The organism is Bacillus sp. 5w2, from assembly GCF_054353775.1.
Map to the genome: position 1 here is coordinate 173,015 of NZ_JBTIWT010000005.1, position 57,671 is coordinate 230,685.

General features: G+C 36.9%; 60 protein-coding genes and 4 other annotated features (2 of these 64 running past the window's edge). Of the genes, 12 read left to right on the forward strand and 48 right to left on the reverse strand.

What is annotated here, in order from left to right:
• Positions 1 to 537: the 3' portion of an alpha/beta fold hydrolase gene (locus ACXY7N_RS12715; RefSeq protein ID WP_016086209.1), read on the forward strand. It extends 348 nt beyond the left edge of the window; the window shows 537 of its 885 coding nt (coding positions 349–885); its start codon lies beyond the left edge, outside the window; its stop codon occupies positions 535 to 537.
• 41 nt (positions 538 to 578) lie between these two features.
• On the opposite strand, the gene ACXY7N_RS12720 is transcribed toward ACXY7N_RS12715, so the two are convergent.
• The 3 genes from ACXY7N_RS12720 to ACXY7N_RS12730 form a co-directional block, all read right to left on the reverse strand.
• Entirely contained in the window at positions 579 to 1,079 is a 501-nt protein-coding gene (locus tag ACXY7N_RS12720; protein ID WP_000236600.1) for a DoxX family protein, read from the reverse strand.
• Positions 1,080 to 1,342: 263 nt separating this feature from the next.
• On the reverse strand, positions 1,343 to 1,879 hold the full coding sequence (locus tag ACXY7N_RS12725; RefSeq protein WP_088084357.1) for a delta-aminolevulinic acid dehydratase: 537 nt from the start codon (positions 1,877 to 1,879) through the stop codon (positions 1,343 to 1,345).
• An 18-nt stretch (positions 1,880 to 1,897) separates the two neighbouring features.
• Positions 1,898 to 2,500: a histidine phosphatase family protein gene (locus tag ACXY7N_RS12730; protein ID WP_088084358.1), complete on the reverse strand. Its 603-nt coding sequence runs from the start codon at positions 2,498 to 2,500 to the stop codon at positions 1,898 to 1,900.
• Between the two features lie 169 nt (positions 2,501 to 2,669).
• Between ACXY7N_RS12730 and ACXY7N_RS12735 the strand changes: the two genes are divergently transcribed.
• Positions 2,670 to 3,008 carry a hypothetical protein gene (locus ACXY7N_RS12735; protein WP_016086206.1) on the forward strand — a complete coding sequence of 113 codons (339 nt, stop codon included), beginning with the start codon at positions 2,670 to 2,672 and terminating at the stop codon, positions 3,006 to 3,008.
• Between the two features lie 68 nt (positions 3,009 to 3,076).
• Positions 3,077 to 3,199: a DUF4023 domain-containing protein gene (locus ACXY7N_RS12740; protein ID WP_000071864.1), complete on the forward strand. Its 123-nt coding sequence runs from the start codon at positions 3,077 to 3,079 to the stop codon at positions 3,197 to 3,199.
• 41 nt (positions 3,200 to 3,240) lie between these two features.
• On the opposite strand, the gene ACXY7N_RS12745 is transcribed toward ACXY7N_RS12740, so the two are convergent.
• Entirely contained in the window at positions 3,241 to 4,479 is a 1,239-nt protein-coding gene (locus ACXY7N_RS12745) for a TolB family protein (protein WP_016086205.1), read from the reverse strand.
• Between the two features lie 229 nt (positions 4,480 to 4,708).
• Here ACXY7N_RS12745 and ACXY7N_RS12750 point away from each other — a divergent pair, with 229 nt between their 5' ends.
• The 3 genes from ACXY7N_RS12750 (at position 4,709) to ACXY7N_RS12760 (ending at position 10,364) form a co-directional block, all read left to right on the forward strand.
• On the forward strand, positions 4,709 to 7,456 hold the full coding sequence (locus ACXY7N_RS12750) for a S8 family serine peptidase (RefSeq protein WP_488592424.1): 2,748 nt from the start codon (positions 4,709 to 4,711) through the stop codon (positions 7,454 to 7,456).
• Positions 7,457 to 7,644: 188 nt separating this feature from the next.
• Positions 7,645 to 7,874 (forward strand) — a binding site (T-box leader).
• A gap of 51 nt (positions 7,875 to 7,925) precedes the next feature.
• Positions 7,926 to 8,153, forward strand: a binding site (T-box leader).
• Positions 8,154 to 8,314: 161 nt separating this feature from the next.
• Complete coding sequence (locus ACXY7N_RS12755; protein WP_016135352.1) at positions 8,315 to 10,069, forward strand: aromatic amino acid hydroxylase; 1,755 nt, start codon at positions 8,315 to 8,317, stop codon at positions 10,067 to 10,069.
• Complete coding sequence (locus ACXY7N_RS12760) at positions 10,050 to 10,364, forward strand: 4a-hydroxytetrahydrobiopterin dehydratase (RefSeq protein ID WP_016086202.1); 315 nt, start codon at positions 10,050 to 10,052, stop codon at positions 10,362 to 10,364. The genes ACXY7N_RS12755 and ACXY7N_RS12760 overlap by 20 nt, the downstream gene beginning before the upstream one ends.
• 15 nt (positions 10,365 to 10,379) lie before the next feature.
• Here ACXY7N_RS12760 and ACXY7N_RS12765 read toward each other — a convergent pair whose 3' ends face one another.
• Entirely contained in the window at positions 10,380 to 11,237 is an 858-nt protein-coding gene (locus tag ACXY7N_RS12765; protein ID WP_016086201.1) for a VOC family protein, read from the reverse strand.
• Between the two features lie 21 nt (positions 11,238 to 11,258).
• The gene (locus ACXY7N_RS12770) at positions 11,259 to 11,663 is read right to left on the reverse strand and encodes a DoxX family protein (RefSeq protein WP_016086200.1); all 405 of its coding nucleotides are present in this window, start codon (positions 11,661 to 11,663) and stop codon (positions 11,259 to 11,261) included.
• A gap of 156 nt (positions 11,664 to 11,819) precedes the next feature.
• On the opposite strand from ACXY7N_RS12770, the gene ACXY7N_RS12775 reads away from it, so the two are divergent.
• Complete coding sequence (locus ACXY7N_RS12775; RefSeq protein ID WP_001020700.1) at positions 11,820 to 12,365, forward strand: helix-turn-helix domain-containing protein; 546 nt, start codon at positions 11,820 to 11,822, stop codon at positions 12,363 to 12,365.
• A 33-nt stretch (positions 12,366 to 12,398) separates the two neighbouring features.
• On the opposite strand, the gene ACXY7N_RS12780 is transcribed toward ACXY7N_RS12775, so the two are convergent.
• The 13 genes from ACXY7N_RS12780 to ACXY7N_RS12840 form a co-directional block, all read right to left on the reverse strand.
• Entirely contained in the window at positions 12,399 to 12,776 is a 378-nt protein-coding gene (locus tag ACXY7N_RS12780) for a hotdog family protein (protein WP_000025009.1), read from the reverse strand.
• Between the two features lie 125 nt (positions 12,777 to 12,901).
• The gene (locus tag ACXY7N_RS12785; protein ID WP_016086199.1) at positions 12,902 to 13,360 is read right to left on the reverse strand and encodes a GNAT family N-acetyltransferase; all 459 of its coding nucleotides are present in this window, start codon (positions 13,358 to 13,360) and stop codon (positions 12,902 to 12,904) included.
• Positions 13,361 to 13,416: 56 nt separating this feature from the next.
• Positions 13,417 to 13,923 carry a GNAT family N-acetyltransferase gene (locus ACXY7N_RS12790; protein ID WP_016086198.1) on the reverse strand — a complete coding sequence of 169 codons (507 nt, stop codon included), beginning with the start codon at positions 13,921 to 13,923 and terminating at the stop codon, positions 13,417 to 13,419.
• Between the two features lie 309 nt (positions 13,924 to 14,232).
• Entirely contained in the window at positions 14,233 to 14,628 is a 396-nt protein-coding gene (locus ACXY7N_RS12795; protein ID WP_001258431.1) for an ankyrin repeat domain-containing protein, read from the reverse strand.
• A complete protein-coding gene (locus tag ACXY7N_RS12800) occupies positions 14,595 to 15,413 on the reverse strand; it encodes an ABC transporter ATP-binding protein (RefSeq protein ID WP_016086197.1) in 819 nt (272 codons plus the stop codon). The genes ACXY7N_RS12795 and ACXY7N_RS12800 overlap by 34 nt, the downstream gene beginning before the upstream one ends.
• Positions 15,400 to 16,428, reverse strand: coding sequence for a FecCD family ABC transporter permease (locus ACXY7N_RS12805; RefSeq protein WP_016086196.1), 1,029 nt, complete (start codon positions 16,426 to 16,428; stop codon positions 15,400 to 15,402). The genes ACXY7N_RS12800 and ACXY7N_RS12805 overlap by 14 nt, the downstream gene beginning before the upstream one ends.
• A gap of 5 nt (positions 16,429 to 16,433) precedes the next feature.
• Positions 16,434 to 17,381 carry a helical backbone metal receptor gene (locus tag ACXY7N_RS12810; RefSeq protein WP_016135353.1) on the reverse strand — a complete coding sequence of 316 codons (948 nt, stop codon included), beginning with the start codon at positions 17,379 to 17,381 and terminating at the stop codon, positions 16,434 to 16,436.
• Positions 17,382 to 17,537: 156 nt separating this feature from the next.
• Positions 17,538 to 17,765 (reverse strand): YrhC family protein, encoded by a 228-nt coding sequence (locus ACXY7N_RS12815; protein WP_016135354.1) that lies wholly within the window; start codon positions 17,763 to 17,765, stop codon positions 17,538 to 17,540.
• A 126-nt stretch (positions 17,766 to 17,891) separates the two neighbouring features.
• Positions 17,892 to 20,495: a bifunctional acetaldehyde-CoA/alcohol dehydrogenase gene (adhE, locus tag ACXY7N_RS12820; RefSeq protein WP_016135355.1), complete on the reverse strand. Its 2,604-nt coding sequence runs from the start codon at positions 20,493 to 20,495 to the stop codon at positions 17,892 to 17,894.
• Positions 20,496 to 20,754: 259 nt separating this feature from the next.
• Positions 20,755 to 21,888: a bifunctional cystathionine gamma-lyase/homocysteine desulfhydrase gene (locus ACXY7N_RS12825; RefSeq protein ID WP_016135356.1), complete on the reverse strand. Its 1,134-nt coding sequence runs from the start codon at positions 21,886 to 21,888 to the stop codon at positions 20,755 to 20,757.
• Positions 21,889 to 21,890: 2 nt separating this feature from the next.
• The gene (locus ACXY7N_RS12830) at positions 21,891 to 22,814 is read right to left on the reverse strand and encodes an O-acetylserine dependent cystathionine beta-synthase (RefSeq protein WP_488592425.1); all 924 of its coding nucleotides are present in this window, start codon (positions 22,812 to 22,814) and stop codon (positions 21,891 to 21,893) included.
• Positions 22,815 to 22,896: 82 nt separating this feature from the next.
• Entirely contained in the window at positions 22,897 to 23,592 is a 696-nt protein-coding gene (gene mtnN, locus ACXY7N_RS12835) for a 5'-methylthioadenosine/S-adenosylhomocysteine nucleosidase (protein WP_001217038.1), read from the reverse strand.
• Between the two features lie 14 nt (positions 23,593 to 23,606).
• Complete coding sequence (locus ACXY7N_RS12840) at positions 23,607 to 24,245, reverse strand: class I SAM-dependent DNA methyltransferase (protein WP_016086190.1); 639 nt, start codon at positions 24,243 to 24,245, stop codon at positions 23,607 to 23,609.
• 136 nt (positions 24,246 to 24,381) lie between these two features.
• Here ACXY7N_RS12840 and ACXY7N_RS12845 point away from each other — a divergent pair, with 136 nt between their 5' ends.
• Positions 24,382 to 24,597, forward strand: a complete 216-nt coding sequence (locus tag ACXY7N_RS12845; RefSeq protein ID WP_000010984.1) for a YrzA family protein — start codon at positions 24,382 to 24,384, stop codon at positions 24,595 to 24,597.
• A 35-nt stretch (positions 24,598 to 24,632) separates the two neighbouring features.
• On the opposite strand, the gene ACXY7N_RS12850 is transcribed toward ACXY7N_RS12845, so the two are convergent.
• The 13 genes from ACXY7N_RS12850 to alaS all read right to left on the reverse strand — a co-directional run bounded on the left by ACXY7N_RS12850 (position 24,633) and on the right by alaS (position 37,552).
• A complete protein-coding gene (locus ACXY7N_RS12850; RefSeq protein WP_016086189.1) occupies positions 24,633 to 25,280 on the reverse strand; it encodes a YrrS family protein in 648 nt (215 codons plus the stop codon).
• Between the two features lie 116 nt (positions 25,281 to 25,396).
• Positions 25,397 to 27,151 carry a peptidoglycan D,D-transpeptidase FtsI family protein gene (locus ACXY7N_RS12855; protein ID WP_088084361.1) on the reverse strand — a complete coding sequence of 585 codons (1,755 nt, stop codon included), beginning with the start codon at positions 27,149 to 27,151 and terminating at the stop codon, positions 25,397 to 25,399.
• Positions 27,152 to 27,237: 86 nt separating this feature from the next.
• The gene (locus ACXY7N_RS12860) at positions 27,238 to 27,918 is read right to left on the reverse strand and encodes a hypothetical protein (protein ID WP_016086187.1); all 681 of its coding nucleotides are present in this window, start codon (positions 27,916 to 27,918) and stop codon (positions 27,238 to 27,240) included.
• 159 nt (positions 27,919 to 28,077) lie between these two features.
• Positions 28,078 to 28,554 (reverse strand): transcription elongation factor GreA, encoded by a 477-nt coding sequence (greA, locus tag ACXY7N_RS12865; RefSeq protein WP_000179964.1) that lies wholly within the window; start codon positions 28,552 to 28,554, stop codon positions 28,078 to 28,080.
• Positions 28,555 to 28,832: 278 nt separating this feature from the next.
• The gene (gene udk / locus ACXY7N_RS12870; RefSeq protein WP_000537082.1) at positions 28,833 to 29,471 is read right to left on the reverse strand and encodes a uridine kinase; all 639 of its coding nucleotides are present in this window, start codon (positions 29,469 to 29,471) and stop codon (positions 28,833 to 28,835) included.
• Positions 29,472 to 29,489: 18 nt separating this feature from the next.
• Positions 29,490 to 30,770, reverse strand: coding sequence for a peptidase U32 family protein (locus ACXY7N_RS12875; RefSeq protein ID WP_000217975.1), 1,281 nt, complete (start codon positions 30,768 to 30,770; stop codon positions 29,490 to 29,492).
• 18 nt (positions 30,771 to 30,788) lie between these two features.
• A complete protein-coding gene (locus tag ACXY7N_RS12880) occupies positions 30,789 to 31,718 on the reverse strand; it encodes a peptidase U32 family protein (RefSeq protein WP_000742784.1) in 930 nt (309 codons plus the stop codon).
• Between the two features lie 7 nt (positions 31,719 to 31,725).
• Positions 31,726 to 32,367: an O-methyltransferase gene (locus ACXY7N_RS12885; protein ID WP_016086185.1), complete on the reverse strand. Its 642-nt coding sequence runs from the start codon at positions 32,365 to 32,367 to the stop codon at positions 31,726 to 31,728.
• 202 nt (positions 32,368 to 32,569) lie between these two features.
• Positions 32,570 to 33,640, reverse strand: a complete 1,071-nt coding sequence (gene mltG / locus ACXY7N_RS12890) for an endolytic transglycosylase MltG (protein ID WP_000572145.1) — start codon at positions 33,638 to 33,640, stop codon at positions 32,570 to 32,572.
• A gap of 218 nt (positions 33,641 to 33,858) precedes the next feature.
• Positions 33,859 to 34,137 (reverse strand): DUF1292 domain-containing protein, encoded by a 279-nt coding sequence (locus tag ACXY7N_RS12895; RefSeq protein WP_000392245.1) that lies wholly within the window; start codon positions 34,135 to 34,137, stop codon positions 33,859 to 33,861.
• Positions 34,138 to 34,149: 12 nt separating this feature from the next.
• On the reverse strand, positions 34,150 to 34,563 hold the full coding sequence (gene ruvX / locus ACXY7N_RS12900) for a Holliday junction resolvase RuvX (RefSeq protein ID WP_001221202.1): 414 nt from the start codon (positions 34,561 to 34,563) through the stop codon (positions 34,150 to 34,152).
• A gap of 3 nt (positions 34,564 to 34,566) precedes the next feature.
• Positions 34,567 to 34,833 (reverse strand): IreB family regulatory phosphoprotein, encoded by a 267-nt coding sequence (locus ACXY7N_RS12905; protein WP_000348590.1) that lies wholly within the window; start codon positions 34,831 to 34,833, stop codon positions 34,567 to 34,569.
• A 76-nt stretch (positions 34,834 to 34,909) separates the two neighbouring features.
• Entirely contained in the window at positions 34,910 to 37,552 is a 2,643-nt protein-coding gene (gene alaS, locus ACXY7N_RS12910; protein WP_016080215.1) for an alanine--tRNA ligase, read from the reverse strand.
• A gap of 40 nt (positions 37,553 to 37,592) precedes the next feature.
• Positions 37,593 to 37,812 (reverse strand) — a binding site (T-box leader).
• 225 nt (positions 37,813 to 38,037) lie between these two features.
• Here alaS and ACXY7N_RS12915 point away from each other — a divergent pair.
• Entirely contained in the window at positions 38,038 to 38,382 is a 345-nt protein-coding gene (locus ACXY7N_RS12915) for a PH domain-containing protein (RefSeq protein WP_016135360.1), read from the forward strand.
• A 38-nt stretch (positions 38,383 to 38,420) separates the two neighbouring features.
• On the opposite strand, the gene ACXY7N_RS12920 is transcribed toward ACXY7N_RS12915, so the two are convergent.
• Positions 38,421 to 39,488 (reverse strand): AI-2E family transporter, encoded by a 1,068-nt coding sequence (locus ACXY7N_RS12920; protein ID WP_116363332.1) that lies wholly within the window; start codon positions 39,486 to 39,488, stop codon positions 38,421 to 38,423.
• A 176-nt stretch (positions 39,489 to 39,664) separates the two neighbouring features.
• Here ACXY7N_RS12920 and ACXY7N_RS12925 point away from each other — a divergent pair, with 176 nt between their 5' ends.
• Positions 39,665 to 39,877 carry a hypothetical protein gene (locus ACXY7N_RS12925; protein ID WP_016086181.1) on the forward strand — a complete coding sequence of 71 codons (213 nt, stop codon included), beginning with the start codon at positions 39,665 to 39,667 and terminating at the stop codon, positions 39,875 to 39,877.
• 35 nt (positions 39,878 to 39,912) lie between these two features.
• Here ACXY7N_RS12925 and ACXY7N_RS12930 read toward each other — a convergent pair whose 3' ends face one another.
• The 7 genes from ACXY7N_RS12930 to cymR all read right to left on the reverse strand — a co-directional run bounded on the left by ACXY7N_RS12930 (position 39,913) and on the right by cymR (position 46,309).
• Positions 39,913 to 40,041, reverse strand: coding sequence for a YrzQ family protein (locus ACXY7N_RS12930; RefSeq protein WP_001053553.1), 129 nt, complete (start codon positions 40,039 to 40,041; stop codon positions 39,913 to 39,915).
• 18 nt (positions 40,042 to 40,059) lie between these two features.
• A complete protein-coding gene (locus ACXY7N_RS12935; protein ID WP_000469281.1) occupies positions 40,060 to 40,248 on the reverse strand; it encodes a hypothetical protein in 189 nt (62 codons plus the stop codon).
• Between the two features lie 127 nt (positions 40,249 to 40,375).
• On the reverse strand, positions 40,376 to 42,712 hold the full coding sequence (gene recD2, locus ACXY7N_RS12940) for an SF1B family DNA helicase RecD2 (RefSeq protein WP_098560296.1): 2,337 nt from the start codon (positions 42,710 to 42,712) through the stop codon (positions 40,376 to 40,378).
• Between the two features lie 97 nt (positions 42,713 to 42,809).
• Positions 42,810 to 43,469: a tetratricopeptide repeat protein gene (locus ACXY7N_RS12945; RefSeq protein WP_016086179.1), complete on the reverse strand. Its 660-nt coding sequence runs from the start codon at positions 43,467 to 43,469 to the stop codon at positions 42,810 to 42,812.
• 110 nt (positions 43,470 to 43,579) lie between these two features.
• Positions 43,580 to 44,695 carry a tRNA 2-thiouridine(34) synthase MnmA gene (mnmA, locus tag ACXY7N_RS12950; protein WP_016135363.1) on the reverse strand — a complete coding sequence of 372 codons (1,116 nt, stop codon included), beginning with the start codon at positions 44,693 to 44,695 and terminating at the stop codon, positions 43,580 to 43,582.
• 16 nt (positions 44,696 to 44,711) lie between these two features.
• Entirely contained in the window at positions 44,712 to 45,857 is a 1,146-nt protein-coding gene (locus ACXY7N_RS12955; protein WP_016135364.1) for a cysteine desulfurase family protein, read from the reverse strand.
• A gap of 35 nt (positions 45,858 to 45,892) precedes the next feature.
• Positions 45,893 to 46,309: a cysteine metabolism transcriptional regulator CymR gene (cymR, locus tag ACXY7N_RS12960; protein ID WP_000704116.1), complete on the reverse strand. Its 417-nt coding sequence runs from the start codon at positions 46,307 to 46,309 to the stop codon at positions 45,893 to 45,895.
• 293 nt (positions 46,310 to 46,602) lie between these two features.
• Here cymR and ACXY7N_RS12965 point away from each other — a divergent pair, with 293 nt between their 5' ends.
• Positions 46,603 to 47,889 (forward strand): replication-associated recombination protein A, encoded by a 1,287-nt coding sequence (locus ACXY7N_RS12965; protein ID WP_016135365.1) that lies wholly within the window; start codon positions 46,603 to 46,605, stop codon positions 47,887 to 47,889.
• A 37-nt stretch (positions 47,890 to 47,926) separates the two neighbouring features.
• Positions 47,927 to 48,568: an RsfA family transcriptional regulator gene (locus ACXY7N_RS12970; RefSeq protein WP_016086175.1), complete on the forward strand. Its 642-nt coding sequence runs from the start codon at positions 47,927 to 47,929 to the stop codon at positions 48,566 to 48,568.
• A gap of 489 nt (positions 48,569 to 49,057) precedes the next feature.
• Here the strand turns inward: ACXY7N_RS12970 and ACXY7N_RS12975 are convergent, their stop codons facing one another.
• The 8 genes from ACXY7N_RS12975 to recJ form a co-directional block, all read right to left on the reverse strand.
• Positions 49,058 to 49,825 (reverse strand): tRNA threonylcarbamoyladenosine dehydratase, encoded by a 768-nt coding sequence (locus ACXY7N_RS12975; protein WP_000903182.1) that lies wholly within the window; start codon positions 49,823 to 49,825, stop codon positions 49,058 to 49,060.
• Between the two features lie 344 nt (positions 49,826 to 50,169).
• Complete coding sequence (aspS, locus tag ACXY7N_RS12980) at positions 50,170 to 51,945, reverse strand: aspartate--tRNA ligase (RefSeq protein ID WP_098985797.1); 1,776 nt, start codon at positions 51,943 to 51,945, stop codon at positions 50,170 to 50,172.
• Positions 51,946 to 51,957: 12 nt separating this feature from the next.
• A complete protein-coding gene (gene hisS / locus ACXY7N_RS12985; RefSeq protein ID WP_000027073.1) occupies positions 51,958 to 53,229 on the reverse strand; it encodes a histidine--tRNA ligase in 1,272 nt (423 codons plus the stop codon).
• 69 nt (positions 53,230 to 53,298) lie between these two features.
• Positions 53,299 to 53,529: a binding site (T-box leader), on the reverse strand.
• A gap of 54 nt (positions 53,530 to 53,583) precedes the next feature.
• The gene (locus tag ACXY7N_RS12990) at positions 53,584 to 53,760 is read right to left on the reverse strand and encodes a hypothetical protein (protein ID WP_016086173.1); all 177 of its coding nucleotides are present in this window, start codon (positions 53,758 to 53,760) and stop codon (positions 53,584 to 53,586) included.
• A gap of 244 nt (positions 53,761 to 54,004) precedes the next feature.
• The gene (locus ACXY7N_RS12995) at positions 54,005 to 54,445 is read right to left on the reverse strand and encodes a D-tyrosyl-tRNA(Tyr) deacylase (RefSeq protein WP_001266956.1); all 441 of its coding nucleotides are present in this window, start codon (positions 54,443 to 54,445) and stop codon (positions 54,005 to 54,007) included.
• A 16-nt stretch (positions 54,446 to 54,461) separates the two neighbouring features.
• Positions 54,462 to 56,645 (reverse strand): GTP diphosphokinase, encoded by a 2,184-nt coding sequence (relA, locus tag ACXY7N_RS13000; protein WP_016086172.1) that lies wholly within the window; start codon positions 56,643 to 56,645, stop codon positions 54,462 to 54,464.
• Between the two features lie 209 nt (positions 56,646 to 56,854).
• Complete coding sequence (locus ACXY7N_RS13005) at positions 56,855 to 57,367, reverse strand: adenine phosphoribosyltransferase (protein WP_000346220.1); 513 nt, start codon at positions 57,365 to 57,367, stop codon at positions 56,855 to 56,857.
• Positions 57,368 to 57,414: 47 nt separating this feature from the next.
• Positions 57,415 to 57,671 carry the end of a single-stranded-DNA-specific exonuclease RecJ gene (gene recJ / locus ACXY7N_RS13010; RefSeq protein WP_016086171.1) on the reverse strand. 2,083 nt of this gene lie beyond the right edge of the window, so 257 of the gene's 2,340 nt are visible here — the last part of the coding sequence; the start codon falls outside the window, past its right edge — the gene reads right to left on this strand; the stop codon is at positions 57,415 to 57,417.

Genomic DNA, 57,671 nt, shown 5'->3' on the forward strand with positions numbered 1-57,671 from the left:
CATGCAAATTTGTATTATAAATTAATGAAAAAACTAGGTTACGATTCGTTTGCAATACTGGGCCACTCAATGGGCGGAGAAATTTCTCTTAATTTAACATATTTATATCCTGAAGCCGTTACCCACCTTATTTTAACTGATGCTACAGGCGGTCCTCATACATTCGTTAATAAACAAGGTTCACCAAAACCACAGTTGTCGACTGATTTAAATACCGTTTCTGCTATTGCAGATTATGATGAGAGCAAAGTTAAATTCAAGCGTAATGATGAAGAGCATTACAATAAAATGAAATTATGGCCTAGACGTCTTCAAATTAATGCAAATGAAATGAAACAACCAACCTTAATTATATGGGGAAGAAATGATAGTAGCGTTTCTTGGAAAGAAGGAGAAACGTATCATCAATTCTTAAAAAATAGTACTTTCCATGTTATTGAAAAAGGTTATCACGCACCGTTTCGCCAAGAACCACAGGAATTTGTAGGGTATGTAAAAGATTTCTTTAAAAACAATCCGATACAATTTGAAAAATAAAATAAGCGGGTATCTCATTTTGAGATACCCACTTTCATATATTAAGCAGCTTGCTTTTGGCGTTTTTGAGTTTTTGATCCTAATACTTTCGGAATAACAAAGCCATCTATTCCAAATTTACCAGCGTTCATACCAGAAACTAGAACGAACATTGATAAAATAACCATTTCAGGGTTTACACCAATTGACCCACTAAACATATAGGAAAAGTTCATTACAAGACCGAAAAAGACCGCTGTTTTTGTTAAACAGCCTACAATTAAACCAATTCCGACTAAAATCTCTCCCCATGTTACAAGTGTATTAAATAGATCAACGTTTGGAATTGCGAAATCTTGTAGAAATGATGCCCACCAAGATTGAACAGCCGGTTGTGCTCCTTTAGATTTTTCAATTGCACCTTGTAAATAACCTGTTGCATCGAAACCTTTTCCTTGTAGTTTACCGATTCCAGCCATTAACCATGTGTAACCAAGATACACTCGGATTACTGCTAACACAAAAGAAACTGCTTTGTTTTCTCTTAAAAATTGAATAACCATATCTTCCTCCTAAAGTTGTAATTAAGTCAGTTACAGATAATATAATAACATTAGTTACTTATTTTACAAACGTTAATTATGAATAATTCGTGACATGTGTATGAAACATTAAAAACTAACGTTTATATAGTAACTTTTATTACCTGTAAAAACTTGAACATATCATACCACAAGTGATAATGGTTTTCATTGAAGAAAATGTAAAAAAAATGTGAGTTAAATGTGAAACGCGTTTATTCGAATATAGAACAAACGCGTTTTCACTATTTATAAAATTGAAATGTGTGTGTCTCCTCATCAATTAACCTCGCTTCTTGAAATGCTTCTTCTAACGTTTTTTTATGGTTAATAACCCCGTAAAATAAGCGTATTGTAAACATAAGTGCTGCATTCCCATCTACATAATCTATCGACCCAATATACGATTTCGCTCCACTACGTAAAAAAGATTCTGCTAGCTTTTGCTCCCCTAACGTACACCCACTATTTACAATATGTGTATTATGCAATTTTGCATATTTATAAATTTCTGCTGCACCAAAGTACCCCCTCGGTTCATTTTGTTCATATATATCTTCACCTAACTCTTCCATGACAAACTTCCCTTCCTCACCATGAAAGCAAAAGACAATATAATTAATATCATTATATAAACCCTTTCCAGAAAGAATATCCATGAACTCTTTCGGTCTACCAATCCAATATGTTACAACTCTTGCACCAAAATATTCAAGCGATGCTCGGATTGATTGCGCCTCTAAATCAGAATTAAAACCAACTACTAGTGCAACCTTCAACATACACCCTCCATCCTATAATTAGATTTCATCAATTAAACTTTTAAGGGATACATCCATTTCATATATACCCGTCTCTTGCAAAAAATTAGATCTAGTTAAAACGACCTTCTGTAAATATTGCCTATATGCTGTAATTGTCCCGTCGTGAGATACAATACAAATTCTTTCAGCGCCTAGCTCATAGCACCAAAAAAGAAATTCATCTACTATTTGCTGAAAACTCTTCTCTGAAATAGTATTTATACCTTCCGTCCATAACTGCTTATTTGTGCTTTTCTCTATCGAAAAATGTGGAAATAAATTTGTTATTATTCCCTGATCTACTATGTGATCACATGGCAATGTTTTCGCTCCTTCTCGATAAGGAAAAATACGTGGGGATACATATGGATGGACGATTTTTTTGCAAGCTACTTTCTCACTCCATATTGCCGCCGTTTGTAAAGTTCTAAGTGTAGGGCTAGCAATTAATATATCCGTTTCCTGCAATGGCACATTGCATTGAAGTAATTTAGCCTGATCCCTTCCCTCATCCGTTAATGGCGGATGCAACACTTGTAAACTTGCCGGCAAATCTTTTGTATGTTCTCCTTCACCATGCCGAACAAAGACGAGTTTCATATCCAGCCTCCTCTCACTATGAAATCCTCTTACATATTTCTTCCCTATCTCATTCTTTATTCCTGCTATATGAAAAACTGGTTGTAAAAAACATTTGACATAATTAATTAGAAAATATTACAATCATATATGTCAAATACTTTTTACAATAGGGAGGGGAATCACAAATATGAAATGGATTATCGCCTTTATCGGAATGGGCATATGGGGATACATAAATGGATTTTTTAATAGTGATAAAACTGCTAATCCTTGGATTACAGATGATGAACGGGAAACAAAAATTAAGCAGAAGGCAATTATTGCAAGCTGGTCTGGTGTTTTCATGTTTTGTATCATTAACCTCTTAAACAAATGGTTAGATTTAGGAACGAGCGATACATCACCTTACTTACCAGATCCTGGCGCAACTATTTTAAAAGAAAATGTAGAGTTACAAGTTTTACTTATGCTATTTATTACGTATGGAATATTTTACGTATACTATCGTAGAAAATTAAGCGCCTAACTTCTAACTCATGATTATCCTCCTAAATGGTTATAGTAACTATGACGAAATGAAAGGAGAGATATAGAATGAGTAACTCAAATGACTTTTTAAATACACTACATGAAAAACAAGCAAAAGACGAACAAAATAGAAAACGTCAAGGGAACGGAAACCCAGCGAAAAAAAAGCCAAATAAAACACATAAATAACGATAAAAAAACTGCCTAAAATTATCTTTCAGGCAGTTTTTTTATTCTTCTTTCACCGAGATGACATCTTCCCAATTCCATTTCTCATAATACCACTCTGGTACATCTATATTTTCAATCCACTTCTTTTCCTGTTTTCCATCACTATGGGCAAGCCATACGTTAGCTTTCTTACGATCTGAACGTATCCATATTAATTGATTGCTCTTCTTCATAAAGATCGGATGATAGTCACCTTGCTTATGAGGTGGCTTTGTGATTTGATGTTGTTCATCGCTTGTACTATCAATCTCATATAAAGACGGTAATGGCCTTTTTTCTGGCGGAGTTTCTATCCCTGCCTCTTTTGCACGTGAAACGATAATTACTTTATCGTTCTTCCACGAAAAATCCCAATCAACATATCCTTTCGGCGTAAAGGTTTTCTGCTGAAGTGCTGGCAGTTCTTTTACTTTTAAATGTTTATTCTCTAACGCAACTCTCCCGCTTCCTTCAATATAAGCTAATATATCCTTGGATGGCGCCCATTTGAACCATTGTGTGTTTAATAACATTTGATCTACTTTTTCAAAACGACTACCATCTGCTCGAACTAAGCAAAGCGTATTACTATCAGCTGACCATGAAGCTGTCGGTACCGCTAAAAATGAAATCCACTTTCGATCTGGTGACCACTCAAACCCACTTGCAACTAGCGCTAGAAAATCATCATGTTCATTTGGCAATGCATACAAATGCTTCATTTTGTGAGGATTCATATGTGCATCTTTTTGCACTTCATATAGCTGAGCTCCTGTCCATCCTGTTGGAAGTAAGTGTGCTTCAGAGGATACAAGAAACTTCTTTCCATCAGGGTACCATGCATAATCACCTACACCAGCCGATACATTTTCAAAATCTGCATTCTTTTTTTCTACATCAAATGTATTTAATGTACCTGTAAATATAAATGCAATTATATTTTCTGTTGGTGACCATTGATAATTCGATGCTTCTGAGTGAAACGGCGTAACTTTCTTTCCATCTTTCAGCCGGTATAACTCAAGAATACTTTGTTTCTTCCCTTTTACATATGCTAGCCACTCCCCATCATATGACCACTTCGGCCCTGTTACCTTCTCTCCTTTTGTAAGTTGTTTTTCTTTCCCATCAACTTTAATCCAAAGGTCATGATGACGAATAAAAGCAATTTTCACCCCACTATTTTCTGCTTTAGTAATAGTAATTGAACTTAAAAATATGAATAATACTGTTATGACACTTGCTACAACCTTTTTCATAACACTCCTCCATTTCCCCCATAGCATTCCTCACACCCCACCTACAATATGTGAAAAATCCCCCATTCGACATAATTCCAAAAAATTTCCCAAGAAACTTTTAATTCAAAGAGGATTGGTATGAATTATGTCGAAAGTATAGTTTAACCAACATTCAATTTTATATTTCACAACAAAAATGTAAGATAACTTTTCTGAATATTGGAACTTTTTATTAGAGGGAGTTTCAATGAAAAAGACTACATCTACACTATTAAGTATGGCGCTCGCCTTTTCTAGTTTTGGAGCTTTAAGCGCACATGCTGAATCACTGCAAAAGGAGAAGCAATTTAGTCCACAGTTAAAAGCGAATATTCAACAATGGGGAGAAAACAAAATCGCGCAAAATGTTGAAACAAAAACATCAAAAGAAATTTCAGTCATTGTAGAATTGCAACACGCTCCGCTCGCTTCACAAAGTAACATTCAGCATGCTCCAGACTTAAAAAATGGCAATGCGCAATCATACCATGCACAACTAAAAAAAGCACAAGAGGATACAACAAAGAAAATTAAAGAAAAAGCACCAAAAGCAAAGATAAAAGAAACGTATAGTACGTTATTTTCTGGATTCTCTATTTCTATCCCGGGAGATCAAGTTGCTGCTTTAGCTTCTTTACCTGAAGTAAAGGCAATTTATCCGAACTTAACATATAAGTTACATGAAACATCAAAAAGCCCTGCGGATTTAGAAACACCAAACGTTGGAGCTCCTACAGTTGGTGCACCTGAAGCTTGGAAATTAAAAGATCCAACTGGCAAACCGCTTGATGGAAAAGGAATGAAAGTCGCTGTTATCGATTCAGGTGTAGACTATACCCATCCTGATTTACAAGCAAATTATATCGGTGGCTACGATACAGTCGATGAAGATAATGATCCGATGGATGGAAATGTCCACGGTACCCATGTTGCAGGGATTATTGCTGGTAACGGAAAAATAAAGGGGATTGCTCCGAACGCTTCTATACTCGCTTACCGTGTCATGAATGATGGTGGCACTGGTACGACAGATGATATTATTCAAGGTATTGAGCGTGCTATTCAAGACGGTGCAGATGTTTTAAATCTATCTCTCGGTCAAGATTTGAATGTCCCTGATCAACCTGTAACACTGACGTTAGAACGCGCAGCAAAACTTGGTGTTACTGCAGTCGTTTCAAATGGAAACGATGGACCAAAGCCTTGGTCTGTTGATGCTCCTGGTAATGCCAGTAGTGTCATTTCTGTTGGTGCATCTACTGTTTCTATTCCATTCCCAACATTCCAAGTAGCTGGTTCTAATAAATCTTACCAAGGATTACCGTTATCAAAAGCAGACTTCCAAGTAGGAAACGATGCTCAGCTTGTATATGTTGGCTACGGTAATTCAAGCGATTACGCTAAACAAGATGTGAAAGGTAAGTTCGCCCTTGTTTTACAAGGAACTTCGAGTACGTTAGTAAAAGCAGAACAAGCAAAGCAAGCTGGTGCTCTCGGCGTGCTACTAATTTCTAACGAAAAAGAAATTAATATTATGCCAGAATATTTCGAACGTGCAGATATAGCTCTTCCAGTTATGCAACTATCAAATACAAATGGCGAAGAGTTGAAAAATGTAATTACAAAACGAAAGAAAAATATAAAGATTGGACAACCAAACAAAACCGAACTTATTGGTAACTTCAGTTCAAGAGGACCATCACAAGGCAGTTGGCTTATAAAGCCTGATATAGTTGCACCTGGCGTACAAATTACTAGTACTGTACCAAGAGGTGGCTATGAATCTCACAACGGAACAAGTATGGCTGCGCCACAGGTAGCGGGAGCCGTTGCCTTACTGCGTCAAATGCATCCTGATTGGACGACAGAACAATTGAAAGCATCTCTTGCCAATACAGCAAAAACATTAAAAGATGTAAATGAAACTACATATCCTGTTATGGCACAAGGATCTGGTTTAATTAACATTCCAAAAGCAGCTCAAACTGATGCGTTAGTGCAACCGAACAACGTAAGTTTCGGTCTTATTAAACCAAATAGCGGCAAAGTAAAGCTAACACAAAATATTACGTTACAAAATCTTTCTAACAAAAAGAAAAACTTTTCAACTCGTATTGAATTACTAGATACAAAAACAAAAATCCAGACTTCTTTCCCTTCTTCGATTAGTTTGAAACCGAATAGTAATATTGAAAAACCATTTACTATTACTGTAGATAGCTCCTTACCGCAAGGCGTATATACAGGAAATCTGTATGTAAAAGAACAAGGAAAAACTGAAGAAATGCGTATTCCATTTACATTTAGCATTGATCCGAAAGAATACAAGCGTATTGATGGCCTTGAAATCGTTAATTCTACTTTCAGTCCAAATAATGACAAAATACTAGATGACAACCTAATCAATTACTATTTAGTTACACCAGTTGAAGACATAGCCTTTCATGCTAATTTAATTACGAAAGACCGCGTGACATATCAAGGCATGGTATATCAAGGTAAAAATGAAACACCTGGTTATAAATCTTTCAAATGGAATGGTACAAAAATTAATGGATCCCCTCTACCTGATGGCTTATACCAAATCGAAGCTGTTGCTTCTAACTCTGGTGGAGAAACAAAGCAAACAGGAGCAGTGTTTATTGACCGAACAGCACCTAAGTTAACGCACGAAGTTGATCAAGAAAATCTCATAATTAGAGGGAAAGTTGACGATATTCTACTAGATTGGATGACAGAATCTGGTTGGGTTGCACCTGGTATTCCAGTGAAAATGCAATATGAAATTAACGGAAATGGTATATGGGAAAGTGCATTCTTAAACACTTGGGAGAAAAACTACGAAATTTATTTCGATCGTAATCAATTACAACAAGGAAAGAATACAATTCATATTGTTGCAACCGATGCAGCTGGAAATACATCTAATTTAAATGTTGATTTAGAAGTGAACTAAAGTGAAACTTTAATCAGCCCTCACCAATCGGACGTTTACGGGCAGTAAGGCTTCCATCTAACTTCTTTGCTCCGGCCAAATTTTGAAGTAGGAGTTTTACTGCCCACAAATAGCGTGATAAAATTATTGTTGACAATCTTTTAAAAAAAGTTTTATAATACAAAACATAGTTTAGTTGAACGAATTATATATCGGCTTTGAAGGAATACTAGTAGCGACTTATATCCCTGTCTCAGAGAACTGATGGTTGGTGCGAATCAGTACATATACAAGCGTGAATTACAATTCTGGAGCTTCTTTCCCGTAGTGCACATAATGCATGAAGAGAAAGACGGATCTTTCCGTTATCTTAAAGTGAGTGGTAAACAATTTTTCTGTTTACAATTAGGGTGGTACCGCGATTTTTATCGTCCCTATCGGATTTTCCGATAGGGGCTTTTTTGCGTCCTTCCCTTTTGTACAATTTCATATATACGCGTTGAAAGAATCGCAGTAATATCTTATATCCCTGTTACAGAGAGCTAATGGTCGGTGGAAATTAGCACATATATAAATATGAATTACAATTCTGGAGCTTCTTTTTCGTAGTGCTTGTACGCATGAAGGAAAAGACGGAGTTTTTCCGTTATCATGAATTGAGATGTAAGTATGTTTTCACTTACAAATAGGGTGGTACCGCGATTCTTTCGCCCCTATCGGATTTTCCGATAGGGCTTTTTCTATTTCTCACAGAAACAAATGTTAAATAATTCCGAATCTTATGATAAAATTTTATAAGCGCTTACAAATTTGAAGGGGGGTGGTACAAGCTAAACGAAACCGATACTGAATTTTATTGAAAAAAAGGAGGATGTCTAAATGACAAAGAAAACAGAAATTCCATCGCATTTAAAACCATTCGTATCCACACAGCATTATGATCAATACACGCCGGTGAATCACGCTGTGTGGCGTTACATTATGAGACAAAATCATAGTTTCTTAAAAGACGTTGCTCATCCAGCCTATGTGAACGGATTACAATCATCTGGTATTAATATAGATGCAATTCCAAAGGTAGAAGAAATGAATGAGTGTTTGGCACCAAGCGGCTGGGGAGCTGTAACAATTGATGGACTTATTCCCGGTGTAGCATTCTTTGATTTCCAAGGACACGGTTTACTACCAATCGCAACAGATATTCGCAAAGTAGAAAATATCGAGTACACACCAGCTCCAGATATCGTACATGAGGCAGCAGGACACGCACCGATTTTGCTTGATCCTACATATGCAAAATATGTGAAACGATTTGGACAAATTGGAGCAAAAGCTTTCTCCACAAAAGAAGAACATGAGGCGTTTGAAGCTGTTCGTACATTAACGATTGTAAAAGAAAGCCCGACTTCTACACCTGAAGAAGTTGCAGCTGCTGAAAATAATGTAATTGAAAAACAAAACTTAGTTTCTGGTTTATCAGAAGCTGAACAAATTTCACGTCTTTTCTGGTGGACAGTAGAATACGGCTTAATTGGAAATATAGACAATCCAAAAATCTACGGTGCTGGGCTCCTTTCTTCTGTTGGTGAAAGTAAACATTGCTTAACAGACGCTGTAGAAAAAGTTCCTTTTTCCATTGAAGCTTGTACAAGAACAACTTATGACGTAACAAAAATGCAACCACAACTATTTGTTTGTGAATCATTTGAAGAATTAACAGAAGCACTTGAGAAATTCGCTGAAACGATGGCCTTTAAAACAGGTGGTAAAGAAGGCTTAGAAAAAGCAATTCGCTCTGAAAATCATGCAACTGCTGAGCTAAATAGTGGATTACAAATTACAGGTACATTCACCGAGACAATTAAAAACGATGCAGGTGAATTGATTTACATGCGAACAAGTTCGCCAACAGCATTAGCAATTCACAATAAACAACTAGCGAATCATTCTACTGCTGTACACAGTGACGGCTTTGGAACACCAATTGGATTACTTACTGAAAATGTTGCATTAGAAAATTGTACAGATGAAGAATTACAATCATTAGGAATTACGATTGGAAATACTGCTGAGTTTACTTTTGCAAGTGGTATTCATGTAAAAGGAACAGTAACAGATATTATAAAAAATGATAAGAAAATTGCTCTTATTTCCTTTATCGATTGCACAGTTACTTATAACGCCCGAGTATTATTTGATGCTTCATGGGGCGCATTTGATATGGCTGTTGGTTCAGAGATCACTTCTGTATTCCCAGGAGCAGCAGATGCAGCATCGTTTTCCTCAGTTGATGAAGAAATAGAAGAAACTCCAGCACCTCTCACATTAACTGAGCTAGATCGTATGTATCAAACAGTTCGTGACATTCGAAATAAAGGTATTTTACACGACGCGCATGTCGAACAATTAGTAGCGATTCAAGAGGTATTAAATAAATTGTATCCGAAAGAATGGCTACTTCGCCTTGAAATATTAGAATTACTTCTAGAACATAACAAAGGGCACGAAACATCGGCAGCATTACTACAACAACTGTCTACTTTCACAACGGACGAAGCTGTAACACGCCTTATTAACAATGGTCTTGCACTACTGCATATAAAGGATGTGAAAAATGATGCTACGATTAACTGAAGAAGAAGTTCAAGAGGAGTTATTGAAAGTAGATAAATGGATGGTAAAAGATGAAAAATGGATTGAACGAAAATATATGTTTTCCGACTACTTAAAAGGAGTCGAATTTGTCTCTGAAGCCGCCAAACTATCAGAAGAACATAATCACCATCCATTTATCCTTATCCAGTATAAAGCAGTTATTATTACTTTGTCATCTTGGAATGCGAAAGGTTTAACGAAACTAGATTTTGAGCTTGCCAAGCAATTTGATGAACTATTTTTACAAAACGAAAAAGCAATTATAAGAAAGTAAAAAAGAGAAGCCTTTTTAGGCTTCTCCTTTTATTTTGAAATGGATACAATGTCCAAATGGATCCTCAACTTGTAATATTCCATCCTTATACGTAGCAATCTTGCCAATATTTTTTAAACTTTCACATACTTGCTCTTTTTGTTTTTCGTCTGCTAGTACAATTGTGAAATATTTCAAGCCAACGGAATTTGGCATTTGCGGTGGTACTCCTTCACCTTGCCACGTATTTAAACCGATATGGTGATGATAACCACCTGCCGATACGAACAACGCTCCATTACGAGCTGGAATCGTTACTTCAAAGCCAAGACCATCCACATAGAAACGTTTTGCTTCTTCCAAATCAGCTACATGGAAATGAATATGTCCCATCACAGTACCAGCTGGAAAGCCATTCCATGCACTTCCTTGCTGCAATAATTCTTCACCAGCTAACGGGTTACTAACAAATGGTAGTTCTCCATTCTCATCACGCCAAACTTCTTTTTGGCGATCATGATAAATTTCAATCCCGTTTCCATCTGGATCAGCTAAATAAAGGGCCTCACTAAAGTAATGGTCAGCTCCGCCGTGCAGCGGATATACCATTTCTACAAGATGGCGAAGGATATTCGCTAAATCCTGTCTGCTTGGTAATAAAATTGCGTAATGATATAAACCCGTTCTCCCTCTTTGCTTTGGTAATGCTTCTTTCTTTTCTTCAATGATAAGGAGTGGTTCGTTATTTTCATTCCCAAATGTAACGACCATTTCATCTTCTTTTAGTACTTTCATACTTAGTACTTCTGTATAAAACTCTAGTGATTTCTTTATATTTGATACATATAAATGAACAACATCAAGTGTTGTATCGGGATGAAGTTGAAAACTCATCTTGTTAGCCTCCCATTTAAATTAGTTCTTCTTTGACATTTTCTCTTTTAAAAAATTATCTACAAAACCGTCTGCTTTCGCAACAAATAAGTACGCACCCATTGCTAACAATGCAAGTTCTAATTCGAAGCCAGGATTTTTTCCATCTCCTAATAAACCAGCTGACCATTTTACTTTTACGATCGCTCCAACCATAACAAGTGCAAATAATAATCCAATATATCTTACACCTAAACCTAGAATTAACAATATACCCCCAACTAATTCCGCTGTTGCTACACCGTATGCAAGTCCTCCTGGTAAACCAATGCTTGTGAACCACCCTGCAATATTGTCAATCCCCGATTGGAATTTTGTTAAACCGTGCATAAAGAACGTTACCCCTAACACGATACGAATAATTAAGTTACCGATATGTTGATTCATTTCTTTCTCTCCTTTATAGTTTTCTTATACAAAACTTTTATTTACATTACAAAACATACACTAATTTTTTTTATTCGTCAATTCATTTTCACTGGGAAAAAATATATTTTTTTTGCTATGATACAAATAGTTGTTTACAAAAAGGAGCTTGATTTTATGAATATTGGTTCTGCAATACGTGAAATTCGTCAACGTAGAGGCATAACAATCGCACAAATTTGTGAGGGAACAGGTCTTTCTAAAGGATTTATGAGTCAGGTTGAAAATAATAAAACATCGCCATCTATCTCAACTTTAGAAACGATCTCCAATTTTTTAAACGTTCCCCTTCCCTATTTATTATTAGAACAAAAAGATCGGTTGAAAGTTGTCAAAAAGGTAGAGCGTAAATACAGTGTATACGGAAAAGATGAACAAAGAATTGAACATGTTGCAGAGCAAGGTGGCCTTCGCTTAAATCTCGTAGAAATTCCTGCTGGGTTTCCGAAAGAAAATACACCAAATGCCCATGAAGGGGAAGAATGTCATCTTGTATTACGCGGAAAACTAGAAGTTCAACATGGAGAAGATATTGCAATTGTAGAGGAAGGGGATTCTTTCTCCTGGAATGCATGTGTTCCTCATATCGTTCGCAATATAGGAGAAGAAACTGCATTATTACTCATCTCTAGTCATGCAGAAAATCGAAAACGTGTTTATTAAATAAAAAAGAAGCCTGTAAATCAGGCTTCTTTTTTATCCCCTTATAACGCCATAGCTTGTCCCAACTAGTACAGTCTTTTCGTGTTGATTGCGATAAACTGACTCGATTGAAACCTTTTTGTATCCTTCCATCTGTTCAATATTTGTTAAAGTTAATTCACAAGTGATCGTATCTCCTGTAAAAACCGGTCTAATAAACTCACTTACTAATTCTCTTGCTATGTAATGTAATTCTTCGCCTACTTTCGTTCCAATACTAGCAGTCAATAAACCATGAACCATTAAACGTCCATTTTCATCATATTCCATATGATGCCTACCTTTATCTCCTGTAATATTTGCAAATTCAAAAACCTCTTCCTCAGTAAATCTTCTTTCGTATTTAAATACATCCCCAACTTTTATACTCATTTTTATCCCCCTAATAATAAACAGAATTTTCTTTCATTTTATCATAAAATGAGCCTCAGTTCATTTTCTATTACAAAAAGAATTAGAAATACTTATAACTGTACTCTTTCTTTTTTTTCGCTCATTTACCGATGACCATCTTTTTTTGCAACTTGATATCCATAGTAAGCGCATGTTCCATTTCTTGATAACTCTCTCACCTCAAAACCACAACTTCTATAAAAATCAAAATTGTTTGCAGATGTATGCGCAAACCAGTCACCGTGTGGCAGTTTTTGCAAGCAAAGGGCGACAAGCTTCTTACCTAATCCCTTCCCTCTATATTCACACTTCACAACTAAATTTACTATGTTCGCGACCATGATTCCATCAGAAATGACTCTAACCATGGCTATCATCTCTTCTTCATCCCAAATTGTGAATGCCCATGTTGAATTTTCAAATGCTATCGTGAATTTTTCAATTTGCCAAGAAGGGATATTATCATTGCTCCAACCGGCATCTTCGAACAAAGCTTTAATTGCATATGCTGGCACACCATTCGTTCCCTCGCGAATAATAAGTCCATTATGGTAAATATACATGTAATCCCCCCTTTATTTTTATATACCATTCTTCAAAAGATGCAATTTACCTTTTTTCATCGAACGCGCTTAATGGAATAAACGAGTACATCCATCCCATGAAATGAAGTTGTTTTCTCATAACTAAGCCCTGTTTTTCTAGCAACAAATATTGAGGCGGGATGGTCCGGATTAATAAGCGAAATTAATTTATTCATTCGTAACGCTTGGAAGCCATAGTCTCGAAACGCTGCTGCTGCTTCTTTCGCATACCCTTTTCCCCAATACTGAGGTAGTAACCAATAACCAATTTCAATTTCTTCTTTTCCACCTATCTGCTGCTTTACTAGTCCTGCATGACCAATTCGTATTCCCGTTTCCTTTTCAATCAATACAAATAAACCGAGACCGTTTTTATAGCTCGGAATCACCCACTCCTCCAAACTTTTTTTACATTGCATATATGTTTTTAACGTCCCATTTCCAATATAGCGCATTACCTTCTCATTTCCCCATAGTGAAGCGTAGAACTGTAAATCATCCATTGTATATTTGCGAATTTGTAAACGATCTGTATGAAACATATCTGCACTCCTTCCCACGAATTTGTACTTAACTACACGATTATGTTTTGTATATATACTAAATGTTACTATCTATTATAAATGAACCAAGGGCAAAATACAGAATATTCAATCCTAAAAGAATCTAAAAAAGGCAGTAGACAAATATTGTCTACTGCATCCATATCATAACTAGCATAACGAAAACTACAATTGAGGGGGGTGTAGGATTTTCAAATATACTAGATACTTATCCCGTTCTAACGGGCGGTAAACTTTTCAATTATATGAAAGTGAAAAGTTTACCGCACATAAGAACCTTTGCGGTCATTAAGAGAGCACCGTTAAGTACTCAAATACTCGCTGTGCTTTTTCCCCGCCCATTCGTGCATGTTGAAGAAGGGAAATACCATGTGGACCAGATGCACGTAATGCTTCTGGTTGTGCTACTAAAATAGCTTGTACAACTTCTAATTCTCCAAGCATAGCGGCCGCGAAAATATCCATTCGAGCACCCTTTTCTAGTAAATAGAGAGCAATATCTTTACGACCTACATGTGCCGCTGCCCCTAACGCACTTTCCCAATCTGATCCGCCCCAATTGTAAGAGGCATGAAGTAAGCTTGGGGATTCAGCCAACAGTTCTTGTACTTTCTCTAAATCTCCGTGAGCTGCCATAACAAATTCTCTTACTAACTCAGTGGTAATACATTCTTCTGTTCGCATCTTGCTCCTCCTTTTTTAGAAATTCGTTTTGGTGTGAAAAATGGCTTGTCGCTACCTTGAAAAATATCTACATCTATGCCGAATACACGTTGAAACATTTCATGACATAACACTTCTTCTGGTATACCGTCATACTGAAGCTTCCCTCGCTTTAATACGAGTAAACGATCACTATATTGAGCCGCTTGGTTAATATCATGTAAAACCATTACAATTGTCATACCAAACTCCTCGTTTAATCGTTTCACAAGTTCCATTACTTCCAATTGATGAACAATATCCAAAAAAGTTGTTGGTTCATCTAATAATAAAACATTTGTACGTTGTGCTAGCGTCATTGCAATCCAGGCACGTTGTCTTTCTCCTCCTGATAAAGATTGCAAAAGACGATATTCATACCCTTCAAGATTTGTAACAGACAATGCCCAATCAACAATTTCTTCATCTTCTTTATTTAAGCGACTGCTCCATGATTTATGAGGGCCTCTTCCGAATTCGATTAATTCTTTCACTGTTAAATCTAATTGATGATCATGCATTTGTGGTAACATCGCTAATTGCTTCGCCACATCGGCACTTTTCATCGTATGAATACTTTTTCCATCTAAAATGATATCCCCTTCGCTTTGTTTAAGTAATCTTGCCATTAAACGAAGCAAAGTAGATTTCCCCGACCCATTCGGTCCAATTAAACTAACGATCTCTCCAGCTTTAATATGTACATTCATATTTTGCATTTGAAATCTTTCAGAATGTGCGTAAAACACTTTGTTAACGGAAATCACGTTGCTTTCCTCCTCTATGAATTAAATATAAGAAGAACGGACCACCTAAGAAGGATAATAAAATACCTACAGGCAATTCAATTGGATCGAACCAACTTCGAGCTATCGCATCCGCGAAAACAAGTAATATCCCTCCGCCAAGGCATGACAATGGCAGTAAATATTTATAGTCATTTCCAACTAATAAGCGTAACATATGTGGTACGACAAGACCGACAAATCCAATAAGACCAGAAACACTAACCGCAATTCCAGCTAATAATGTGCTTACTACTATTAAATAAAACCGGCTTCTCTCCACGTTATAACCTAATAATTTCGCCATTTCATCTCCAAGCATTAATACTCGAATATGCTTAATACCAAAGAAGGCTAGTATAATAGCGAATATTGCATAATAAATAATCATGTTTAAATGTACCCAACTTACACCACCAATGCCGCCTGCTAACCACGGTAACACGGATTGTACTTTGTCACTATGTAATAACATTAACGCTGACGTCGCTGCACCAATTAATGCATTAATTGACACCCCTACTAAGACAATTCTTGAAGGAGGTGCCCCTTTTTGCCATGATAAAGCATAAATGACCATCGCCGTTATGAAAGCTCCTAAAAACGCACCGAGCGGTAAAAAAGCCATATGCTGAGGGAATAAAATCATAATTACAATTGCTACAAGGCCTGCTCCAGATGAAACCCCGATAATACCAGGATCTGCAAGAGGATTTCTCATAACCCCTTGTAGCAGTGCACCAGATGCTGCCAAACATGTTCCCACTATAAATCCAACGAGCACTCTCGGTATACGAAGATCCCATACAATTCGATGAACTGTCGAACCCTCATCTTGTATGCCAGCTAGAATTTCTCGTAAAGAAAAGGACAAACTTCCTGCAAAAAGACCGTAAAAAAGACCTAGAATCGTTAATACAACTAAAGTAACTGCTATTATCCATCTTTTTTTCGCAAAAGGATGTTCCTTTTCCCTTACTACTTCACTACTTTCCATACTTATCATTTCCTTACATCTTGTATACTTTTATACATAAAGTCCATCGCTTCTGTAACTTTTGTTCCAGGATTTGATCCAAATAAGTCAGGTGGCAAAATAACTACACGATTTTGTTTTACTGCATCTAAATTTTTCCACGCTTCATTTTTCATCATTTCGCCTTCAAATGCTTTTTTAACGCTATTTGGATCTCCATGTGTAATTAAATAAATCACATCTGGATTTGCCTCAATAATGCGTTCTACGCTTAGTTGCGCATATTGCGGATATTCCTTCATTTCTGGAAAATCGGCTGCAATATTTTTTCCACCTGTTTTTTCTAAAATATCACCTGATAAAGATGTTGGTAATGCTGCTAAATAAGTGCCTGGTGCTCCATACACTAGCAATGCTTTCACATCGCTCTTTTTCTCATATTTCTTTATTTGATCATTAATTTTTTGGTTAAGTTCTTTTGCTTTATCTTCTTTCTTCATTACCGTTCCATATATTTCAATATTCTTTTGAATATCTTGTACAGAGTTCGCAGAAGAAATCATTACTTTCGTTCCTTGTCCTTCAACCGTTGGAACATTCTTTTGGAATCCATTGTTAGCAATAAGTACATCCGGTTTCAAACTAGCAATTTGCTCAAAATTCGGCTGATGTGCATTCCCGATTACTTGTACTTTCTTTAACTCCTCTGGAAGAGTTATTTTTGTATCTGGACGACCTACTATTTTTCCACCTAAAGCATGAATAATATTCATGTCCCCCATACTTAATGTTGCAAAACTCTCTGGCACTTTATCAAATGTTACCTTTCTTCCTGACAGGTCGGTAACTTCGATTTTCTCTTTTCCTTTTTCTGTTTTTGTTGCAGATGCTTTTTCGTTTCCTTTTGCACTGCAACCGATTAATAAGAAAAAAATAGATAAAATTGCTGTGAATAGCGCAATAGATTTTTTCATTCTTCCACCTCTAACTGATAATGATAATCATTAACTACTATTCTACTTTAATTGATAAGGATTATCATTGTCAATATAAACCGCATACATTTTTTACAAAAAACAAAGAGCACTACAAAAAGATTCGTCCTTTTCGTAGTGCTCTATTTCATAATATTACTCACATTCATTTCCCTCTAACTGATCTCGTATCACTTTCACACGCTGAAAGAAAAAGAATGATAAACTTAAAAATATAACGATGCTTCCCATCATAACAAAAAATTGTATTGTTTCTTTTGCTCCATTCGGAATCAATAAACCAACCATTAACAATGTACTTACCGCGAGAAGAATTTGTCCGAACCGAGTATAATCTTCTATTTTTTCTTGTAATTCTTTCATTATATTCTCACTCCTCCATTTCACTGTATCATATTCTCTTAAACTTAAAGACAAGTAAATACAGCCATTCTGGGAGATGTTTTCCAAAAGAAAAAGAGCCGCTTTATTGCGACTCTTTCATAACCATTACTCTCCTTTATATGCTTCCATATAAATTTCTTTCAGCTCTGAAATGAGAGGTAATTTTGGATTAGCTGTTGTACATTGATCTTCAAAAGCTCTTTCTGCTAATAATCCAACAACCTCTTCAAATTCATCTTTAGCAACTCCTTGTCCTGCAATACTCATATTTATATTTAAGCTTTTTCCAAGCTCAATAATTGCCTGGACGAGTGATTCCACACCTTCTGTTGTTGAACTTGCTGGAAGCCCGATTGTTCTCGCAATATGTGCATAGCGTTCATCAGCTACAAAGTGCTCATATTTTGGGAACAATGCGTGTTTTCTTGGCTTAATAGCATTATAGCGAACTACGTGCGGCATAAGAATTGCATTCGCACGTCCATGCGGAATATGGAATTCTGGTCCAATTTTATGTGCTAAACTGTGATTAATACCTAGGAAAGCATTTGCAAATGCCATCCCTGCGATTGCAGAAGCATTATGCATTTTTTCGCGTGCTTCTTCATCATTTCCATCTTTAAATGCTCTTGGTAAATATTTAAATACAAGATCAATGGCTTTTAATGCTAATCCATCTGTATAGTCATTTGCCAGAACAGACACATACGCCTCGATTGCATGCGTTAATACGTCCATCCCAGTGTCTGCTGTTACATGTGGTGGTACTGTCATTACAAATTGTGGATCAACAATTGCTACATCTGGCGTTAATTCATAATCTGCAAGTGGATACTTTATATTATTTTTCTTATCTGTAATAACCGCAAATGGTGTCACTTCTGATCCTGTTCCTGATGTTGTTGGAATGGCAACAAACTGTGCCTTACTTCCTAATTCCGGATATTTACATGTACGTTTTCTTATATCTAAAAACTTCTGTTTAATTCCATAGAATGTTGTTTCTGGGTGCTCATAGAAAAGCCACATCCCTTTCGCTGCATCCATAGCTGAACCACCACCAAGTGCGATAATTACATCTGGCTTAAAACTTCTCATCATTTCCGCACCTTTAAACACTGTTTCATCTGATGGATCTGGCTCAACCTCAAAGAAAACTTCAACTTTTACATCATTTGCATGTTTACGTAAATAATGTGTAACCGTATCTACATATCCGTGCTCAACCATTCCTGGATCCGTTACAATAAATGCGCGTGAAATGTTAGGCATATTCGCTAAATATGCTGTCGCATGTTTTTCAAAATAAATTTTGGGTGGTAATTTAAACCACTGCATATTCTTTTTTCTATTTGCCAACCTTTTTATATTTAATAAATGCGTCGCTGTTACGTTTTGAGAAACTGAGTTTTTCCCGTAGGAACCGCAACCAAGCGTAAGTGATGGAATAAATCCATTATATATGTCGCCGATTCCACCTTGTGAGGAAGGGGCATTTACAATAAGGCGGCAAGCTTTCATGCGTAATCCAAATTGCTTTTGCACTTCTTTATTTACAGAATGGATGACTGCTGAATGTCCTAAACCACCGAGGTTTAACATTTCCTCGCAATATGTAAATCCTTCTTCTAATGAATTTGCTTTTACACAGGCTAATACTGGACTCAGTTTCTCACGAGATAGTGGATAGGCTGCTCCGATACCTTGAATTTCAGCTACAAGCATTTTTGTATTTTTAGGCACAGTAATTCCAACTAATTCGGCAATATACTGTGCGGATTTCCCTACAATATCACTATTTACTGCACATGTATTTTCATTAATAACAAGTTTTTCTAATTTTCTTCTCTCTTCCTCTGTTACAAAGTAACAATTGTTTGCAATCATTTCTGTTTTCACATCATCATAAATTTCCTTATCTACAATGATTGCTTGTTCTGATGCACAAATCATACCGTTATCAAATGTTTTTGATAAAATTAAATCATTAACGGCTCGTTTTATATGCGCTGATTTCTCTATATAACATGGTACATTACCAGGACCTACACCTAGCGCTGGTTTTCCAGTAGAATAAGCTGATTTCACCATACCTGCTCCTCCAGTTGCCAAAACAAGTGCAACACCTTCATGGTTCATTAATTGTTTCGTTGCTTCGACAGAAGGTCTTTCAATCCACTGAATACAATGTTTTGGTGCCCCTGCCTTCACCGCTGCATCATATACTGTTTTCGCCGCTGCAATGGAACAGTTTTGTGCTGAAGGATGAAATGCGAAAATAATTGGATTTCTCGTTTTTATCGCAATCAATGCTTTAAACATTGTTGTCGACGTTGGGTTCGTTACTGGCGTTACCCCAGCTACTACACCGACAGGTTCCGCAATTTCTATTATTTCTTCATGAGGATCTTCGTGAATAATCCCTACTGTTTTATCTTTCTTTATGCTATGCCAAATATATTCAGTAGCAAAAATATTTTTAATGCATTTATCTTCGTATACACCACGCCCTGTTTCTTCAACAGCCAACTTTGCAAGTGGCATATGTTGATCAACACCTGCTAATGCCATTTCATGAACAATGTTGTCAATTTGCTCTTGTGTAAAGCTTTCTAATGCTTGTAAAGCCTTCCGACCGTTATTCACTAACGTTTCAATCATCTCTTTTACTTCCTGCATTTCATTTACAACTTTCTCTTTGACTACCATGTAAATTCCTCCTATTCTGCTATCTTGGACTAAATAAGACCCTATAGGTCGTAATCAGTCCCGATTAGCGCAAAAAAAATAGAGTTGCTTTCCTACATGAACCTCATTGTTTGTGAAATATTTCACAAGTTTGTTCGTGAGTAACACTTCATGAACTTAATATACATGAAATCATTTCATTTGTGTATGTCTATTTTGTGAAATGTTTCACAAAATAACATAATAAAAATGCACTGCCTATATTAGCAGTGCATTTTTATTATGCTAGCGCTTGTGCTAGATCTTCAATTAAATCTTCGCCGTCTTCAATACCGACAGAAATACGAATTAATGTATCTGTAATTCCTAATTCCTTGCGACGATCTGCTGGGATTGATGCATGTGTCATTTGAGATGGAATAGAAATTAAACTTTCTACTGCTCCTAAACTTTCAGCAAGTGTAAAGTATTGTAATTTCTCAAGTACTTTATTTAATGTTTCTTCGCTATCTACATCAAATGAGATAATAGCACCAAATCCATTTGCTTGTTCTGTTGCTAATTCATGGTTTTGATGTGACTCAAGACCTGGATAATATACTTTATTTACTTTTGGATGGTTATTTAAAAACTCAGCAATTGCACGTGAATTCGTTTCATGTTCTTCCATTCGAATTCCTAATGTTTTTAAACCACGAAGTAGTAAGAAGCTATCTTGTGGGCCAAGAATGCCTCCTGTTGAATTTTGCACAAAGTGAAGATCTTCTGCTAATTGCGGGCTATTTACAACTACTAGACCTGCAACTACGTCACTATGACCTCCTAAATATTTCGTTGCACTATGAAGTACAATGTCTGCTCCTAAAGAAATCGGCGACTGCCAATATGGCGTCATGAATGTGTTATCAATAATTGTTAATAAATCTTTCTCTTTAGCAAGAGTAGATATTTTTTTAATATCAGTAATTTTTAGTAATGGATTCGTTGGTGTTTCTACATAAACCGCTTTCGTATTTGGAAGAATCGCTTCTGCAACTTCCTCTAAGTTTGTTGTATCTACAAATGTATGCTCAATACCGAAACGGTTTAATACTTTCGTGATAACGCGGTACGTTCCACCATAAACATCATCAGTTAAAATAACGTGGTCACCTTTTGAGAACAACATAATTGTCGCTGTAATAGCAGCCATTCCTGAGCCAAATGCAAATCCCGCATGGCCGTTTTCTAATACAGCAATCATTTCTTCTAAAGCTGCACGTGTTGGGTTACCTGTACGTGAATATTCATATCCTTGATGTTTACCAACTGCTTCTTGTTTGTACGTACTTGTTTGATAGATCGGTACGTTTACAGATCCAGTTGAAGGTTCTCCTATGCGAATACCATGAATTAACTTTGTCTTTGCTCTCATTTTTATTCCCATCCTTTGTATATGTCTTTACTTAAATAGCGCTCACTACTATCGGGAAAAATCGTTACAATATTTGTACCTGGTGCCGCTTTCTCTGCTTCAAGTAAACTTGCATGAAATGCTGCTCCTGAAGAGCTCCCAACAAGCAGTCCTTCTTTTTGCGCTAATTCCTTCACTCGTAAAAATGCATTTCGATCAAAAATTGTATGAATTTCATCAAAATACGATGTTTTCAAAAATGGCGGGATGAATTCAAGGCCAATCCCTTCCGTTTCATGTGAACCAGCTTTACCACCATTTAAAATAGATCCTTCTGGTTCCACAATAACCGTTTTTATATCTACATTTTTTTCTTTCAAATAAGATGCAGTCCCCATGAATGTACCACCAGTTCCTGCTCCTGCAACAAATATGTTAATCTCTCCGTTCAATGCGTCCCAAAGTTCAGGACCTAATGTTTTGAAATAAGCACGAGGGTTTGCTTCATTTGCAAACTGACTTGGAGAGTATGAATTCGGTATTTCATTTACTAACTCTTTCGCTTTTGCAATTGCACCGGTCATTCCTTGCTCAGTCGGTGTATGCACGACCGTTGCGCCTAGTGCTTTCATTAATTCTTGTTTTTCAATACTAAATTTCTCTGGTACACAAACAATAACGCGTAAATCATGTTCTAACGCTGCAAGTGCCAGTCCAATACCAGTATTTCCAGCAGTCGGTTCAATAATTGTTCCACCCTGGGTAACAAGCCCTTTTTCTAGCGCATCTTCGATTAATTCTCTTCCTAAGCGATCCTTAACGCTTCCACCTGGGTTATAAAATTCAAGCTTCGCAAATAAACGGACCCCTTCTGGAAGTGAAAAACGAGTAATTTCTACAATTGGTGTATGACCAATTAACTCATGAACTCCACGATATACATTCATCGTGTTCTCCCCCTTATTTGCCAATAAAGAAAAGGCAACTGTATGTATTTTCTTTATATGAGACAGTTGCCTTTTTGTTACATTACTTTAACTCTTCTAGTACTTTTACAATAAAGTTTGTAGAATGAAGAGCTGCTTGATCTAAAAATTGATCAAATGAAACATTAGACTCTTTACCAGCAATATCAGAAAGTGCACGAATAATAACAAACGGAACTTCATATTGGTGGCATACTTGTGCAACAGCTGCTGCTTCCATTTCTACTGCATAAAGGTCTTCAAATTTATCACGAATTGCTGCAACGCGGTTTGGATCACTCATAAATGAATCACCTGTTGCAATCATACCTTTTACAACTTGAATATTTTCTTCTGCCTGCATACATTTCTCAGCTAATGCAACTAATGCTTCATCAGCCTTGAATCCAGGCGGCATTCCTGGTACTTGACCATACTCATAGTTAAATGCTGTAACATCTACGTCATGATGACGAACTTCTGTTGAAATAACTACATCTCCAACATTTAGAGAATGATGGAATCCACCAGCTGAACCAGTATTAATTACTTTTTCAGGCTTATATCTTTCTAATAAAATTGTCGTTGACATCGCTGCATTTACTTTACCAATACCAGACTTTAACAAGATTACTTCGTGTCCTGCTAATTGTCCTTTCGTAAATTCACAACCCGCAACCGTTTCTGTTTCTGCTTGTTCTAATTTGTCACGTAAAATACGTACTTCTTCTTCCATTGCTCCAATTACAGCAATTCTCAATCTAATCCCTCTTTCTATTGCTTAGTTGCCTCCATTACCCAAACGAAATGATTTAATCTCGTAAACGTTACATGGAAACCATTGTTTTCAAAAATAGACTGCATGACCGGAATACGTGTATAGTATTCCGTTTGCAAATCGTTTGCTAACTGATGAAAACCTCTTTGTTTTGCTGTTTCAACAGTTTTATCATATGCATCTTGATCTGCAAATATCGTATCAGCAAACACTATTTTACCACCTTTGTTTAGCAATTGACTATACTTCGCAATCGCTACATTTTTTTCATCATCTGTTAAATGATGAAATGCATAGGTGCTTACTATGGTATCAATTGAATTTGGGACTTCAAACGAAAGAAAATCACCTTCTGTAATGGAAAACTCTTTTGGCAATTTCTCTTTTGCAATCATGCGCATTTCACGTGACGGCTCTATACCGTAAACTGTGCGGCCAGCAAATAATAATTTATTTGTTAAATTGCCAGTACCAACACCAAATTCTAAAACATTACCAAATGACTTGTTAACTACATCCTCTAGAATGTCCTCATAACGGGCGAAAACTTCTTTATATTGTATATCTTCGCCTTGTACAAATGAGTCGTACGTATGAGCCCACTCATCAAATAAACCATTAAATTCTGTCCCCATAAAAATTCCCCTTTTTCTTATCGGTTTTATCAGTATGATATTCCCTCTTTCGAAAAATGTCAATTGAAATGTACGTGGTATTTCCTTCTTTTCTTTGTTACACTATAGTTAATTACATCGGAGAGGGGCCGTCTTCATGTCATTTACCTTTGAAATGTTAGAAGATAAAGTAGAATTTTTTGAAGCGGGAGACTTAGCTTCTTTAGAACGAAAAATTAGTGAACAAATCGATAATAATAAAGCACTTATGCTTGAAGTTCATCACATCTCGCATCAAATGGTTATGGATCCCGAAAGCAAAAGACCATATTATAGCGCGGTTGTTCATTTTAAATTAAAGAAATTACGCTAACTAAAAAAGAGAAGCTCCTTAGGAGCCTCTCTTTTTTAGTTTAGGTTTTGAACAAGTACTGGTTTCCAGCCCTCATTTTCTACCCAATCAATATTCACATAATATTTTTTCCCTGATTGTTTATCTTGTACGTTACCGTAAGCTTTATTCTTACCGTTATTTCCAATTCTATGGATAACTAATTGCTCTACTGGAACGTCAATTGCAGCTGAAATAGCTTGATTCATCTCATTCCAATCTGCTGTACCTTTTTTAAACGTCATCGCAGGTGTCGCACCTTGCTCTGTACCTACTGGCTTCCAAGAAGATTTCGTATAAGCGTCAGTTGCCTTTGGCTGTGTTTTTTCAGCTGGTACTTTCTCGTTAGCTTTCGCTTCTTCTTCAGCTTTTTTCTGTTCTTCGTCAGCCTTTTGCTTCTCTTCTTCCTTCTTCTTAGCATCTACCTTATCTTGCTCGTTCTTCTTCGTTTCTTCTTTACCTTTAGCTTTCTCAGCCTTATTCTCTTTCGTTGTTTGCTGAGCTACTTTTTTATCACTAGAAGACGCTTGTTCTTTTCTTTCAGGAACAAACAATTGATATGATACAATAGCTACTAATATTAATACAATTGCAATTGCAATATTTAAAACACCGTTTTGACGACGTTTTTGTTGTTTCTGTTGGAATCTAGATCCTCCTGCCATTCTTCAAACCTCCATGCAGTTTTTCATACTTGCTATTGTAACATTAAATCTAGAAAGGTTGAACATTTACAATAATATTTTCACGAAATGAAAACATTTCACTATGAATTGCAAGATTACTTTTCATTCTCTAATCGATAGATTGATTCTACGATAGCTTTGAAAATAGGTGTAACTTTATTTACATTGCTATTCGTTTCTATATCCACGACAACTAAAGCATATCTTGGATTTTCATAGGGAAAATAACCTGCAAACCAACGATTCACTTTCGTCCCTTTTCCTGTTTGCGCTGTCCCAGATTTTCCGGCGACACTTAGTGGTAACGACCTGAACGCTGCTCCTGTTCCTTTCTCTGTTGTTACAACGCCCCTTAATAACTCTTGTAATGTTTTCACCGCTTCATACGAAAGCTGTTTTCCATCTAATGTATGGTCTTCAAATGTATAAAAGTCTGTTCCATTTTTATACATTATCTTTTCAACAGCTTTCACTTCCATCTTTTCTCCATCTCTAGCAATCGTCGCCATCATATTTGCAATCGCTAGAGGTGACATGCGTACATCTTTCTGTCCAATTGCTGTTTGCGCTACCGCCTTTTTACTACTCTTATTTCCTTCACTTTCCCAAATGGTAACACTCTTCTCCTCTGGCATCTGCTCAAAATGAGTTGTATGAAATACAGAACCTTTCCATCCAACCTTACCAGCGCCTCCTAAAGCTGCTACGTAAGTTTCTAACACCATCTTATCCTTTTGCATTAGCTCGTTACCTAACTCTGAAAATGTCCTGTTACAGCTTCTAGCAAAGCTCTCTTTAAAACTAAGTGTACCCATCATAACTTGTGGGTGTTCTTCACCATATAAATCTTTATTACAATTAAATGTACGATTAAACACATTTTTATTTTGATCAATCACTGCCGCTGCAACTATTGTTTTAAAAACAGAACCGGGAAAATGTGGTGTTAACATTTGATTTTCAAGTGTAGTTTTATATAAACGCTCATCTTTCACCTGTACAGATGGTTTACTGACCATCGCTAAAATTTCATTTTTCTTTACATCAAGTAACACTAATCCCCCCTTCTTTATTTCGCTTGCTTCAACCACTTCTTCTGCTTTTTGCTGTAACCCTTTATGTAAAGTAGTTTGAATCGTCACTGGATAAAATGGATTTCCAGGCGACGTATATTTCGCTTGTTTTCCAAAAATCGGTTCTCCTTGTCGGTCAACCTGATACAATACTTTTGCCTCTCCATCGGTCAAAAGAAATTCATCAAACGATTGCTGCAATCCTGAAATGCCAATTGGCGTTTGCTTTGAAATTTTTCTTACTTCTCCGTATCGTTTTTGAAATTCTCGTTCATTCTCACCCACATCGCCAATTAAATGATTCATCACGCCTGTTTGCCGTAAACGAACTTCAGCTGCTACAATACCTAATACATTTAATTGATTGACCTTCTCCATCTGCTCTCGTGCCAAGCGAAATGGCCCATTTCCTCTTCGCATGATAAATGCACTTTTCTTATCTTTCATTTGACTTTCAATCTCTTGTCTCGACACACCAATGATATGCGCAATTTTCTCTAACATGTCATTTTTTATTTGTAGAAATGGAAAAACAATTAAAACAGGATACTTTTTCTCACCTATTTCCTTACCGTTCCGATCTATAAAATGGCCTCGTCCATCATCTACCGTAATGGATTGCGTCCGTTGTGTAACACTTTTTTCGATTAAATTTATCTTGCGACTAGTAAATGATTCCGTACCTATAATTTGTATTTGAATTAAACGACAAAGTAATATAAACATGACACATATAAAACAAATTAAAACAATTGTAATTCTCCGCTTTATTTTCATAAAAAAACACCTCGTCTATTGTAGTTTAGACGAGGTACTATTTTATTTATACAAGCCCTAAATTAAAATAGGTATTATATATGCTATTATTGCTTCTTTGGCTTCTCTAGAAATTTCAGAAGAAGCGATCTAAATTCTGTTTCATTCACTCCATTATTTTTGGCAACTTCGATTACAGTAGTTGTTACGTTAGCCGCTACTTTTAAATATTCCTTACTTAAATTATTCATTTCATTTCTTTTTTCTTTTGCATTCTCGACTGTTACAGAATCAATACAAACAATCATCTTATCTACAATTTGTAAGTAATTATTTTGTGCATCTATTATTTTTTGAATATCATCTTTATTACTTACTTTCGATTGTTTTAAATATGTATATGCTTGATTCACTTCATCCTTTAAAATTTTATCATTATTCTTCGCCTGTTCTTGCAACATATTCTTCATGTCATCTATTGTTTTTTGATCCATCGAATCTCGCAATAAATAATCTGGATTCCCAATCGCATAATCGTACTTAATTGTTACATCTTGAAATATTTTCATGACAATAGCTAATTGATATGCTAAATCAAATTCATCAAATTCCTTTTTTTCTCGTGGATTTTCTACGCTTTTTGAACTCTCAGTTGCTCTAGTATCCTTTTTTTCTTCTTGCTTTACTTTTTCGCCCTTCGATGATGTAGTTTCCTCATTCGTTCCGCACGCAGCAAGCGCTAATATAGATATACTACAAACCAGTCCTGTAAAAATTCTATGTTTCATAATTATCCCCTTTTCCCCTTTAAAACCTATAGTTCCTAATTATGATATCAAAGCTTCAGGTGATTTTTTGACATTTTTTGTCGAACCATTCGAATGTTTATACAATTTTTTCGTTCTACAAATAAAATAAAAAAGATTCTCCCATCGGGAGAATCTTTTTTATTTTACAGAGATAATCTCTACTTGCATTTCTCCACCTGGAGTTTGGATTGCTACCTTCTCACCAATTTGCTTACCTAATAAGCTTTTTGCAATTGGAGAATCGTTAGAAATTCTTCCTTCAAATGGATCTGCTTCTGCGCTACCTACGATTGTGTAAGATTCTTCATCTCCACCTGGTAACTCTTTAAATGTTACTGTTTTACCTAATGTAACAACTGTAGATTCTTCACCGTTATCTGTGATGATAACTGCGTTACGAATCATGTTTTCTAATTGTGTAATACGTCCCTCTACGAACGCTTGCTCATCTTTTGCTGCATCGTACTCAGAGTTCTCAGAAAGATCTCCGAAGCTACGTGCAATCTTAATTCGCTCTACAACCTCTTTACGTTTTACCGTTTTTAAATCTTCAAGTTCGTTCTCTAGCTTTTGCTTACCCTCTTGCGTCATAGGGTATGTTTTTTCTGTTGCCATATTTTCCACTCCTTTTATATACCAATCCCCCGAAAAAAAGAGGAGTTCCATATGAAAACTCCCCCACTTATATGTATAGCGGAGGTTTCTAGCACGCCTGTACTAGCGGAGTTGTCACATACAACCCCGTATTCCCAATTCTTCTTTATATAAAGAAGATATGTATGGAAAGTTGATATAAATATGCCCTCACCTATATATAGATGAGGTTGCATGTTTCATTGTATTCGATAGGACGGGAAAAAATCCCTTCCTATCGTATATCTTTTACTATGCTATTACAAATTTACTTTTTGTTCAAGAATTGTTGCAATTTTTGTCACCATAATATCAATTGCAACATGGTTTTGTCCACCTTCAGGGATAATAATATCCGCAAATTTCTTAGAAGGCTCAATAAATTGATTGTGCATTGGACGTACAACACTTACGTATTGATCAATAACTGAATCCATCGTACGACCGCGCTCTTTAATATCACGCTGCATGCGGCGTAAAATACGAAGATCTGCATCTGTATCAACAAATAGCTTAATGTCCATTAACTCACAAAGACGTGGGTCTTCTAAAATAAGAATTCCTTCTAAAATGATTACATCTTTCGGCTCAACTGGAATAACTTCTTCTGAACGCGTATGCAATGTATAGTCATATACAGGCTTATCAATTTGCTCATATGCAAGTAACTGCTGCAAATGTTCAATTAACAGATCATTATCAAACGCAAGCGGATGATCATAATTTGTTTTTAAACGCTCTTCCATTGGTAAATGGCTTTGATCTTTGTAATAATAATCTTGCTCTAAGATTAAAATAGAATGACCTTTAAAATGGTCAAAAATCGCTTTCGTTACACTCGTTTTACCTGATCCCGAACCACCAGCAATTCCAATTACAACAGGCTTATTCGTCCCCATTCGACTATCAACTCTTTCTTATTGAAGTATGCTTTTGCGCATCATATTATTCACATACACTGGTTGATCCACTTTGAATTTCACGATTTGCAACGGATGTCTCGCTGCATCTAATTCGTTTCCATCCTCATCCCAAATTTTCTCCACCGTCTGCGTAAAGTTTTCTATTTCTGGCCCAAAGAACTCCACTTCATGTCCTGGTTTGAAATGATTACGTTGCTCAATCGTTACGATGCCCGTTTCTTCATTATAATCTAACACTAAACCAGCGAAATCATACGTTGTTTTCTTACTATGATTTCCAAACATTTGCTCTTGATGTCCTGGAACCCCTTCAAAGAATGCAGGAGCTGTATCACGATTTGCACATTTATCCAGCTCATCTAACCATTCTTGTTTAAACTCAAAGTTATCCGGATCCGCACAATATGCATCAATTACTTTACGGTATACAGTCGCTACAGTCGCTACGTAATGGATTGATTTCATACGTCCTTCAACCTTTAAACTATCAATTCCAATTTCAATCATTTTCGGAATTGATAAAATTAAATTTAAGTCTTTTGGACTCATTGCAAAGTGAGCATCTTCTTCTTGGAATAGAGGCAGCTCTTTTGCATCTTTATGTTGTGATACTGTTTGAACCAAATCATAGTCCCAGCGGCAAGATTGACAACAACCACCACGGTTAGAGTCACGTGCCGTCATATGGTTACTTAACGTACATCTGCCTGAATATGCGATACACATTGCACCATGGACGAATGCTTCAATTTCAATATCCACTTTTTCTTTAATTTCTTTCATTTCTTCATAGCTTGCTTCACGAGCTAATACAAGACGATGTAAACCTTCTTCTTTCCAATACTGTGCTGCTTTCCAGTTGGATAGTGATTGTTGTGTACTTAAATGTACTTCAACAGAAGGCGCTACACGTTTACAAGTCTCAATAATAAGCGGATCAGCAACGATAATTCCCGTTACGCCAGCTTTTTCAATCCCTTTTAAATATTCCTCTAGCCCGTCCATATTTTCATTATGTGCAAAGATATTTGTTGTTACATATATTTTTGCTCCATATTTCTTTGCAAATTTCACACCTTCTGCCATTTCTTCCAGTGTAAAGTTACCTGCATTCGAACGAAGACCAAATTCTTGTCCACCTAAATATACAGCATCTGCCCCATAATGGATAGCTACTTTTAATTTTTCTAAGTTACCCGCAGGGATTAACAGTTCAGGTTTCTTCACAATAACGCGTTTGCCATCGATTACTCGTGAAATTTCTTGTACAGTCATTTCCTACACCCTCCTCGTTTAGTAAACCGTCTCTTTAAAGAAGAATCCTGTATCTAACGGACGATTTACCGGTTGCATTTCTTCTATCTCTTTATATAAATCGTCTTTCACGTCATAATACGCATCACGATCTTCTACACATAAATCAATTGCTTTACGATATTTCTTCGTTACCTCAATAATGTATGCAGAGCTTTTTAGTACACCATCAATTTTTAAGCTATCTACTTCACCATCAATTAGTTCCTCTAATTCATCGATGAAACAAATATCGTTTGGACTCATAATATGAGTACCATTTTCATCTTCATAAATTGGATATTTATTGTTACGCTCTGGGTCATATAAGAACATATTCTCTTCATATTTTTTCTTTTCAATGTCAAGATTACGCCCTTGATACTCAAAGTAGTTTCCTACTAGCGAACGCTTTGATTGGAACATGCAAGTCATACCGTGAATTTGTACTTCAAGCTCCACTTCAGCATTTTCTTTTAATTCAACAATTTCATCTAAGCTAAGCTCACGAGCTAATACAGCGCGTTTTGCTCCTCTTTGTCCCCAGTAGTTACAAGTGAACCAGTTTGTTGCTGTTGTTTCTGTATTCCAGTGCAACTGCATATTTGGCGCTACTTCGCGAACGGCCATTAATACTGCTGGATCCCCGAAGACAATTGCATCTACACTTACTTCGTTTAAAAATGCAACATAATCTGTTAATTCTTCTACTTTATCGTTGTGGAACATAGCGTTCATTGCTACGTATACTTTTACACCATTTTCATGTGCAATCTTCACAGCTTGTTTCACATCTTCACGTGAAAATTCCCCTGCTAAACGTAAACCAAACTTTTGCTCACCGATCATTACCGCATCTGCTCCTGCTTTCGCAAGAGGTTCGATATCCGCCACTGCTTTTGGCGTTACTAACAATTCAGGTTTCTTCATACCTTGGTCACCCTCTCTTTTTACTAACAGCTACTCCATCACCAATTGGGAAAATCGTTGTATCATATCCTTCATGGTTCATAAGCCATTCATTGTACGTCTTAATACGACGGATTAAACCACGTGTACGTCTGTTTTCAATTTTCTCTTTTGTCGTCACAAGACCATGGTACATAACATTATCTGAAATAATTACGCCACCAGGATTTAATAACGGTTCATATAAGTCAAAAAAGCGACGATATTGTCCTTTTGCTGCATCAATAAAAATAACATCAAATGTTCCATGTTCTTCTACTTGTTCGCCTGTTTCTAACGCATCACCGTAAATAACGGAAATACGCTCTTTAACTGGTGAACGGTCTATATATTCAAGTGCTTTTTCATATCGCTCGCGATTGCGCTCAACTGTCACAATGCGAGAATTTGGAATAGCTTGCATCATACGAATACTAGAATAGCCAATTGCTGTACCAAGCTCTAAAATGCTTTTTGGTCCAATTAAACGTAAAAATTGCAACATAAATTCCATTCCAAGTCGATCCATAATCGGCACATGATTTTCTTTCGCATAGTCTTCCATTTCAAGAATTAATTTATCTTTTGGATCAATAAATGATAATAGGTACTCGTTAACTGCATCCTCCATAATGGTCCTCCTTATTTACATGGAGAAGTGCCTCTATGACGTCTTTTCACACATAGAATGCAATAAAAATACAAGCCAGCTTCACCCTTAGCTTGTACGTCCCGTTTTGATATTAAAAACGATTCTTCTGCCAGTTTTTAACCCGATATATTTTACCACAAAAAAGAGGGATGTGCGACTTTTTTCGCTATCCCTCCCCATTTCACTGTTTTTTCGTAATATATTTTTGCTTTAATGCATTATGCTCTTCCAATGTTTTCGCATAGTACACTTCACCAGTTGGTGCAGCTAAGAAATAATAATAATCCGTTTGCGCAGGTTCTAATGCAGCCTCCACTGAATGCTTGCCAGAGTTCGCAATCGGACCAACCGGCAATCCTTTCACAACATACGTATTGTACGGTGAGTTTATCTTTAAATCTTCATATAATACACGTTGTTTATGCTTTCCAAGTGCGTATAATACCGTTGGATCAGTTTGCAGTGGCATACCTTTCGCTAAACGATTATAAAAGACGCTAGAAATCTTTTGACGATCTGTAAAGCCTGTTGCCTCTTCTTCAATAAGTGAAGACAATGTTAAAAGCTGGTGAACATCCCAGTTTTTCGCTTTCATTTTCGCCTCATTTTGAACAATGATTGCATTCGTTTTCTCAAGCATTGGGATTACGATTTCTTCTAACGTCGTATCTTTTTTATAGAAAGAGTACGTCGCAGGATATAAATAACCTTCTAATGGATATTTAATATTGCTATCAAAGATTTTATCCGTTAACAACTTCGGATACTTTTGCTGCATTTTTTGAATAAATGCTTTATCGTTTAATTGACGTACGACATCATCTTTATTCCACTTTAATTCGTTTGCAACCGTTTCTGCAATTTCAGTTACTTGTGCCCCTTCTTTTATCGTCACTTTATAAAGAGCTGGACGATGTACATTACCAGATGACATTTGCTCAATAACATCTGAGGCATTCATTGAAGGATTTAATAAATATGTACCCGCTTGTAAATTTTTAGATTTAGCCTTTGTATAAAAACTAAAAACTGTACCGTTTTTCACAGCACCTTTTTCTTCTAAAATCTCACCAATTTTACTAGTAGATGATCCTTTTGGAATTTCTACTTCCATCTCTTTTTTATTCCCGCTATCAACTGGTCCTAATGCGGATGAAATATACGCATAGACTGAACCACAAACTAAAAGCAGTGCAATAATCGAAAATAAAAAAATGCGTCTACGCTTCTTTTTCACTTGATTCTCTATCAACACTCTTCCTCCTTAATTAAATTGTAGACCGTACGTATATCTTTCTATACAACACGATATAAAAACACAATAAATTTATTTATCTTTTTTAGATAGACATTTTATTTTTCTACAATCCGTCTCATTATACTACAAAGGATTACAAGGTTTCGACAAAAAATCTTTCATTTTACATATAAAAAAAGATGGACTATATGTCGTCCACCTTTTAGTACTTATTATTCAGCTTCTTGCTCATCAGCTAGAGTGTTGAACATTTCTTGTACCATTTCCCACTCTTCTTCAGATTCGATTGGAAGTAAACTTCCGCCCTCTTCTTCATTTTGCTCATAAGCCATTGCATCATAAATTGGGTCTCCATCTTCGTCTACTTCTCCGATTGGAGAGAAGACTACGTATGATTTTTTGCCAAATTTTTCAGCATCAAAAGTGAAAATAATTTCACATAAATGTTCGTTACCTTTTTCGTCTACAATTGTAATTTGATTTTCTTCCATTTTGGTCACCTCTTATTTACTATCTAAAAATCCTTGTAAGATTACGACTGCAGCCATCTTATCGATTACTTGCTTTCGCTTCTTACGGCTTACATCAGCTGAAATGAGCAAACGTTCCGCTGCCATCGTTGACAAACGCTCGTCCCACATTACAACGTCTAATTGTAACAGCTCTCGTAGGTTTTCTGCAAATTGTTGGCACGCTTCACCACGTGGGCCAATTGTACCATTCATATTTTTAGGTAAACCTACTACTATTTTGTCCACATTGTACTGCTTTACTAACTCAGAAATACGATCAAAACCAAAGTGACCTCGTTCTTCGTTAATTTTAATTGTTTCTAATCCTTGCGCTGTCCAGCCCATTTCGTCGCTCATTGCAACTCCGACTGTTTTTGTACCTACATCTAAACCTAATATCCGCATAAACTACTCCTCACGATGATGTTTCAAGTAAGACTTCACAAGCTCTTCAATTAACTCATCACGTTCAAGCTTGCGAATGATGCTTCGTGCATCTTTATGGCGAGGTATGTATGCTGGGTCTCCACTTAATAAATAACCGACGATTTGGTTAATCGGATTATAGCCTTTTTCTTGAAGTGCATCATACACAGTTAAAAGTACATCATTTACATGGACACTCTGTTTTTCATCTTGAATGCTAAACTTCATTGTTTTATCAAAACCGTCCATTTCAAGCACCTCACTTATATAGTAAGTATAGGGAGAAGAACTTCTCCTCTCCCTACCATTGTACACTACTATCTCTTTATTTTGAAACAGATTTAACGTACTCTTGTACAAATGCTAAAGCTTCCTCAACTTGCGCTGGGTTTTTACCGCCTGCTTGAGCCATATCAGGACGGCCACCACCACCGCCGCCGCAACGAGAAGCTACTTCTTTCACAAGTTTACCCGCATGGTATCCTTGGCTGATTAAATCTTTCGTTACGCCAGCTAAGATGTTTACTTTATCATCATTTACAGACGCTAATACGACAACTGCAGACTCTAATTTATTTTTAAGGTCATCCATCATCGTACGTAAGTTGTTCATATCTGCAACATTTACTTTTGCCGCTAATACGTTCACGCCATCAACTGTCATTACTGAATCAGTTAAGTTTCCAGCTTCGATATTGCTTAATTTTGCTGCAAGAGATTCGTTTTCTTTTTGAAGTTGTTTTACTTCAGCAAATAAACCATCTACTCTTGTTAAAATATCTTTCGGATTTGTTTTCATTTTTCCTGCTGCTTCTTTTAATAAACCTACTTGATCGTTCATTAATTCGTATGCAGACTTACCAGTTACCGCCTCAATACGACGAGTTCCTGCACCGATACCAGACTCAGCAACGATTTTGAAAATACCGATAGAAGCTGTGTTATCAACGTGACAACCACCGCAAAGCTCTAAGCTGTAATCGCCTACTTGTACAACGCGTACAACATCACCGTATTTTTCACCGAATAATGCCATTGCGCCCATTTCTTTCGCTTCTTCGATTGCTTTTTGAGAAATCTCAACATCAATACTTTCCCAAATTTTCTCGTTTACCATACGCTCAATTTTTTCTAATTCGTCAGCTTGTACTTGACCGAAGTGAGAGAAGTCAAAGCGTAAACGTTCAGAAGTTACAAGAGAACCTGCTTGGTTAACATGCGTTCCAAGTACGTCTTTTAATGCTTGGTGTAGTAAGTGAGTTGCTGTATGGTTTTTCACAACGCTACTACGGTTTTTCGTATCGATAATAGCTTTCACAGCCGCATCTTTCGTTAATGTACCTTCTTCAACAACAACTTTGTGCAAGTTTTGACCGTTTGGTGCTTTTTGTACGTCTTTTACAAGAACTTTCACGCCGTCAGCAAGAAGGTAACCACGGTCTGCAATTTGTCCGCCGCTCTCAGCATAGAATGGTGTTACATCAAGCATTAATTGTCCTTCTTCGCCAGCTTGTAAGCTGTCTGTGTATTCGCCGTTTTTCACAAGTGCAACAACGTTACTTTCTGTCGCAACTGTACCGTAACCAACGAACTCGCTCGCTACTTTCACTTCTCCAAGGACACCGCCTTGAACTTGCATAGAATCAACGTCTTGACGAGCAGCACGTGCGCGCTCACGTTGTTTTTCCATTTCATTTTCAAAGCCTTCATGATCAACTGTCATACCAGCTTCTTCTGCATATTCTTCTGTTAATTCAATCGGGAAACCGTATGTGTCATATAGACGGAACGCATCTACTCCAGAAATAACAGTTGTTTTTTCTTCTTTTGCTTTTGTGATAACCTCAGCTAAAATTGCTTCACCATCATGAAGTGTTTCGTGGAAACGCTCTTCTTCGTTTTTCACAACTTTTGCAATGAAATCTTTCTTTTCAAGTACTTCTGGGTAGAAGTCTTTCATTACTTCTCCAACAACCGGCACTAATTCAAACATGAATGGACGATTGATGTTTAATTTCTTCGAATAACGAACCGCGCGGCGTAATAAACGACGTAATACATAACCACGACCTTCGTTAGATGGAAGAGCACCGTCACCAACAGCGAATGTTACTGTACGGATATGGTCAGCAATTACTTTAAACGCCATATCTTTTTCTAAGTCACCATTACGATATTTCTCACCAGAAATTGATTCTGTTGCACCAATCATTGGCATGAATAAGTCTGTGTCAAAGTTTGTAGGCACATCTTGAACGATAGATGTCATACGCTCTAGACCCATCCCTGTATCGATGTTTTTCTTAGGAAGTGGTGTATATGAACCGTCTGGATTATGGTTAAATTGAGAGAATACAAGGTTCCATACTTCTAAGTAACGCTCGTTTTCTCCGCCTGGATATAATTCTGGGTCACTAAAGTCATTACCGTAAGCTTCTCCGCGGTCATAGAAAATCTCTGTATTTGGTCCACTTGGTCCTTCACCGATATCCCAGAAGTTTTCTTCTAAGCGGATGATACGCTCTTTCGGAACACCCATTTTCTCATTCCAAATTGTGAATGCTTCTTCATCTTCTGGATGGATTGTAACTGATAGTAATTCTTTATCGAATCCGATCCATTTGTCGCTCGTTAAGAACTCCCAAGCCCAAGTAATTGCTTCTTCTTTAAAGTAATCACCGATTGAGAAGTTACCTAACATTTCAAAGAATGTATGGTGACGAGCTGTTTTCCCTACGTTTTCAATATCGTTTGTACGAATTGATTTTTGGGCATTTGTAATACGTGGATTTTGCGGGATTACACGTCCATCAAAATATTTTTTTAATGTTGCTACACCACTGTTAATCCATAAAAGAGATGGATCCTCATGTGGAACTAGTGATGCACTAGGTTCTACTGCATGTCCTTTTTCTTGGAAAAAGTCTAAAAACATTTGACGAATTTGTGCGCCTGTTAGTTGTTTCATTGTATTTTCCTCCTTAAATATAAAAAACTCCCGCCCCTATAAAAGGGACGAGAGTTAACTCGCGATACCACCCTAATTATGAATTGATTACTATACGAATCAATTCATCACCTCATGGTGCCGTAACGTGGCAAGACGGCAGTGATTAGCTGCTCTCAGGATTAGCTTTCTGTTACCCTTCATTTAAAGCTTCTTTCAGCCATATGGAAGCTTCTCTCTATAAATGGACTGTAACGTACTTGTTCCGTCATTGATTTAATGTATTATATGACTAAATATAATAGAATTCTCTTAAGTTTGTCAATGTAGATAATCATTTATATTGCATTAACCATAGTTATTCTACTATTCATTCTTAACAGCCTTTCATTATATTATGCATTTATGAATAATTCGTACTATCTTCATGAAAATATCTCCACATACTTTTCTGAATATTTATTTTTTGTTATAGTTAAATTATAAATAATAAAGGAGCGATTACAATGACAACCTTATTGAACAAAGCTAAAAACATATTAACTACGGACGAAACTATATTGTTTTACGCAGCATGTTCATTAAATATATTTATATATCGTTCCGTCGCAAGGCCAGGTCTGTTAATTTTGACGAACAAAAGACTCTTCTTTTACGGACCAGATGTAAGCAAGAATCCAATATTTGAAGAGTACTCTTTCGCAAAAATTTCTGATTTAAAAGGGCAGCGGCACCTTTTCAGTAATCAAATTGTATTTATGTATGATAATGAATGGAAAAAAATAAAACATATTCAAACAAACGATGTAAGCTCTCTCGTTCAACAAATACACGAGCAACTCTCTACATAATGATAGCCCTCGACTTTTATAAGTAGAGGGCTTTTATATTACACATTTTCTTTTTTCCAAAGAGGCCTTACATGAACGATCACTGTACGAATAACTGCTAAAATCGGAACCGATATTAACAACCCCACAATCCCGGCAACCTCTCCTCCAACTAGTAATGCAAGCATAATAATAACAGGATGCATACGAAGCGACTTGCCAACGATGTAAGGTGATAAAATGTTACTTTCCAAAAATTGCAAAATAGCGATTGTAATTCCCGCCTTAATAAGTAAACTCGTTGATACCGTTGCCGCAATCATCAACGTCGGAATTGCCCCTAATATAGGGCCGAAGTATGGGATTATATCCGTTACCCCAATAATAATGCCGAGTAATAATGGATATTTCATACCGATAAACCAAAAAGAAAGAACGGATACTCCTCCTAATACTAAACAAACAAATAACTGTCCTCGAATATAACTTCCGAGTGACTTATCAATTTCTTTCGCCAGCATTTGCCCCGTACTACGCCACTTAATTGGGACTAGTTTCCAAAAGATATGATAAAATTCACCGTAATCTTTTAATATGTAAAATACAATGAACGGTATTAAGAAAATAATAAGCAACGAATCCAGTACACCACGAGCTGTACTCATTACTTTATTTAAAAGTGATTGTATCTTCGTTTCTACCCCAACAAAAATTTGTTTCACCTTTTCATGAATAAATGATGGGAAATTCGCTGTTTGTTCTGTGACGCCATCCATCCAAGAATCATACATTTTTGTAAACTGCGGGAATTGTTCATTGATTTCTTGTAACTGCTTAATAACGACTGGTGTTCCTTTATAAATCCCATAACCAATTCCGCCAAAGAAAAGGATGTAAATGAGCAAAATAGCGAGTGTGCGTGGCATCCCTTCTTTATGAATTTTTTCAATTAAAGGATGCAATAAATACGCAATAAAACACGCAATAAGAAACGGTGTAATTGCCACTTTAAATACAAAAATAATCGGTGACCATAGTGGCTTAATTTTTAAAAAAACGAGCAAGCAAAGAAAGACAAGTAATAATAACCCTAAACGATATATCCAAATGATTTTAAGATTCTTCACACGAAAAACCTCCTCCACCTTTATTGTGAAAATAAATAGGGTAGGTTATGTGCAAAAGTTTTAAAATCTTTTCGTGCAGACCATACTGTTTTATAAAGACGTACATATACATAACATAACAAGGACAACCACCCCTGAGAATGCAGCATGGAACAATATAATCAGGAGGGCTCATAATGGTTTTATTTATGCTCGTGTTATCAGCACTTTTTATGATTCTTGAATGGGTTTGTATCGGGTTTGGGATTTGGAAAGGTTTCTTTATTCGTTCCTCGCGAAAAGAAAGAGCGAAACAATTATTACATTACGGAATGCTCGGCGTTGGATGTTACGGTCTATCTTATCTCTTCTCTGAAATTGGACTTTTATATTTGCATACAAGTGCATAAAAAAACTCCCTTATCATGAAGGGAGTTTTTTGCGCTTATAGATAAGATTTAATCATCTTACGTGCTTTTTTCATATTGCGTTTCGAAAATACATCTTGCTTGCGAGCATATTGATATGCTGCAGCTCCAACACCTAATGCGATTAATGAATTGCGTAGATTCAAAGTAAATCCCCCTTTTCGTTATCCGATCGTTCTTTCGTTCTCATCAAATAAATCATCAAGAGAGCTTAATGAACCATCTTCCTCTACTTGATGCGTATGGATTTTCCCCTTTGAAACCGATAATTCGATATAACAATTCCAGCAATAAAATTGGTTGACACCTATTTTTCCAATGTCTTTCCCTTTGCAATTTGGACAAATGAACATATGGCTTTCATCTCCTTACATTCTCCCAGATTCTATTCGCCATTATGTCCAAACCGCATTCATTTATACATTGCTGGAGCCTTTCAACGTTATACGTTTGAAAGTTTCACTATATAATTTCACCTTGTTACATGAAATCATACGGTGAAATGTTTTCCACGTCCATTTCTTCGCCATTAACTGTTACCATCTGTACTTCTCCTTGTGATTCTTGCAAGCGACCCGCTAAAGTCGTTTGACGCATTGCATCATCAAGGCGATTTACACCAGACTGGAAAGCTGCTTCCTCCCCGCAAATAATAAGGAATTTCTTACTTCTTGTAATGCCAGTGTAAATTAAATTACGACGTAACATACGATTGTAACTTTTTACTATCGGCATAATCACAATCGGAAACTCACTACCTTGCGATTTATGAATCGAACAGCAATAGGCATGTGTAATTTGATTTAAGTCTGGCTTTGTATATGTTACTTCAATGCCATCAAATGAAACGATAATCATATCTTGTTGTTCAACGTTCTCTTTCGCATAAAACACCGAAACAATTTCTCCGATATCACCATTAAACACTTGGCTCTCTGGCTGATTAACAAGTTGCAAGACTTTATCGCCTCTTCGATATACAACATCACCGTAAGCAATTTCTTTACTCTTTTCCCTTTTCGGGTTAAACACTTCTTGCAACGCTTCGTTTAGTACATTAATACCGGCAGGGCCACGATACATCGGGGCCAATACTTGTACATCTCTTGCGCTAAACCCCTTTGTCTTAGCATTTTCACAAACCTTCTTAACAACTTCAACAATTTGAGCTCCTGTACAGCCGATAAATGAACGATCTTTTTGATTTTGCGCTAAATCTGGTGGGAGCGTTCCATTTTTTATCGCATGGGCGAGTTGAATAACAGATGAGCCTTCCGCTTGACGATAAATTTCAGTAAGCTTTACTGTCGGAACTGCACCTGCATTCAATAAATCTTTCAACACTTGTCCAGGCCCTACAGATGGTAACTGATCTTCATCACCTACAACGATAACTTGAATGTTCGTCGGCAATGACTTAAACAGCTGATTTGCAAGCCAAATATCAACCATTGAAAATTCATCAATAATGAGTAACTTCCCTTGAACCGGATCCGTTTCATTGCGCTGGAAAGACCCTTCTGGCGTCCAACCAAGTAAGCGGTGAATTGTGCAAGCTGGAAGTCCTGTCGATTCACTCATTCGCTTTGCTGCTCTTCCTGTTGGAGCCGTTAATAATATCGGAAATGGATTATCATCACTATATTCATTCGGATTTAACGATAATCCGTGCAGTGATGCATACATTTCAACAATTCCTTTAATAACGGTTGTTTTTCCCGTTCCTGGTCCACCTGTCAATAACATCATCGGTTTATGAAGTGCCGTTTGAATCGCTTCTTGCTGAAGTGGTGCATACTGTACGTTCAGCTGCTCTTCAATTTCACCTAATGTCTTTAACACTTCTGCTTCAGGAAATGAAGGTGTTTCTTCTTGATTCATAAGCCTGCGAATAGACTTTACAACACCTTTTTCAGAGTAGAATAACGATGCTAAATACACTCGTTCTTCTTCTATGATAACTTTCCCTTCACTTTGCATCATTTCAACGCAGCCTATAATGTCTTCCTCTGTCACTCTTCCTTCTTGGTTGTTTAAAAGTGACATCGTTTCTCTTACAAGTTGATCTTTTCCCATATAAACGTGACCGAGTTGCAGCGAAACATTCTCTAGCGTATAAAAACACCCTGCACGTACACGATCATCGTGATTACCCGATATCCCTAACGCACGTCCTATATCATCCGCTCTTCCAAAGCCAATGCCATCCACTTCTTCAATCAGCTGATATGGATTATTACGAATCACTTCTAATGTCATCTCTTTATATTGCTGGTAAATCTTAATAGAAAGCTTCGTTCCAAAACCGTAACCATTTAAAAAACTCATTACTTTCTCTAGTCCTTGATGTTCAACAATTGTCTCATATATTTCTTGCGCTTTTTGCTTGTTAACAACACCATTTAACGCATCAGGATCGTCCATAATTTTAGAAATAGCATGTTCTCCGAGATGGTCAACAATTTTTTCAGCAGTACGCTTTCCAATCCCTTTAAATAAATCACTCGCTAAATATTGCACCATACCTGCTTTTGTTTGCGGCAATTCTTTCTTAAACGTTTCAACCAAATATTGTTTTCCATACTTTGGGTGATCTTTAAAATGCCCTGTCAATGTAAACACTTCATCTTCATGCATGCGGGGAAAATGACCGTTTATCATTACTTTCTTTTCGTCATACGTTTCATTCGTTTCAATGATTTTCATACTGACAACGGAATAGAGGTTTTCTTCGTTGTGGAAAATGGTATGAAGAACTTGCGCTTTTATAAATTTTTTCTCTTCCTCAAACAAATCCATTGCATGTTGATTTCCCATTTTTCCTCTCCTTTCCGGTTTCGTTTCACTTTAATGAGCAGTACATCCCCCACCTCTTTAGATGAGGGATAACTACCCATTAAACTATATGTTCACCTTATTCAGCTTCTTGCTCTAATAAACGAATACCATTACCAGCTAAAAAGTGATCTGGTTGAATTTCAGTTGCTTTCTTAAATAAAGCAAGAGCCTTCTCGTTATTTTCTTCAAATACGTACGCAACACCTAAATTATAATACGCATCTGCATGCTCTTCATCCATTTCTAATACCTTTTCAAAATAAGGTTTCGCCTCTTGAATATGTTCTAATCGCGCAAAGCAAAGTCCGCACTGGAACACAGCTTCTACATCGTTTTCATCTAATTCTGTTGCTCTTTGTAAAAATGGAAGTGCAAGACGATCATTTCCGAGCTGCACATGTGTAATACCTAACATAAATGTTACATCAGCTGATTGTAATCCCGCTTGCATCGCTTGTTCAAATACAGCTTTAGCCTCTGCAAATTGCTCTTGACCGTAATATACGTTTCCTAATCCATAATAAGCAGCCGCAGATTTATCATCTAACTCTAATGCACGTTTATAAAATAAAATTGCTCTTTCACTATCGCCTAATACATCTAATAAGTTCGCAAAATTAATATATCCAAGCGCATCTTTCGGATTTTCTTCGATTGCTTCTGTGAAATTTTTAGCAGCTTCTTCCCAGTTTCCTTCTTGCATATATTGAATACCTGTTTCAAGTTTGTTTGACATGTCCTTCACCTCTACAACAAATTATAACAAAGAATGTATTTTCCAAGCGAACGAAAATTCGCTTTATGTAAAAGAAACCTCTAACCGCTAATCGGCAGAGGCTTCTCGTTTTATCCTAAATAATCCAATTTCTTACCACTACGGTATACTTCATCAATTGTAGCACCGCCTAAGCACTCATCTCCATCATAGAAAACAACTGCTTGTCCTGGTGTAATTGCACGAATTGGCTCGTCACAAAGAATGCGAACTGTATTTTCATCAACGATTTGAACCGTTACTTTATTGTCTTCTTGACGATAACGGAATTTCGCTGTGCACTTAAATTCTTTTTCTTTCGCTTCATTACTTACCCAGCCGATATTCGTAGCAATAACTTCATCACCATATAGAAGTTCGTTATGGAAACCTTGATCAACATATAAAATGTTTTCTTTTAAATTTTTCCCAACAGCAAACCATGGATCACCGTTACCACCAATACCAAGGCCATGACGTTGTCCAATTGTATAGTACATTAAACCGTCATGTTTTCCTTTCACTTCACCAGATAATGTTTGCATCACACCTGGTTGTGCTGGTAAATAGTTACTTAAGAAATCTTTAAAGTTACGTTCACCAATGAAGCAAATACCCGTACTATCTTTCTTCGCCGCTGTCGCTAAACCAGCTTCTTTTGCCATTTCACGAATTTGTGGTTTCTTCAGTTCACCCAGCGGGAACATTGTTTTTGATAATTGCTCTTGGCTTAATTGATTTAAGAAATACGTTTGGTCTTTATTATCATCAACGCCACGAAGCATTTTATATTCGCCATCCATATAAGCAACACGTGCATAATGGCCTGTCGCTACATAATCAGCACCAAGCGCAATTGCATGCTCTAAAAATGCTTTAAATTTAATTTCTTTATTACACATTACATCTGGGTTTGGTGTACGACCAGCTCGGTACTCATCTAAGAAGTACGTAAATACTTTATCCCAGTATTGTTTTTCAAAGTTTACTGCATAATACGGAATGCCGATTTGGTTACACACTTCAATTACATCATTGTAATCTTCTGTTGCTGTGCAGACACCATTCTCATCTGTATCATCCCAGTTTTTCATAAAAATTCCGATTACATCATAACCTTGTTCTTTTAATAAAAGAGCTGCTACAGATGAATCGACGCCACCGGACATCCCGATGACAACGCGTGTTTCGTGAGGTAGTTTGTTCATCATGTCACCTCCCATGCTAATTTTGTGTTAATCGCTTCACGATTTTCACTGTTTCGTACGCCGCTTTCTCAATTTGCTCTTTCGTATTTCCAAGTCCAAAACTAAAGCGTACGGATGAACGTATTTGATCGGAGTCTTTTCCGAACATCGCCACTAATACATGTGATGGATCAATCGAACCAGCTGTACAAGCCGAACCACTTGACACTGCAATACCAGCTAAGTCTAAGTTCACAAGAAACGGTTCAATGTTCATTCCTGTAAAACTAATATTAAGCACATGTGGTAAGCGATATTCTAAGTTTCCGTTTACCTCGAAAGTAATGTCTTCATTTTTGAAGACAGATACCATTATATCTTTAAACTCTTCATATTGGGCATTTTTTTGCTCACGAGTTTTTTCAGCTAACAAAATTGCATGTTGCAAACCAACGATACTCGGTACATTTTCAGTACCAGCACGGCGTTTTCTTTCTTGCTCCCCGCCTATTAATAACGGTTCAAATTTTACATTTGCACCAGCGTATAGGAACCCTACACCTTTCGGTCCGTTAATTTTATGAGCTGAAATCGATAATAAATCAATGCCGAACTCTTTCACATCTATTTCTACTAATCCGTAAGCTTGTACCGCATCTGTATGGAAATAAGCTTGATGCTCTTTTAACAGCTTACCTATTTCCGCAATTGATTGCATCGTTCCAACTTCATTATTCCCAAACATAACGGATACGAGAATTGTCTCTTCTGTTAATGCCTTTTGTATTTCAGAAATTTGAACGCGTCCTGTTTCATCAACAGGTAAATATGTGACTTCAAACCCTTCACGCTCTAATAATTCACACGTATGCAAAATTGCGTGATGTTCAATTTGCGTCGTTATAATATGGTTACCTTTATGGCGATTCGCACGTGCTACACCGATAAGTGCTAAATTATCAGCTTCTGTACCACCGCTCGTAAATATAATTTCATTCGGATTCGCATGAATGCTACGTGCACACACACGTCTCGCCTCATCTACTGCATGGCGCGTTTGACGTCCATAAAAGTGAATACTAGACGGATTTCCGAATGTTTCTGTCATATATGGAATCATCTTGTCGACCACTTCTGGGTGAGTCGGAGATGTCGCAGCATGATCTAAGTAAATGCGTTCCATTAAATCTCCTTCTTTCCAAATCGTTTCACAAGGAATTAAATGTAAAACATATAGCCCCCATGATTTTCTTCCTCATAACGTACCAAATCTTCTAACGTTGTGCTATCTAACACTTCTTGCACTGCATCACGAACACGCATCCATAATTGGCGTTGTGCCGGTTCTTCTTCTTCTATCATTTCTACAACACTAATTGGACCCTCTAGTACACGGATGACATCCCCAGCTGTAATGTTAGCTGGCTGATCTGATAATACATATCCGCCATATGCCCCGCGCGTACTCTTTACTAGACGAGCGTTACGAAGTGGTGAAATTAATTGCTCTAAGTAATGTTCCGATAAGTCATGTGCCTGCGCAATTGATTTTAAGGAAATTGGACCTTCACCAAACTTTTTTGCAAGATCGATCATAATTGTTAAGCCGTAGCGGCCTTTCGTTGAAATCTTCATCTATTTTGCACCTCTTTTCAAATTTTCACTTCTATTGGTTATATCTTATTTATAAAAGAACACAATTTAAAATCCTATGAAATTATAGCATAATATAGTATTATAAGAAATTTCAACTTGTGTATCAAAATGATAACATAAAATCACATTGAAAAACTCGGAAATTATTACAATTGAAAGAAAAATGAAAATATTCATATTCATTTTTCCCACAAAACAGCATCCTATTTCAAATTCCACTAAAAAAAATGATACGATAGAAAGAGATTATACATTAAGGGAGACGGTAAAAAATGAAACAACCACTCGCACATCGAATGCGCCCTACAAATATTCAAGAAATTATCGGACAACAGCATTTAGTTGGTGAAGGAAAGATTTTATGGCGAATGGTCCAAGCAAATCATTTTCAATCTATGATTTTATATGGCCCTCCAGGCACTGGAAAAACATCCATTGCGAGCGCAATTGCAGGAAGTACCGGAACCCCTTTTCGCCTATTAAACGCTGTTACTCATAATAAAAAAGATATGGAAGTTGTCGTACAAGAGGCAAAGATGCATCGACACCTCGTTTTAATTTTAGATGAAGTACACCGTCTAGATAAAGCAAAGCAGGATTTTCTATTACCTCATTTAGAAAGCGGGCTCCTTACCTTAATTGGTGCAACGACGAGTAATCCGTTCCATGCTATTAATTCTGCTATTCGAAGTCGTTGTCAAATCTTCGAATTACACGCATTAACAGAAGATGATCTTTTAATTGGCTTAAAACGAGCACTTGAAGATAAAGAAAAAGGTCTTGGGGAATATGATGTAACTGTTACGCCTGAAGCATTACATCACTTTGCAAATGCATCAGGCGGAGATATGCGTTCCGCTTATAATGCACTTGAACTAGCTGTTTTATCTAGCTTTACAACTGATGACAAAGCTGCGGAAATTACGCTAGAAATTGCAGAAGAATGCTTGCAAAAAAAGAGCTTTGTTCACGACAAAGGTGGAGATGCTCATTATGACGTATTATCGGCATTTCAAAAATCGGTGCGCGGAAGTGATGTAAATGCAGCACTTCATTATTTAGCACGTCTTATTGAAGCTGGTGATTTACAAAGCATTGGTAGACGTCTCCTTATTATGGCATATGAAGATATCGGACTCGCTAGCCCGCAAGCCGGACCGCGTACACTAGCAGCCATAGAATCAGCGGAACGAGTTGGATTCCCAGAGGCACGCATACCACTTGCAAATGCTGTTATCGAGCTTTGTCTATCACCAAAATCAAACTCAGCTTATAAAGCACTTGATGCTGCATTACACGATTTACGTAACGGTCAAACAGGCGACATTCCAAGTCATTTAAAAGATAGTCATTACAAAGGCGCAGAATCACTCGGAAGAGGCATTGGATACTTATATCCACACGACCATCCAAATGGCTGGGTACAACAACAATACTTACCTGATAAAATAAAAAACAAACACTATTATAAACCGAAAACGACAGGGAAATTTGAGCAAGCACTTTCTACTGTATATGAAAGATTACAAAGTTCGAATAAAACGAAAAATAAAGGGTAACATAAGCGAAAACGTCACCATTATGGAGGCTTCGCTTATGAAAACACGTCAAGATGCATGGACAAAAGAAGACGATCTCCTTTTAGCAGAAACTGTTTTACGACATATTCGCAGCGGCAGTACACAAATAAAAGCATTCGATGAAGTTGGCGATGCATTGAACCGCACTTCCGCAGCTTGCGGCTTTAGGTGGAATGCTGAAGTAAGACCGAATTACGAAGATGCGGTGCAACTCGCAAAAAAACAACGTAAAGAATTAAAACGCTCTGAAGCTAAAATAGAAAAAGAACATTTCACGAAAACGAAACAACTCGTAATCGATGCCGAGTTTTCAGAAGATATTACGCCAAGTAAACAAGATCTTACAATGCAAAATGTCATCTCATTTTTGCAAAACATGGAACATAATAACCCATCAATCGCAAAGTTACAAACTGAAAATGATGTATTACAAGATCAGCTTACTTCCCTAGAAAAAACGAATCATGAACTTGAAGCAAAATTAGCGATACTCACAAAAAAACAACAAGCAATCGAAGAAGATTACGCAATGCTTGTTAGAATTATGGACCGTGCTCGAAAACTCGTTTCAGTTGAAGAACAAGAAGAACAGATTGCTCCCATTTTCAAGACAGATCAAAATGGAAATTTAGATATTATTTATTCTGCAGAGAATTAAAAACAGGGATGTCACTTTTTGACTAAGTGACATCCCTGTTTATTTTTTCAGCGAATAGTATGTATCGGTAAGTGAAATTATATAAACGTTTTTTCAAATATATCTATCGTAACTTACAATATATCAACGATTTTTTAATTATATCGATTTACCGACAAAAATCAACAAAATAAGTCGACCTGCTATACAAAGAATAACTGGGATTAAATGGATATTACCCCACTTACATGTTACTATAAACATATACAATTGAAAGGAGATGATCTCTATTTCATTAACAGTCTTCAAAATAACACTCGGTATTCTCGTTCTAACGTTAGGTCTTTTTACCATTCATAGTTTAAAAAAGACCTCAGGTTATAAATCGGACAAATACGATTATTCTTTACTAGGATTACTTACACTTGAAGTATTAGTATTGCAGATATCAGCAGTTCTTTAAAATATAATAGAAAAAGCATATACCCTAGACGAATATATGCTTTCACTTTATTCTTGCCCTACACGCTTCACTTCTACGTTTTTAATACGCTCACGTACAACGTGACTTGCCATAATTAAGCCGGCCACAGATGGTACGAATGCATTTGATGAAGGTGGTAATTTCGCTTTACGAATTTTTGCATTTTCGTCTGGTACGATTTCTTTACGTACTTCTTCGCGAATTACGATTGGGTTTTCGTCAGAGAAGACAACTTTTACACCTTTTTTAATACCCTCTTTACGAAGCTTCGTACGAATGACTTTCGCAATCGGATCTGTATGTGTTTTAGAGATGTCCGCAATACGGAAACGAGTTGGGTCCATTTTATTTGCTGCACCCATACATGAGATAATTTTAATTTTGCGACGTAAACATTGTTTAATTAAATGAATTTTGAACGTAATCGTATCCGATGCATCCACTACGAAATCTAAACCGTGTTTAAAGAACTCTTCATATGTTTCATCTGTATAAAACATTTCTAGTCCAATTACTTCACACTCTGGATTAATGTCTGCAATACGCTCTTTCATTAATTCTACTTTTGAACGCCCTACAGTAGATACTAAAGCGTGAATTTGACGGTTTACGTTTGTAATATCTACAACGTCTTTATCAACTAATACGAGACGTCCTACGCCAGAACGCGCTAACGCTTCAGCTGAAAATGATCCTACGCCGCCAATTCCTAAAATACCGACTGTACTATTTTTTAATATTTCAAGTCCTTCTTTACCGAAGGCTAATTCATTACGTGAAAATTGATGTAACATTCAGCTCTACACTCCTATTACAAAAATGGTCTATCATGTATTCTAGCGTTTTTCCGACTATTTGTATAGAAAAAGTTATAGAATTCCTAAAAATACATATTCCAAACAAAAAACATAATATAAACCGGGCTTTTTTTCTTCCTACATACACGTTGAAAAAGGAGGATTCAGAGAACCGAGCAGTTCGAGGCACTGAAGCCAGGAGGAGCGCAGTGTAGCTTTACTACTCGAGCACCGGACTGGCGAAGCAACGATGAAATGCGACAGTTATCTGAACCGGACTTTTTAAACTTCCTATCAAAAAAAGTCTAGACGGCTATAGTATAACCATCTAGACCCTATTCTTACTTCTCTTCTTTTACGTTCAACTTCAAGTTCAGTTCTTCAAGCTGTGCTTCTGCTACTGGACTTGGAGCTTCTGTTAATAAGCAGCTCGCGCTTGCTGTTTTTGGGAATGCAATTGTATCACGAAGGTTCGTACGCCCTGCAAGTAACATAACAAGACGGTCTAAACCTAATGCGATACCGCCGTGTGGTGGCGTACCGTATTCGAATGCTTCTAATAAGAATCCGAATTGCTCTTGCGCTTCTTCTTGTGAGAATCCAAGTGCTTTGAACATTTTTTCTTGTACGTCACGCTCGTAAATACGAAGTGATCCACCACCAAGCTCATAACCATTTAATACAAGGTCATATGCTTGTGCACGTGCTTTTTCTGGTGCTGTTTCTAATAGCTCAACGTCTTCACGGAATGGCATTGTGAATGGGTGGTGAGCTGCGAAGTAACGATCTGCATCTTCATCGTACTCAAGAAGTGGCCAATCAGTTACCCATAGGAAGTTAAATTTACTTTCGTCAATTAACTCAAGCTCTTTACCTAGACGTAAACGAAGTGCACCTAAGCTATCTGCAACAACGCTCTTCTTATCTGCTACGAATAGTAATAAGTCGCCAGCAGTAGCTTCTAATGTACTCATTAACGCGTTTGCATCTTCTTCACCGAAGAATTTCGCGATTGGTCCTTTTAAGCCGTCTTCTTCCACTTTCAGCCAAGCTAGACCTTTTGCACCGTATACTTTCACGAATTCAGTTAATGCATCGATATCTTTACGAGAGTATTTGCTCGCAGCACCTTTTGCATTAATTGCTTTTACTTGTCCGCCGCTTTCTACAGCACTTGTAAATACTTTGAAACCACAACCTGCTGCAAACTCAGATAAGTCTGTTAGTTCCATTTCAAAGCGTGTATCTGGCTTATCAGAACCGTAGCGAGCCATTGCATCAGCATATTTCATACGAGGGAATGGTGCACTCACTTCTACACCTTTTGCATCCTTCATAACCTTCGTCATCATGCGCTCCATCATTTCTAAAATTTCATCTTGTGTTAAGAATGAAGCTTCGATATCGATTTGCGTGAATTCTGGTTGACGGTCTGCACGTAAATCTTCGTCACGGAAACAACGTGCTACTTGATAGTAACGCTCAAATCCGCCGACCATAAGAAGCTGTTTAAATAGCTGTGGAGACTGCGGTAATGCATAGAATTCACCATCATGTACACGACTTGGTACTAAATAGTCACGAGCTCCTTCTGGCGTGCTCTTCGTTAAAATTGGTGTTTCTACTTCTAAGAACTCTTCTGTATCTAAGAAGTTACGAATTGTTTTTGTTACGTCGTGACGCATTTTGAATGTGTTAAACATTACTGGACGACGTAAGTCTAAATAACGATATTTTAAACGCACATCTTCTGATGCATCTGTATCATCAGCAATAATGATTGGCGTTGTTTTCGCTGCATTTAATACGTCTACTTTCGTTGCTTGTACTTCAATACGACCAGTTGCCATATTGTCATTAATTGCGCCTTCACCACGCTCAACAACTGTACCTTCTACGTGTAATACATACTCGCTACGAATTGTTTCTGCTACTTCTAGCGCTTCTTTTGATGTTTCTGGGTTAAATACAACTTGTACGATACCTGTACGGTCACGTAAGTCGATAAAGATTAATCCACCTAAATCACGGCGTTTTTGTACCCAACCTTTTAATTGAACTGTTTGCCCAACTGCTTCTACTGTTACTTTTCCACATGCATGTGTTCTTTCAGCCACTGTAAGTTCCCCCTATATTAATTTCTCTGCTACGTATGAAGCAAATACATCTAATGCTACTTCTTCTTGTTCACCTGTTGCCATATCTTTTAAGTTAATGATGCCTTTATCTAGCTCATCTTCCCCTAATACAGCTACAAATTTCGCCTTTAAACGATCTGCTGATTTAAATTGTGCTTTCATTTTGCGGTCTAAATAATCTTTTTCAACTGATAATCCAGCTTTACGAAGATCAAACGCAACTTTCGCAGCATGGTCTTTCGCTTTTTCACCAAGCGCTACAACATAACAATCAATACTATGTTCAATTGGTAATTCGATGTTTTCAGCTTTTAGCGCCATAATTAAACGTTCGATACTCATCGCAAAACCGATACCTGGCATTTCTGGTCCACCGATTTCTTGTACAAGCCCGTTATAACGGCCACCACCGCTTAATGTAGTGATAGCACCAAAACCTTCTGCCTCACTCATAATTTCAAAAACAGTGTGTTGATAGTAGTCTAAACCACGTACTAAGTTCGGATCTTTTTCAAATGGAACATCCATCATCGTTAATAGTTCTTGAACTTTGTCGTAGTATACTGCTGAATCTTCGTTTAAGTATTCTGTAATAGATGGTGCTGTTCCCATTAATTCATGGTTACGGTCCTTCTTACAATCTAAAATACGAAGAGGGTTCTTTTCTAAACGAGATTGACAGTCAGAACAGAACTCACCGATACGTGGCTCGAAGTGTGCGATTAACGCATCACGGTGCGCTTGACGGCTCGCCGCATCACCTAAGCTGTTTAATACAACTTTAATATTTTTTAAGCCCATGCCGCGGTAAAACTCTACAGCAAGTGCAATTACTTCTGCATCAATTGCAGGATCATTACTACCAATTGCTTCAATACCAAATTGTACGAATTGACGATAGCGACCTGCTTGTGGTCTTTCGTAACGGAACATTTGACCGATATAGTATAATTTCGTTGGTTGTGTTGCATCACCGAACATTTTGTTTTCAACGTAAGAACGCACAACAGGTGCAGTACCTTCTGGACGTAATGTTAAACTGCGCTCTCCACGATCTTGGAATGAGTACATTTCTTTTTGTACGATATCTGTCGTATCACCAACACCACGTAAAAATAGCTCAGTGTGTTCAAAAATTGGTGTACGAATTTCTTTATAGTTGTAACGACGGCAAATTTCGCGTGCTTGCCCTTCGATATACTGCCATAACTCAACGCTACCTGGAAGAATATCTTGCGTTCCGCGTGGGATTTGAATAGACATATTCAGTTCCTCCTCAAATTGTTTTAATCTTAATAAAAATAAAAAAACTCCCGCCTCTACTGTTTGAACAGTAGGGACGAGAGTATTATACCCGTGGTGCCACCCTAATTGAAGCACGTATGCTTCCACTTTTTTAATAACGCTTAAATGTGCGTTCATCCCTACTAAGCATATATGCTGTTCAAGTTGAAACCTCTAGAGTGTCATTCAATCAGTCATCATGTAGAAATGTTTTCAGCCTAAGACATTTCTTCTCTTTCCATGTGTGTCTCATTTACTCTTCTCTATCAACGGTTATATTCATATGTAAATATAAAATTACTATACGTTTGTTCAGTAGGATTGTCAAGTGCTCTAAGAGCGTTCAATCTGCTTCTTTAGACGCTTTACATCTTGAAGAGAAATTCCAAACTCAGAAGCAAGCTCCATTGAAGTATTGTTTTGTTCCTTTGAAATAAACTCATGAAAATTCACGTTAAACAGTTGATTTGCACCATTTGTAACAGAATGCCCTTTTTCATTCATACGCATACGTATATCCCTCACATTCAATATGGATGTTTTACTTTTTATTGTTCCATATTGATGAGAGAGTTATACATAACTAAAACAGCTATTAATTCCAAATAAAGTGAAACTTTAATCAGTGGGGGTTTTGTCCATCCCTCACTGATTATTAACCTTCACCAATCGAGCTATTACAGGGTAAATGAACAAAACATACAACAATGTATAGAAAAGAGAGGATTAAATAACCCCCTCTTTGTAAGCAACACTATTTACTTTCTACAATTAAGGTCACCGGACCATCATTGATTAAAGAAACGTCCATCATCGCTCCGAACTTCCCTGTTTCTACATGCAATCCTTGTTTACGAACTTCTTCATTAAAGAAATCGTATAAACGCTCTGCATAGTCAGGTTTAGCAGCATCCATAAAGTTTGGACGTCTTCCCTTGCGACAATCTCCGTATAATGTGAATTGCGAAATTGATAGAACTTGTCCTTCTACATCCAGTACAGAATGGTTCATCTTTCCGCTCTCATCTTCAAAAATACGTAAGTTCGCAATTTTTTCTGCGATGTAAGTTGCATCTTTTTCTGTATCTTCATGCGTAATGCCAACTAGTAATGTTAAACCGAACGGAATTTGTCCTACGATCTCACCGTCTACTGTGACAGACGCTTCTTTTGATCGTTGTAAAACAACTCTCATCTTTCTACACTCCCTATTAATGCATCATGCGTCGTACTGCATAAATTTCTGGAACACGTTTAATGCGTTCTACTACTTTTTTCAAATGCTGTAAGTTACGAATCGAGATTGACATATTAATTGTCGCCATCTTATTACGGTCACTTCTACCAGAAACTGCAGAAATGTAGGTTTTCGTCTCTGTAACAGCTTGTAATACTTCATTTAATAAACCACGGCGATCATAACCTGAAATTTCAATATCAACGTTGTACTCAATTTCTTTTTCAGGGCTACCTTCCCACTCTACTTCTAATAAACGTTCTATAGCTTCTTCTGTATGAACATTTACACAGTCACGGCGGTGAATCGATACGCCTCGGCCTTTCGTAATATACCCAACGATATCATCACCCGGTACTGGGTTACAGCATTTTGATAAACGAATTAATAAATTATCCGCACCACTTACTTTAACGCCAGAATCCCATTTTCGAATTTTCATCGGTTTACGAACTTCTTTAACTTCAACGATTTCTTCTTCTTCACGTTGCTTACGGAACTTGTCCGTTAGTCGCGTAACAATTTGTGATGCAGTGATACCGCTATATCCAACTGCTGCAAACATATCTTCTTCATTTGCAAAATTGAACTTCTCAGCAACACGTTTTAAATTGTCAGGAGCTAACACTTCTTTCATCTCATACTCTAGGCCACGCACCTCTTTTTCAACAAGCTCACGGCCTTTTTCAATATTTTCATCTCTACGTTGCTTCTTAAAGAATTGACGTATTTTGTTTTTCGCATGAGATGTTTGAGCAAGTTTCACCCAATCTTGACTTGGTCCATACGAATGTTTCGATGTTAAAATTTCAATGATGTCACCCGTTTTTAATTTATAATCAAGGGTCACCATTTTCCCATTTACTTTTGCACCAATTGTTTTATTCCCGATCTCTGAATGGACACGATACGCAAAGTCAATCGGAACAGATCCAAGTGGTAATTCCATTACATCGCCTTTCGGTGTGAAAACGAATACCATGTCAGAGAACAAATCAATTTTTAATGACTCCATAAACTCTTCTGCATTAGAAGCTTCATTTTGCCATTCTAATATTTGACGGAACCATGTAAGTTTCTTCTCTAATGTACCTGTTGTTTCTGCTGTTTTTCCTTCTTTATACGCCCAGTGTGCCGCGATCCCGAATTCTGCAATCTCATGCATTTCTTTCGTACGAATTTGCACTTCAAGCGGATCACCTTTCGGCCCAATTACAGTCGTATGAAGAGATTGATATAGATTTGCTTTCGGCATTGCAATATAATCTTTAAAACGACCCGGCATTGGCTTCCAGCACGTATGAATAATTCCAAGTACCGCATAACAATCTTTAATACTATTTACAACGACACGTACAGCTAATAAATCGTAAATTTCATTAAACTGTTTATTTTGCAGTGCCATTTTACGATAAATACTATAAATATGTTTTGGTCTTCCAGAAATCTCAGGTTGAATTGCAACTTCTTTTAATTTCTCACGAATACCAGTCATTACTTCGTCTAAATATTCTTCACGTTCTGCACGTTTACGCTTCATTAAATTTACAATACGATAGTATTGTTGTGGATTTAAATAGCGCAGTGACGTATCCTCTAGCTCCCATTTAATAGTACTAATTCCGAGTCTATGTGCTAAAGGTGCAAAGATTTCTAACGTTTCATTCGCAATGCGACGCTGCTTCTCTTGCGGCAAATGTTTCAATGTACGCATGTTATGAAGGCGATCAGCTAGTTTAATTAAAATAACTCGAATATCTTGAGCCATTGCAATAAACATTTTGCGATGGTTTTCTGCTTGTTGTTGCTCATGAGATTTATATTTAATCTTTCCGAGCTTTGTCACACCATCGACAAGCATAGCAATTTCTTTATTAAATTCCCGTTCAATATCTTCTAATGTAATCTCTGTATCTTCTACTACATCATGTAAGAAACCTGCTGATACTGTAGCTGGATCCATGTGTAAATCAACTAAAATACCTGCAACTTGAATTGGATGAATAATGTACGGTTCACCCGATTTTCTGTATTGTTCGCTATGCGCATCACGTGCATATTCATAGGCACGTGCCACTAGCTCAATATCTTCATCCGCTAAATATTGACTTGCTTTCTCGAGTACCTGTTCAGCTGTTAGTACCTGCTCATTTGCCATCGAATCACCTTTTATTGAAAATTGACTTTATCTTAATTAAATAGAATAAATTATATTCTATCATTATAACCCAATGATTGTGAATTGTGAAAAGGAAAAGATTTTACTGACATTTCACCTTATTTTTTTGTGCAATTATACAAAAGTACCCGCTCCTCTCCAAGAGATTCACGGGTACTTTTTATCACCGTAGTTTTACTATATAGTGATTAGTATTTTTCTAATACTAATACATCGTAACCATCTAACATTTTACGACCATCTAAGTAAGTAAGCTCTACTAAGAATGCAATTCCTGCTACAACTCCGCCAAGTTCTTCAACTAGCTTAATTGTCGCTTCAATTGTTCCACCTGTAGCTAATAAGTCATCTGTAATTAATACGCGTTGACCTGGCTTAATTGCATCTTTATGGATTGTTAAAACATCTTTACCATATTCTTTACCGTAGTCAACTGTAATTACTTCACGTGGTAATTTCCCTAATTTACGAACTGGTGCAAAACCTACTTCTAATGCATAAGAAACTGGGCAACCGATAATAAAGCCACGTGCTTCTGGTCCTACTACAAGGTCAATGTCTCTTTTCTTTGCATACTCAACGATTGCATCTGTTGCTGCTTTGTATGCTTTACCGTCGTTCATTAACGGTGTAATGTCTTTAAATACAATACCTTCTTTTGGATAATCCGGTACAATTGCGATATGTTGCTTGAAATCCATATTTCTGAATCCTCCTCAGATCTAAAAGGTTTGTAAATACAAATCCTTTACCCTAACTGTTCTACTTCTTTATGATTACGAATCGTTTCAAACCATGTATATAGTTGCTGATATGTGCTATAAACCAATTCTTTTTCTAATTGTAAGTGGTTCATTTTCTCACGATATGTGTTCGATTCAATTAAATCACGCTTTTGTTTTTTGTCTGCCATAAAAATGACGCCATCTTTTATTGTAACAAATTCTAACTCAAAAAACACCTGTGTCATGAAATTTACTGTATCTTTTGACCAACCTTTATGAC

What these genes read in the sequence shown, in the direction of transcription:
- ACXY7N_RS12755 (WP_016135352.1), top strand. Translation starts at nt 8,315, where the DNA reads ATGACAAAGAAAACAGAAATTCCATCGCATTTAAAACCATTCGTATCC.
- ACXY7N_RS12850 (WP_016086189.1), bottom strand. Translation starts at nt 25,280, where the DNA reads ATGGCAGGAGGATCTAGATTCCAACAGAAACAACAAAAACGTCGTCAA.
- cymR (WP_000704116.1), bottom strand. Translation starts at nt 46,309, where the DNA reads ATGAAGATTTCAACGAAAGGCCGCTACGGCTTAACAATTATGATCGAT.
- ACXY7N_RS12730 (WP_088084358.1), bottom strand. Translation starts at nt 2,500, where the DNA reads ATGAAACTCGTCTTTGTTCGGCATGGTGAAGGAGAACATACAAAAGAT.
- ACXY7N_RS12795 (WP_001258431.1), bottom strand. Translation starts at nt 14,628, where the DNA reads ATGCGAACAGAAGAATGTATTACCACTGAGTTAGTAAGAGAATTTGTT.
- ACXY7N_RS12725 (WP_088084357.1), bottom strand. Translation starts at nt 1,879, where the DNA reads ATGTTGAAGGTTGCACTAGTAGTTGGTTTTAATTCTGATTTAGAGGCG.
- ACXY7N_RS12785 (WP_016086199.1), bottom strand. Translation starts at nt 13,360, where the DNA reads ATGTATATTTACCATAATGGACTTATTATTCGCGAGGGAACGAATGGT.
- ACXY7N_RS12745 (WP_016086205.1), bottom strand. Translation starts at nt 4,479, where the DNA reads ATGAAAAAGGTTGTAGCAAGTGTCATAACAGTATTATTCATATTTTTA.
- ACXY7N_RS12895 (WP_000392245.1), bottom strand. Translation starts at nt 34,137, where the DNA reads ATGGAAGAAAATCAAATTACAATTGTAGACGAAAAAGGTAACGAACAT.
- ACXY7N_RS12780 (WP_000025009.1), bottom strand. Translation starts at nt 12,776, where the DNA reads ATGAGTATAAAAGTTGGGGATGTATTTAAATACGAAAGAAGATTTACT.
- ACXY7N_RS12860 (WP_016086187.1), bottom strand. Translation starts at nt 27,918, where the DNA reads ATGAAACATAGAATTTTTACAGGACTGGTTTGTAGTATATCTATATTA.
- ACXY7N_RS12945 (WP_016086179.1), bottom strand. Translation starts at nt 43,469, where the DNA reads ATGTCAAACAAACTTGAAACAGGTATTCAATATATGCAAGAAGGAAAC.
- ACXY7N_RS12965 (WP_016135365.1), top strand. Translation starts at nt 46,603, where the DNA reads ATGAAACAACCACTCGCACATCGAATGCGCCCTACAAATATTCAAGAA.
- ACXY7N_RS12805 (WP_016086196.1), bottom strand. Translation starts at nt 16,428, where the DNA reads ATGGAAAGTAGTGAAGTAGTAAGGGAAAAGGAACATCCTTTTGCGAAA.
- ACXY7N_RS12790 (WP_016086198.1), bottom strand. Translation starts at nt 13,923, where the DNA reads ATGTTTCATACAGATCGTTTACAAATTCGCAAATATACAATGGATGAT.
- ACXY7N_RS12915 (WP_016135360.1), top strand. Translation starts at nt 38,038, where the DNA reads ATGACAACCTTATTGAACAAAGCTAAAAACATATTAACTACGGACGAA.
- ACXY7N_RS12810 (WP_016135353.1), bottom strand. Translation starts at nt 17,381, where the DNA reads ATGAAAAAATCTATTGCGCTATTCACAGCAATTTTATCTATTTTTTTC.
- ACXY7N_RS12875 (WP_000217975.1), bottom strand. Translation starts at nt 30,770, where the DNA reads ATGACTGTACAAGAAATTTCACGAGTAATCGATGGCAAACGCGTTATT.
- ACXY7N_RS12720 (WP_000236600.1), bottom strand. Translation starts at nt 1,079, where the DNA reads ATGGTTATTCAATTTTTAAGAGAAAACAAAGCAGTTTCTTTTGTGTTA.
- ACXY7N_RS12760 (WP_016086202.1), top strand. Translation starts at nt 10,050, where the DNA reads ATGATGCTACGATTAACTGAAGAAGAAGTTCAAGAGGAGTTATTGAAA.
- ACXY7N_RS12740 (WP_000071864.1), top strand. Translation starts at nt 3,077, where the DNA reads ATGAGTAACTCAAATGACTTTTTAAATACACTACATGAAAAACAAGCA.
- ACXY7N_RS12880 (WP_000742784.1), bottom strand. Translation starts at nt 31,718, where the DNA reads ATGAAGAAACCTGAATTGTTAGTAACGCCAAAAGCAGTGGCGGATATC.
- ACXY7N_RS12975 (WP_000903182.1), bottom strand. Translation starts at nt 49,825, where the DNA reads ATGTTACATCAATTTTCACGTAATGAATTAGCCTTCGGTAAAGAAGGA.
- ACXY7N_RS12825 (WP_016135356.1), bottom strand. Translation starts at nt 21,888, where the DNA reads ATGAGAGCAAAGACAAAGTTAATTCATGGTATTCGCATAGGAGAACCT.
- ACXY7N_RS12750 (WP_488592424.1), top strand. Translation starts at nt 4,709, where the DNA reads ATGAAAAAGACTACATCTACACTATTAAGTATGGCGCTCGCCTTTTCT.
- ACXY7N_RS12840 (WP_016086190.1), bottom strand. Translation starts at nt 24,245, where the DNA reads ATGGGGACAGAATTTAATGGTTTATTTGATGAGTGGGCTCATACGTAC.
- ACXY7N_RS12955 (WP_016135364.1), bottom strand. Translation starts at nt 45,857, where the DNA reads ATGGAACGCATTTACTTAGATCATGCTGCGACATCTCCGACTCACCCA.
- ACXY7N_RS12935 (WP_000469281.1), bottom strand. Translation starts at nt 40,248, where the DNA reads ATGTTCATTTGTCCAAATTGCAAAGGGAAAGACATTGGAAAAATAGGT.
- mnmA (WP_016135363.1), bottom strand. Translation starts at nt 44,695, where the DNA reads ATGAACAAACTACCTCACGAAACACGCGTTGTCATCGGGATGTCCGGT.
- ACXY7N_RS12905 (WP_000348590.1), bottom strand. Translation starts at nt 34,833, where the DNA reads ATGGACGGTTTTGATAAAACAATGAAGTTTAGCATTCAAGATGAAAAA.
- ACXY7N_RS12845 (WP_000010984.1), top strand. Translation starts at nt 24,382, where the DNA reads ATGTCATTTACCTTTGAAATGTTAGAAGATAAAGTAGAATTTTTTGAA.
- ACXY7N_RS12990 (WP_016086173.1), bottom strand. Translation starts at nt 53,760, where the DNA reads ATGCGTATGAATGAAAAAGGGCATTCTGTTACAAATGGTGCAAATCAA.
- ACXY7N_RS12815 (WP_016135354.1), bottom strand. Translation starts at nt 17,765, where the DNA reads ATGAAAGAATTACAAGAAAAAATAGAAGATTATACTCGGTTCGGACAA.
- ACXY7N_RS12855 (WP_088084361.1), bottom strand. Translation starts at nt 27,151, where the DNA reads ATGAAAATAAAGCGGAGAATTACAATTGTTTTAATTTGTTTTATATGT.
- ACXY7N_RS12970 (WP_016086175.1), top strand. Translation starts at nt 47,927, where the DNA reads ATGAAAACACGTCAAGATGCATGGACAAAAGAAGACGATCTCCTTTTA.
- greA (WP_000179964.1), bottom strand. Translation starts at nt 28,554, where the DNA reads ATGGCAACAGAAAAAACATACCCTATGACGCAAGAGGGTAAGCAAAAG.
- hisS (WP_000027073.1), bottom strand. Translation starts at nt 53,229, where the DNA reads ATGTCTATTCAAATCCCACGCGGAACGCAAGATATTCTTCCAGGTAGC.
- ACXY7N_RS12770 (WP_016086200.1), bottom strand. Translation starts at nt 11,663, where the DNA reads ATGAATCAACATATCGGTAACTTAATTATTCGTATCGTGTTAGGGGTA.
- ACXY7N_RS12995 (WP_001266956.1), bottom strand. Translation starts at nt 54,445, where the DNA reads ATGAGAGTTGTTTTACAACGATCAAAAGAAGCGTCTGTCACAGTAGAC.
- ruvX (WP_001221202.1), bottom strand. Translation starts at nt 34,563, where the DNA reads ATGCGGATATTAGGTTTAGATGTAGGTACAAAAACAGTCGGAGTTGCA.
- ACXY7N_RS12735 (WP_016086206.1), top strand. Translation starts at nt 2,670, where the DNA reads ATGAAATGGATTATCGCCTTTATCGGAATGGGCATATGGGGATACATA.
- ACXY7N_RS12765 (WP_016086201.1), bottom strand. Translation starts at nt 11,237, where the DNA reads ATGAGTTTTCAACTTCATCCCGATACAACACTTGATGTTGTTCATTTA.
- adhE (WP_016135355.1), bottom strand. Translation starts at nt 20,495, where the DNA reads ATGGTAGTCAAAGAGAAAGTTGTAAATGAAATGCAGGAAGTAAAAGAG.
- ACXY7N_RS12925 (WP_016086181.1), top strand. Translation starts at nt 39,665, where the DNA reads ATGGTTTTATTTATGCTCGTGTTATCAGCACTTTTTATGATTCTTGAA.
- recD2 (WP_098560296.1), bottom strand. Translation starts at nt 42,712, where the DNA reads ATGGGAAATCAACATGCAATGGATTTGTTTGAGGAAGAGAAAAAATTT.
- ACXY7N_RS12830 (WP_488592425.1), bottom strand. Translation starts at nt 22,814, where the DNA reads ATGAATGTATATCGTGGAGTTCATGAGTTAATTGGTCATACACCAATT.
- udk (WP_000537082.1), bottom strand. Translation starts at nt 29,471, where the DNA reads ATGGGGACGAATAAGCCTGTTGTAATTGGAATTGCTGGTGGTTCGGGA.
- alaS (WP_016080215.1), bottom strand. Translation starts at nt 37,552, where the DNA reads ATGAAACAACTAACAGGCGCACAAATTCGTCAAATGTTTTTAGACTTT.
- ACXY7N_RS12775 (WP_001020700.1), top strand. Translation starts at nt 11,820, where the DNA reads ATGAATATTGGTTCTGCAATACGTGAAATTCGTCAACGTAGAGGCATA.
- ACXY7N_RS13005 (WP_000346220.1), bottom strand. Translation starts at nt 57,367, where the DNA reads ATGGATTTCAAGCAACATATCGCAATTGTACCGGATTATCCAAAAGAA.
- relA (WP_016086172.1), bottom strand. Translation starts at nt 56,645, where the DNA reads ATGGCAAATGAGCAGGTACTAACAGCTGAACAGGTACTCGAGAAAGCA.
- ACXY7N_RS12885 (WP_016086185.1), bottom strand. Translation starts at nt 32,367, where the DNA reads ATGGAGGATGCAGTTAACGAGTACCTATTATCATTTATTGATCCAAAA.